Genomic DNA, 56499 nt, shown 5'->3' on the forward strand with positions numbered 1-56499 from the left:
CGTTTTCGCCCAGCACTTCGCACTTCATCGCCTTGCTGTACTTGTTGCCCAGCTGGAAGATGTGCCCGACTTCGATGCCGCGCTTGATTTCCAGGGTGCCCTTGCCATCCGGGCTTGGGTCACCGGCGACCACGTTACGCAGGTCGGCCACGGTCGGTACTGGCAGGTCGCGTTCCCAGTTCACGCCGAAGTAGTGCTTGTCGTCGATGTTCGCGCCGATAGCGAAGTCGCTCATCAGCTCGACCGAGCGGTCGATGATGATCGGCAACGGCAGGTTCAGCGGGCCGAGGGAACCGGCACCGGCGCCAATGGCGTCGCGCAGTTCGGCATCGGAGGCCATGACCAGCGGGCTGGCTACGCCCGGTTGCTGGGCAGCCTTGATTTCGTTGAGTTCGTGGTCGCCACGGATCACCAGGGCGATCAGCTTGCCGGCTTCCTCGGCGTGAACGATCAGGGTCTTGATGGTCTTTTCAATCGGCAGATTGAATTTTTCCACCAGGGCCGCGATGGTCTTGGTCTGCGGGGTGTCCACCAGGCGCAGCGCTTCAGCCGGGGCTGGGCGGGAGGTTTCCCGTGGCACGGCTTCGGCTTTCTCGATGTTCGCCGCGTAGTCGGAACCGTTGCTGAACACGATATCGTCTTCACCGGACTCGGCCAGTACGTGGAACTCGTGGGAGCCGGCGCCGCCGATGGAACCGTTGTCCGCCTCAACCGGGCGGAACTTCAGGCCCAGGCGCGTGAACACGTTGCAGTAGGCAGCATGCATGCGGTCGTAGGTGACCTGCAGGGACGCCTGGTCGGCGTGGAACGAATACGCATCCTTCATGATGAACTCGCGGCCGCGCATCAAGCCGAAGCGTGGGCGGATTTCATCACGGAACTTGGTCTGGATCTGATACAGGTTGAGGGGCAGCTGTTTATAGCTGCTCAACTCGTTGCGCATCAGGTCGGTGATCACTTCTTCGTGGGTCGGGCCAGCGCAGAAGTCGCGGCCATGACGGTCCTTGAAGCGCAGCAATTCAGGACCGTATTCTTCCCAGCGCCCGGATTCCTGCCAGAGCTCGGCCGGTTGGGTGCTCGGCATCAAGACTTCCAGGGAACCGGCAGCGTTCATTTCTTCGCGAACGATGGCTTCGACCTTGCGCATCACCTTCAGGCCCATGGGCAGCCAGGTGTACAGGCCGGAAGCCAGCTTGCGGATCATACCGGCGCGCAGCATCAGCTGATGGCTGATCACAACCGCGTCGGAAGGCGTTTCTTTCAGTGTGGCGAGCAAATATTGACTGGTACGCATGGTAGGCCGTTGTCGGTTGCTTGGACTTGAAGTGACTTGGGATTGTACGGGCGCAAATTGCTCGCGTACAGGATCGCGGCTGACATGTGCCCGTAGGAACCGGTGTGTCAGTCTTCTTCGGGCGGGCTCAGGCGTATCCGCCGATTTTCCTGGAACCAATGCAACGCGATCAGCAGCAGCGTGGGCACACCCAGTACACAGGTGATCAGGAAGAAATTGTGATACCCGAACTTCTCCACCATCACCCCTGAGTACCCGCCGATCAGACGGGGCAGCAGCAGCATGATCGAGCTGAGCAGCGCATATTGGGTGGCGGAGAACTTCAGGTTGGTCAGGCTCGACAGGTAGGCCACGAACGCCGACGTGGCCAGGCCCGAGCTGAAGTTGTCCAGGGAGATGGTGAAGATCAGCATCTGCAGGTCCGGGCCCATGTCGGCGAGCATCACGAACAGCAGGTTGGTGGCGGCCGACGCCACGCCGCCGATGAACAGGATCGGCAGGATACCGAACCGCACGATCAGCAGGCCGCCCATGCCGGCGCCGATCAGGGTCATGATCAGGCCGAAGATCTTGCTGACCCCGGCGATCTGGTCCTTGGTAAAGCCCTGGTCGATATAGAACACGTTCGCCATCACGCCCATCACCGTATCGGACATGCGATAGGTGGCGATCAGCCCCAGCAGCAGCAGCGCCTGCCAGCGATAGCGCAGGATAAAGTCGTTGACCGGCGTCAGCACCGGCGCCAGGCCACGGCGGCCCATGGTCGAGAGGCACAGGGCGGAGAGGGTGATATAGAGGATGGCGCGCAGGAAGGCGCGGTCTTCCATCAGCAGGTCCCACAGGCTTCTGCCCTGGAACAGCACGCTGGCAAAATCGGTGTTGTACAACTGGGTGAACATGGCCGGCACGGACACCAGCAATATGATCAACACGAACACCGACACGAGTTGGTGCACGAAGCTGTAGCGCCCCGCCTGCAACTGGGTGCGCAGCGGCACGTTCGGTTCGCGCATGAACAGGGTGGTCAGCAGCGCCGGGATCATCAGCACGCCGAACAGCACATAGGTGCCGGTCCACGCCGTGTGTTTATAGCTGAAGCCGGTGGAGCCGAAGCCTTCGGCAAAAAACAGTGCGCCCGCCGTGGCCAGCAGGGCCGCGATGCGATAGCCGGACATATAGCTGGCGGCCAGGGCGGCCTGGCGGCTGTCGTCGGCGATCTCCAGGCGATAGGCGTCGACCGCGATGTCCTGGGTGGCGGACGCGAACGCCACGATGACGGCAATGGCGATCAGCCAGGACAAATGTTTTTGCGGGTCGCAGAAACCCATGCCGATCAATCCGAGGATCACCAGCGATTGGGCAAGGACCAGCCAGGAACGACGACGTCCGAGTTTGCCGAGCAGCGGCAGGCGCCATTGGTCGAGCAGCGGCGACCATACCCATTTGAAGGCATAGGCCAGGCCGATCAGGCTCGCATAGCCGATGGTCTCGCGGGCCACACCGGCCTCGCGCAACCACACCGAAAGCGTCGAGAACACCAACATGTAAGGCAAGCCGGCGGCAAAGCCGAGCAACAACAGCACTAACGTCGAGGGGCTGGCATAGGCGGCGAGCGCGGCGCGCCAGGTTTTACGGGGCATGGGCTGGAGTCTGCCTCAGATTCACGGAAACAAAGCGCGCACTCTAACCGCTGTGCTCTACCGGGCGCCAGCCATGGCGCTGAATATCCACACGATTGTTGCGGACCGTGACGCCTTCTTCACGCAAACGCGCGCGTTGTTCGTCTCCCGAGGCGCTGCCGGCCGGCAGACTTATCCGACCGCCGGCACCCAGCACCCGATGCCAGGGCAGCCGGGTGTCCTCGGGAAGCTGGCTGAGGGTGCGTCCCACCCAGCGGGCTGCGCGTCCGAGGCCAGCAAGGTGGGCCAGCTCGCCGTAACTCACCACGCAGCCAGCAGGCACTTGCGCCAGCGTCAGGTACAGCGCGGTGCGGCGCATCTCGGCGGGGCTTTGCGGAGTATCGGCAGGGTGATTCATGGCGTACCTATCCTTTCGGATTGACGGTCTATCTGAAAGAAAGACGTGCGAGCGTGCTGATGAGAATTGAACTCACTATTAATCCGTGAGTCAGTCTTAGCTATCTAACACGATAATCGCCCTTTTTCGCCAATCTTGAGCTCCCTATCTGCTTATGTTGTCCAGAACCCTGCTGTGCCTCGCTGTTCTCAGCGCTTCCACGCCCTTGCTGGCCGATACCGTCTGGTTGAAGAACGGTGATCGCCTGACCGGCAAGATCAAAGTCTTCGACGGTGGCAAGTTGCTGATCCAGACTGACTACGCAGGGGCGATCCCGGTGGACTGGAAGCAGGTGAAAACCCTGGAAAGCGATCAGGAGTTGCTGGTCAAGCAGGATGCCTATACTGGCGAGAAGGCCAAGTCGCTGAAAGCGGCGGAGGATGGCAAGGTGGTGCTGGCCAATGGCGAGGCGCCCAAGACCGTCGAGCTGGCGAGCATCCAGCAGATCATCAAGCCCAAGCCGCTGGTCGAAGACCTGGTGTGGAAGGGCAATGTCGATCTGGCGCTGGACTACAAGCGTGCCGAAAAAGACACCAACGACTACGACATCGACTTCAAGACCACTGCGCGGCATGGCCAATGGCGCCATACCGGGCAGGGCGAATACAACCGCGAATTCCAGGACGACGTGACCACCACCGACAACTGGGCCCTGGAATATGACCTGGACCGCTTTATCACTGAGCATTGGTTCTGGCAGGGGCGCCTGACCTACAAGCGCGACAAGGTTGAAGACCTGGCCCGTCAACGCACCGTCGGTACCGGCCCGGGCTACCAGTTCTGGGATGACGAGTTGGGGGCGTTCTCCCTCGGTTCGCTGGTCAACCGCACCGACTATGAATATGCCGACGGTGGCAAGGATCATTTCTACTCGCTGGCCATGAAGTGGGACTACAACCGCTACCTGGTGGGCAAGACCGTCGAATTCTTCACCAGCGGCGAGCTGGGGCGGCCCATCGACGGGCCGGTCGATTACTCCCTGGATGCGCAAATGGGCTTGCGCTACAAAGTCACCGAGTGGGCGTCCCTCAATCTCAAGGCCGAGCGCGACATTGTCAGCGGCGACTCGGAAAGCAGCCTGAGCAAGACCCGCTACACCGCAGGGTTCGGTGTCGCCTGGTAAGCGGGCTGTAAAACCCGCTTGGCAACCTTCGCCGATATTGATTACCTTGCATCGAGATCCATTCCCATAGCCTATGGGCCGTCGAATACCCGAGGAGTCATACGTTGAGCGCACAGGTTGCCAAGAACGCCCGAGAGCTGTTGCTCAAGGAATACCGTGGGGCCCTCTCCACATTGTCCAAGGCTATGCCCGGTTTTCCGTTCGGTTCGGTCGCGCCTTACTGCCTGGATGAGCAGGGCCGCCCGCTGATCCTGATCAGCCGTATCGCCCAGCACACCCATAACCTGCAAAAAGATCCCAAGTGCTCGCTGCTGGTGGGCGAGCGCGAAGCGGATGATGTGCAGGCGGTGGGACGCCTGACTTACCTGGCCGAAGCCGAGAAACTGGAGGAGGGCGCAGCCATCGAGGCGGCGGCCGAGCGTTACTATCGCTACTTCCCCGAGTCGGCCAATTACCACAAGGCCCACGACTTCGACTTCTGGGTGCTCAAGCCGGTACGCCACCGTTATATAGGCGGTTTCGGCGCGATTCATTGGATCGACCAGTTGACCCTGGCCAACCCGTTCGCGGGCGCGACCGAGCGCAGCATGGTCGAACACATGAACAGCGACCACGCCAAGGCTATCGCCCATTACGTCGCCTTGACCGGCTTGCCCACCCACGAACCCGCGCAACTGGCTGGCATCGACAGCGAAGGCATGCACCTGCGCATCGGTCAGTCACTGCACTGGCTACCCTTTGCAACGCCTTGCAACACGCCGACACAAGTACGCGAGGCCCTGGTTTCATTGGCTCACGCCGCAGCCTGGCCGAAAAAAGCCAGCGTCGATGCTTGAATTCACGAAACGGCGACGTCATCTAAGGTGCACTGGCAAGGCATTCTTGCGTTGAGGAACCATTTGATGCGCCCTTTTTTATTGCTCTTTCTGCTGTTCCCGGTGCTGGAGCTGTTCGTATTCGTTCAAGTCAGCAGCGCGATCGGGTTTTTCCCGGCCCTGTTGCTGATCATTCTCGGCTCGATGCTCGGCGTCCTGGTGCTGCGTATCGCCGGCCTGGCCACGGCGCTGCGTGCCCGTGAAAGCCTGAATCGCGGTGAATTGCCGGCCCAGACCATGCTTGAAGGCCTGATGATGGCTTTGGCGGGCGGGCTGTTGATCCTGCCGGGCTTCATCAGTGACGTGGTCGGCCTGATCATGTTGCTGCCGTTCACCCGCAAGCTGCTGGCCGGCAAGATACGCCAGCGTGCCGAAGAAGCAGCGATTCGCCAGCGTGCATTCGCCGATGACCTGCAACCCCGTGGCGGCCCGGCACCGCGCCGGCCGCTGGGGCGTGAAGGCAATGTGATCGAAGGCGAGTTCGAACACCGCGACAGTCACTAACCGCTTCACTGGCACGGCACCCTTGGGTGCCGTGTTGCATTCACCCGGCCCCAGGCTCAAAAAATTTCATCTGCGGCCCCTTGTAATAAGCATATACGCCCTTATGTAACGGTCACCGCAAGGTTTCTGGTGGTGACATCAGACAGACTTCCGCGACTTGCCCAGCGAGCCGCGACCGGCACCGCCGGAATTTAACCCGCCGGAATTGATACCGGCCGATGAAAATCACAATTAGGAGAGATCGACAATGAGCAAGCTTCGTCCTCTGCACGACCGCGTCGTCATCCGTCGCAGCGAAGAAGAAAAGAAAACCGCTGGCGGGATCGTTCTGCCAGGTTCGGCTGCTGAAAAAGCCAACCACGGTGTGATCATCGCTGCAGGCCCAGGCAAGACTCTGGATAACGGTGATGTGCGCGCGCTGGCCGTGAAAGTGGGTGACAAGGTTGTTTTCGGCCCTTACTCCGGCAGCAACACTGTGAAAGTTGACGGCGATGACCTGCTGGTAATGGCTGAGAACGAAATTCTCGCTGTACTGGAAGACTGATCTTCCCCGCTCATTTTCCCGTTACTACAAAGTATTTAAGGAATATCGATCATGGCTGCTAAAGAAGTTAAATTCGGCGACTCCGCCCGTAAGAAAATGCTCACCGGTGTCAACGTCCTGGCTGACGCAGTAAAAGCGACCCTGGGCCCGAAAGGCCGTAACGTGATCATCGAAAAGAGCTTCGGCGCTCCGACCATCACCAAGGACGGCGTTTCCGTAGCCAAAGAAATCGAACTGGAAGACCGTTTCGAGAACATGGGCGCGCAGCTGGTCAAAGACGTTGCCTCCCGTGCCAACGATGACGCCGGCGACGGCACCACCACCGCTACCGTCCTGGCTCAGTCGATCGTCAACGAAGGCCTGAAGGCCGTCGCTGCCGGCATGAACCCGATGGACCTCAAGCGCGGTATCGACAAGGCGACCATCGCCATCGTCAAAGAGCTGAAAAACCTGTCCAAGCCATGCGCTGACACCAAGGCAATCGCTCAGGTAGGCACCATCTCCGCCAACTCCGACGGCTCCATCGGCGACATCATTGCCGAAGCCATGGAAAAAGTCGGTAAAGAAGGCGTGATCACCGTTGAAGAAGGCACTGGCCTGGAAAACGAACTGTCGGTTGTAGAAGGCATGCAGTTCGACCGTGGCTACCTGTCCCCGTACTTCGTCAACAAGCCAGAAACCATGGTTGCCGAGCTGGAAAGCCCGCTGATCCTGCTGGTCGACAAGAAAATCTCCAACATCCGCGAAATGCTGCCAGTGCTGGAAGCCGTTGCCAAAGCCGGCCGCCCACTGCTGATCGTTTCCGAAGACGTTGAAGGCGAAGCCCTGGCGACCCTGGTCGTGAACAACATGCGTGGCATCGTCAAAGTCGCAGCCGTCAAGGCTCCAGGCTTCGGCGACCGTCGCAAGGCCATGCTGCAGGACATCGCCGTTCTGACCGGCGGTACCGTTATCTCCGAAGAGATCGGCCTGAGCCTGGAAAGCGCCACCCTGGAAAACCTGGGCAGCGCCAAGCGTGTGACCATCTCCAAGGAAAACACCATCATCGTTGACGGTGCTGGCGTAGACCAGGACATCCAGTCGCGTATCACTCAGATCCGCGCCCAGGTTGCCGAAACTTCCTCCGACTACGACCGTGAAAAACTGCAAGAGCGCCTGGCCAAGCTGTCCGGCGGCGTTGCAGTGATCAAGGTTGGCGCTGGTTCCGAAGTTGAAATGAAAGAGAAGAAAGCCCGCGTTGAAGACGCCCTGCACGCAACCCGCGCAGCCGTTGAAGAAGGCGTGGTACCTGGCGGTGGTGTTGCACTGATCCGCGCACTGGAAGCCATCCTGGACCTGAAAGGCGACAACGCCGATCAGGACGTGGGGATCGCTGTACTGCGTCGCGCTGTTGAAGCGCCGCTGCGTCAGATCGCTGCCAACAGCGGCGACGAGCCAAGCGTCGTGGTCAACGCTGTCAAGAACGGCAAAGGTAACTTCGGTTACAACGCGGCAACCAGCGAATACGGCGACATGATCGAAATGGGCATCCTGGACCCTACCAAGGTGACCCGTTCGGCGCTGCAAGCAGCTTCCTCCATCGGCGGTCTGATCCTGACCACCGAAGCGGCTGTTGCGGAAGCACCGAAGAAAGAAGGCTCGGCTGGCGGCGGTATGCCAGACATGGGCGGCATGGGTGGCATGGGCGGCATGATGTAAGCCAGCCTTACCCGGCGACTGAAAAACCCCGCCTGCAGCGATGCAGGCGGGGTTTTTTATGTTCGGTGGAAAGTGGCCGGTGACTTGTCCGGGTATTTACCGTGCTTCAGCGATGGCGGGGCGGTAGAGCAGGAGGCAATACAGCCCCAGGCAGATCAGCCAACAGAAAATCGCGGTCCACACGTTATGGGAAAAGAAGTGCGCCCCTTGCAGCATGCGGCTGATCGAAAAGACGCTGCCCAAGGCGACGGCAAAGATGAACGCCTTGCGCGCCATCCGCGGCCTGCGATCACGCAGGGCAAAGAACCAGGCGAACAAGGCAAACCCGGTGGCCGCATGCCCGCCTGGCCAGCAGCGTCCGGGTTTATCGGTGGATGGGCGCGGGCTGAGCAGTTCGCTGTAGGTTTCGGTCCCGCCGAATTCCTTCAGGCTCCACGGGCACTGCACGGCGGTGATGGTTTTCAACGGTGAGACGAATGCGGTGGCCAGTCCCAGGGACAGGACCAGGCAGCCCAACTCCCGGCGGTAGGGCTTGAGCCGTTGCAGGATAAAGGTGCCGACAAATCCCGCGATGGCCAGCACTGAAAACAAGATGACCAATTGTTTGGCGCGGTCGTGGAGGATGTCTTCGAGGAAGAAACTGTAGCGTCCGACGAAGCCCCCATCTGCGGCGTTGTAGAAGCGCTTGGCGAGGTCCATGTCCAGCGAGGTCAGCTCCAGCAACAGCATCAGGAGCGCCGCACCGGCGGGGATACCCAGGCACAGCCAGAAATTGAGCGGTTTGGACGCCGGCGCGGTGGTACTCATGGTGAACCCCGAAAGAAGTCCCGCACTCGCGTGTACGGGACGTTTTGGTTAGCGTTCGCTTAGGACCGGGGCCTCGTCTTTGGGCGCCCTCCAGCCCAGCAGTTGTTGTTTGAAGCCATAGCTGGCGGCTTGGTAGTAGGTGATGGCCCGTTGGATCAAGGGGTCATCACTGCCTACCTGCAACTCCTGGCTCTCGCCCAGGGCCTGATCGTGGCGACGCAGGCCCTGGCGTGGGCTGAGAATCGCCAGGTCCTTGCCGTCGAATAAGCCCAGGTGCTGATAGTTGCCGACCACGACGCGCGGTGGCAGCGGGTTGTCCTGCAGCAGGTTGCGGCCAAAGAAGGTCGACTCGTAGCTCTGGTTGAGCAGGCCCAACAGGGTCGGCGCCAGGTCGATCTGGCTGGCCAGTTGTGCGTTTTCCCGTGCATCGATCAGCTTGGGCGCATAAATGAACAGCGGTATCTGGTAGTTGGTGATGGGCAGGTCTTCCTTGCCTGCGCTGCCCGCCGTGTGGTCGGCGACGAACACAAAGATCGTGTTGTCGAACCAGGGTTTCTGCCTTGCTGCTTCCAGGAATTGACCGATGGCGTGATCGGTGTACTTCACCGCGCCGTCGCGACCGTTGCCGGATTTGATGTCGATACGCCCGTCCGGGTAGGTGTAGGGGCGATGATTGGAGGTGGTCATCAGTTGCAGCAGAAACGGCTGCTGCTTGGCGTAGTCAGCGTCGGCCAGCTTCAGGGTTTGTTTGTAGAGGTCTTCATCTGCCATGCCCCAGGCGTTTTTAAATGAGATTTCCGTCTCGGGCACGCTGCTCTGGTCGACGACGCGATAACCGTTGCCGCTGAAAAACGCGTTCATATTGTCGAAATAACCGCGCCCGCCATAGACGAACACGCTGTCGTAACCGATGGCGCTGAGTTGTTGGCCCAGGCTGGCAAAGCCACTTTCCCGACCGATGCGCTTGACGATGGAGCGCCCGGGCGTCGGTGGAATCGCCAGGGTGATCGCCTCCAGGCCGCGGTCGGTGCGGGTGCCGGTGGCATAGAAATTATTGAAATACAGGCTCTGTTTACGCAGCGCATCCAGGTTAGGCGTGAGGTCGCGCCCATCGCCATTGCTGCCCATGTATTTGGCGCTGAAGCTTTCGATGGTCACCAGCACGATATTGGGTTTGCGCGGGGTGCCTGGGTTGGTGATGGCACGGCGGATATCCAGCGGGTCCTGGCCGATAAAGCGGGCGTTGGGCTCGCTGAGTTCGGCGCGCAACTGCTTGGCGACCACATCGGTGGGCAGGCTTTTATAGAACTGTGTGTAGTCCAGTTCGTTATTGCGGAACGCTGCGAAGAACTGATACGGGCCGTTGCTGGCCAGTTCGTTCTTGTAGGCGTTACCCCCCTGGGCACGCGGGCTGTCCTGGCTGATCAGTTGCAGGCTCAGGCCTACGACGAGCAACAGCGCCAACGCATCGAGCAGGCGACCACGCAACGGCGGCAGCGGGGCGCTCATCGCGGCATTGAACGGTTTGCGCAAGGCCAGGCTCAGCACGATGGCGAGCATCGCCAACAGGCTCAGCAGTTTGCCGATCGGGTAGGACTCCAGCAGGTTGTTCAGGACTTCATCGGAGTACACCAGGTAATCGACGGCGATAAAGTTGAAGCGCACGCCGAATTCATCCCAGAACAGCCACTCGGCAACTGAGGTGAACAGCATGGCGAACAGGCTGACGGTGAGCACCGCTTGCAGGAACCAACGATGGCCGCGGCGGCGCCAAAGCGCGGGAGGGCACAGCAGCAGATACAGCCCCAACGGCAGCGCCGCGTAGGCCAGGAAACCCAGGTCGTAGAGCAAGCCCACACCAAACACCGGCAGCAGATTGCCACCGACTTCGTCGAGGTGAGTGATGAGGAGGACACTGCGAGTAAGTAGGAAAATAACCAGCCAGGCACCGGTAACCAACAACAAATAGCGCATAGGCGCTGTTTTCAGAAACCCCATGTCTAGCTTCCTTAAATCAATGGGCGGCGATGTTCGCGCTGACACTGTAGTCAGTTTGTGAAGCTATAGTGAAAATCTCGTTCAATCGGCTACAAGGTTGAAAACCTTTATCGACATTTTGTTCAACCCTATCCCTAAGCCACACTTGGCCTTAAGCTGCGCGGGCCATCACGGCCGTTAGCGCAAACGGAGACACTGCCCATGCGAATTTTATTGGTTGAAGACAACCGCGATATTCTGGCCAACCTGGCTGATTACCTCGGGCTCAAAGGCTATACCGTGGACTGCGCGCAGGACGGTTTGTCGGGTCTTCACCTGGCCGCCACCGAGCATTACGACTTGATCGTGCTCGACATCATGCTGCCCGGCATCGATGGCTATACGCTGTGCAAACGCCTGCGCGAAGACGCGCGCCGTGACACACCAGTGATCATGCTCACCGCCCGTGACCAGTTGGATGACCGGCTGCAGGGCTTCAAGTCCGGCGCTGACGATTACCTGCTCAAACCCTTTGCCCTGTCCGAATTGGCCGCGCGCATCGAAGCCGTGCTGCGCCGTGCCCAGGGCGGCGGTCGCCGTGCCCTGCAAGTGGGCGACCTGCATTACGACCTCGATACCCTGGAAGTCACCCGCGAAGGGCGCCTGCTCAAGCTCAACCCCGTAGGCCTGAAACTGCTGGCAGTGCTGATGCAGAAGAGCCCCCATGTATTGCGCCGGGAGATTCTCGAAGAGGCCCTGTGGGGCGACGACTGCCCGGACAGCGACAGCCTGCGCAGCCACGTTCACCAGTTGCGTCAAGTGATCGACAAACCGTTTGCCAAGCCGTTGCTGCAAACAGTCCACGGCGTCGGTTATCGCCTGGCCGAGGGCCGTGATGGAGTTTAAGCAAAGCCTTGCTCAGCGGATCATCATTGCCTTTGCGCTGATGAGTGCGTTGGTGGCGGGCGCTTTTGCCGTGGGCATCATCGCGACCGTGCACCTGGTGGAAGAGAAGTTGATCTCGGCCGGCCTGGGCGGTGACCTGCAGCGTCTGTTGCTGATGGACACCATGGAGGATTGGCGGCATCGGCCCGAGCCGGACCAGTTGTTTTACTTCAGCGGTGGCCCCGGCGATTTCGAGTTACCCAAGGACCTGCGGCATCTGGAACCGGGCTTTCATGAGGTGTTCCGCGAGGCGCTGTCGTACCACGCCATGGTTGAAGTGGTCGATGGTCGGCGCTATGTGCTGTTGCAGGATCAAAGCGATTTCGAAGAGCGTGAGCGCGTGCTGTTCGCCGTGGTGCTGGTGGGCTTCGTGCTCAGCCTGGCGCTGGCGGTATTCCTCGGTTGGGTGCTGGCCCGCAAGGTAATGGCGCCGGTGGTGCGTCTGGCCCGTCAGGTGCGGCACCGCGACCAGTTGTTGGGCCTGGCACCGCCCCTGGCGCCGGACTACGCGGCCGACGAAGTCGGTGAGCTGGCCGTGGCCTTCGACGCCACGCTGGGACGCTTGCGTCAGGCCTTGTCCCGTGAGCAGCTGTTTACCAGTGATGTCAGCCATGAATTGCGCACGCCCTTGATGGTGCTGGCCAGCTCCTGCGAACTCTTGCTGGAAAACCCGGCCATCGATCAGCGCGGACGTAGCCAGGTCGAGCGGATCGCCCGTGCTTGTGAAGAGATGCGTGAGCTGGTCCAGACCTTCCTGATGCTCGCCCGTGCCCAGCACGACAACGGCAGTATGTCGCCCAAGATCACGCTGGAACAGGCGGCCGAGGATCTGCTCGGCATCTGGAGTGAGCCCATCGAGCAGAAAGGCCTGGTGTTGATCTACCAACCGGGCAACCCGCTGGCTACCCGCTACAACGCCACCTTCCTGCATGCGGTGATGGGCAACCTGCTGCGCAACGCCCTGCATTACACCGAGCAAGGGTTCATTCGCCTGACCCTCGAACCCAGTGGGTTCCTGGTGGAAGACTCGGGCGTGGGCATTCCCGAAGATAAGCGTGAGGCCATGTTCGAGCCGTTTGTACGCGGCAGCGAGAAGCGCGGGGAAGGGCTCGGTCTGGGGCTGTCGCTGGTGCAGCGCATCTGCGAGAACCAGGGCTGGAGCGTCAGCCTCAGTCCAGTGGAACCCCATGGTTGTCGCTTCCATGTGGAGTTGAGTCAGGTCAAACCCTGATGCCGACGCCTGGCGTTATCCTGCCTGCTCCCAGTCATTTGGCGAAGATGGCCCAATGCCACTTTTTGTGTCTGTAATCTCTTGAAATGTATGGGGTTGGACAGGACAAGTTTTTCACAACGGGTTGACCTGTCGGTCACAAGTAGCTGCTTAAGGTTGTAGGCATCAGTCACTGGAGTTCCGTTGATGCCTACCCCGATCAAGCTCGAATTTTCCGAAAAGTACGACGATGAGCACGCTCGCGAGTATTTGCTCAAGCATCAGGACAATTTGGCTCGCCGGTTGTCCCACAAACGCGACGAGCAATTGGCCCGTAGCGCGCTGGCGATGGCCGGTGAGCCTGGCTTGGTGCTGGACCTGCCGTGCGGTGCCGGGCGTTTCTGGCCGCTGCTGGCGGAAAAACCCAACCGCGTGATCATCGGCGCCGACAATTCGGCCTCGATGTTGAAGGTGGCCACGCTTGCCCAGCCAGCGGATGTGGTGAAACGGGTACGGCCTTTGCAGACATCTGCATTCGATATCGATTTACCGAATAACTCGGTGGACTGCATTTTTTGTATGCGCCTGTTGCACCACATTGGTGATCCGGAGCACAGGCTGGCGATATTGCAGGAATTTCAGCGGGTTACCCGCGACAGTGTGATTATTTCGCTTTGGGTTGATGGCAATTTCAAAGCGTGGAAACGCAAGCGTCTGGAAAACCGTCGTCGCAAGAAGGGTGAGCAAGACGGTTACCAAAACAGGTTTGTGTTACCGGCTGCTACTGTTGAAGCAGAGTTTGAGCAAGCCGGTTTTCGTGTTCAGGAATCCCTGGACTTCATACCGCTCTACGCCATGTGGCGAGTGTATGTATTGCGCAAGAGGTAACAGGATGGCAGTTGAGTGCGTAGCAGCCAGTCACATCGCTCCCGAGGAGCGTTTCGATTATTTTTGGCGCCAGCAGGGTGAGTGGGTCGAAGAACCCAATCGTCGGCGCGGCGGTGAAAGTGGTGTGCAACGCGTCATGAGCGTCAATGGTCGCCTGCTCTACAGCAAGCGCCAGACAGGGCACATCTACCGCAGTTTGCTGCACCCGTTTGGACGCCCCACGGTGTTGCGCGAGCGCGATGCACTCAAGGGCCTGCGCCAATTGGATGTACGTGTCCCGGAAATGGTCTTTTGCGGGGCGCGGCGCGATCCGCAGCACCGCTGGAAGGCACTGCTGGTCACCGCTGCCCTCGACGGCTTCGACGAAATCGAAAACTGGTACGCCGCCGGCGGCCGTGAGCAATACGGCGAGTTGGTACACGAGCGTTTGCTCAAGGAATTGGCCGGCACCCTGGCGCGTATGCACAAAGGGCGTTGGCAGCACGGTTGCCTGTACATGAAGCATGTTTTCGTGCGGGTCACGGGCGAGGGCGATTCGGCCAGCGTGGACGTGGCGTTGTTGGATTTTGAGAAATGCCGGCAGCGCCTGACCGCTTATCGAGCGGCTTCCCACGACATGCGACAACTGCGCCGCCATTCGTCGTGGAGCAGCGCCGACTGGGAAAAACTCAGCTACTTTTACGAGACGGCGTTTGGCAGCGCTATCAAGGGTTTAACCAAATGAAGCTAGAAATAGCACGAGGTGTGTTTCTGGTCGGGGCGTTGGGTGTCGCAGCCCTGGCCCTGGCAGTGTGGGAGCAACCTCGCATGCAAGTGCTGAGTGCGGTGCAGGGCGATGGGCAATGCCTGTTGCCACGCGTCGTCAAGGCGAGTGTGACGGCCAGGCCGGATCACGATTTGCTGTTGTTCATGTTTGGAATGTCTCAAGGTATGAGGCCGCAGAGTTGAAACGATCAAAACCCCCAGGAAAGGGCCTTGCGATGCAAGGCCCTTTTTTTGTGTGGTTCAAATCAAGTGCAGGTGGTTATCCCAAAGCCCGGCCGGTAATTCCAACGGTTTGGCGACCAGCTGTTTCTGGCGGCAGTCGTAGAAGCGGCACCGTCCCTGGCCCGAGGTGACGACAAACCCGTCCGCCACCGCACCGACACCGGCGCAGTCCGGTAATGGCCCATCCAGGCGCAGCTCAGCGCTGTCCATGTCCCAGATAAAGAAGCGGTTGCCCCGCGGTGCGGTCAATGCCACCAGGCGCAATTCGCTGTGTACCGCGACGCTGGCGGTGTAATGCCCCATCGCCTGTAGCTGTTCATCCGCTACCGGGAACGCCACGAAGGGCTGCCCTGGGCGTTTGATCGCCAGCAACTCGGAACGCTCCTGGGACGGCCCCATGAACTGCTGGCCGGTGAGGATGGTGCCGTCGTGGGCGATGCCCATATGGCGCACGCTGTTCATCGGCTGGCCCAGGGTTTCCTTGCTGATCAGGCTGCCGTCGCGGCGCATCAGCACCAGGCTCGGCTCCATGGCGTCGAGGTTCATCTCCACGCGGCTTTCGGCTTCGGTGCGAATGCCGCCGTTGGCCACCGCCAGGGTTTCGCCGTCGGGCATCCATGACACTTGGTGCGGGCCGATGCCGTGGGTGGGCATCTCGCCGCTGTGGACCAGGCGCTCGCCTTCGAATCGGTACACGCCGAGCAAGCCACGTCCGGGGTCGGAGGTGTCGTTCTCGGTGGCGTACAGCCAGTCGCCGCTCTTGTGAATCACCCCATGGCCGTAGAAGTGGCGATTGGCATTGGCGGTGAGGGTTTGCAGCAGCGCGCCATCACGCAGGTCGATCAGGTAACTTTCGGTGCCTGGACGACGGGCGACAAACAGCGCGATCGGCAGCGTGGGGTGGTTGATGATGTCGTGGCAGCGCTGGCCGACCTGGGTGGCGAACACCCGCTGGCCGTCCAGGCGATAACCGACGGCATAGTGCTTGCCGTCTGCATCGTCCCGCGCCGACAGCAGCAGCGGGCCTTTGTCTTTCTGCTTGAACAACGTCCAGCCGCCCAGCGTGAGTGCGCCGAGCAGCGCGCTGCCAATGGCCAAAGCCTGTCGCCTGAGCATCATCAGTCACCGTCGTTGGCGTTAAAGCCCAGTTGGATGCCCAGCGCCTTGGCCAACTCGCCTTCGTGCAGGCGGTGGACGACGTTGAGGCTGTCGTAGAGATCGTTGAGTTGCTGGTGCCCGGCATCATCGTTCAACAGTTCGTTGAGGGTGCGCTGGTTGCTGGCGAACAGCTTGAGGGACGCGGCGTAGGCGGCGTCGATCTTGTCGGCCAACGGTTTCTGCTCGGCAGGCAACAGGCCACGCAGGCCCTTGTTGTCGACACCGACCCAGACGGTCTGGGCGGCGGCAAGGCTGGCCTCCAGGCTTTGCAGGGACGACTGGCTGCGCCACGCATCGGCCTGGAACGGCTGCGCAATGCCCTTGGCCTGGCGACCCATCGGCGTACCGAGTTTTTTCTTCAGGGTATCCAGCGCGGTGACCTGGGCGCGCAGCAGATCGGCGATGGCCTCGTGGGAATCGGCGTAGCGCTGGTTCGGAAACTTGGTCATCTGCGCGAGCATGCCGTCGGTGCTGTTCCAGCTGGCCAGGATCTCTTCGGCCAGGGTTTTCTGGCGTTCGCCGATGGCCACCAGCAGCGGGCAGTAGCGGGCTTTCTGCGTGTCGTTGGCGAGGTCGGTCTTGGCATCGTAGAGGATGTATTCGTAGGCCGACAGGCCTTGGACCACCACGCTTGACTTGGCCAGGGCCGCGCCGTCGATCTGCGGCTGGGCTTCGACCAGTTGCTCGACCTGGCGGCCCACCAGGTTTTTCTTGTCCGGCCAGAACTGTACCTGCCACGAACGGTTGCCTTCGGCCAACGGGCCGATCAACAGCGGTTGCAACTCGGCCCAGGCCTTTTGCGCGTGGAGGAAGTCGGCACGGGCGGTGTCCAGGCTTTCCTTGCCCTGGCAATACGCCAGGGCGCTGACGGCCAATTGACGATCGGCTTCCACCCAGCGGCTGTAGGTCGGCAGGATCACTTGCTTGGCGATGGCTGCCGAGGTCACCGCTTGCGGGTCTTGCGGTGAGCAGGCGCCGAGCGCGAGGGCGGCCAGGCTGGTGAACAACAACTTGGGACGGAACATGTCGAGCTCCCTTCTGTAAGTGGGGCGAAGCTTATAGAGAATTCAGGAACGCCAGCAGCGCGGCACGCTGTTGGGCATTGAAGGACAACACATGCTGCTGCGCCGCCTGTGCTTCGCCGCCGTGCCAGAGCACGGCTTCGAGCAGGTCGCGGGCGCGGCCGTCATGCAGGAATTGGGTATGGCCACTGACGGTTTGCGTCAGGCCGATGCCCCACAACGGCGGCGTGCGCCAGTCGCGGCCACTGGCCTTGAATTCGGTGCGGTGGTCGGCCAGGCCGTCGCCCATGTCATGCAACAGCAGGTCGCTGTAGGGGCGGATCACCTGGTTGGCCAGTTCAGGCTCGGCGGCGTTGACCTTTGTCGTGAACGATGGCGTGTGACAACCCTGGCAACCGGCCTGGTAGAACAGGTTTCTCCCGGCCAGCACTTGCGGTGTGTCCACATCGCGGCGCGCGGGAACCGCCAGGTTGCGGGTATAGAACAGCACCAGGCGCAGGATGTTGTCGCTGACTTCCGGTTCGCCGTCGGGACCATTGCCGTTGGGCGCCTGTCGGCAGGCGACCTGGGCGTCGGTGCAGTCATCGAACGGTCTCAGGGAGGTGGTCAGGCCCATATCGCCCGAGAATGCGTGGACATTCTGTTGATTGAGGTTGGGTTGCCCGGCTTTCCAGCCGAAACGCCCAAGCACGGTTTTCTGGCGGGCGTCATCCCAGACCCAATTCGCGCGGCCGACGATGGCGTCCTTGTCGGCGGTCTTCGGGTCGGTGTTGCGCAGGATGTCCGCATCGGCAATCGCTTCGAGCAGGCCCAGGCCGATCATCGGCGGGGCGATGCGCGCGGAGAAACGTGTGTCTGGATGCATCGGGCCGTAGCCGAGCTGGGTGATCTGCAGGTGGGGCTTGCGCAATTCGACGACGGTGCCGTCCTTGAACGTGACGTTGACCGGCGTGTAGTCGACTCGCACCTTGCCCTCCGGCGTCACGCCGGGTACGGCCATGTCCTGCAATTGCCCGCCGTAGATCGGTTCGGGCACTACGCCGAGTTGCTCGATGAGCCTGGCATACGGCGGTGCATCCGGGATCGACAGGCGCACCAGCATCGACACCGCGTTCTGCGCGTCGGGCAGCGGCGGATGACCACGGCCGTCCTTGATATGGCAGTTCTGGCAGGCGTTGGTGTTGAACAACGGGCCCAGGCCGTCGCGGGCGGTGGTGGTGGACGGTGCGATCACCCAGGGGCTGCGGAAGAAACTGTTGCCGACACTGAAATCCAGGCGGCGGGTTGGCGCCAGGTTGGCCGAAGGCAGTGAAAACGCGTTCTGGTCGTGCTTGTTCACGGTCGTTGCGCCGCCTGCCCGGGCTTCACCGGGCTCTGCCTGGGTAAACCGCGGTGCGTCATCGCAGGCGGTCAGGCTCAGGGCCAACCAGGCTGCGCACAGGCGAGGAAGCGAAGGGAACATCGGGTTTCCTGAGCGAAGGCGAAAATTAAGGTGGCAAAGTCTAACAGGGCGGAAGAGTTTGAATAAGAGCAATTATCGTTTGATGGCTTCCCGATGCATTCCCGCTAGAATAACGACACATTTTTTCTGGAGGTCGCCAATGCAGGCTCTCGACGCTTTGCTTAACCGTGTTTCCGTGCCGCGTCTGCTGGCGCCGGCACCGACCCAGGAGCAGCGCGATGTGCTGTTCGCCGCGGCCATGCGTGCTCCCGACCACGGTCAACTGCGCCCTTGGCGGTTCCTCACCGTCGAAGGTGCCGCCCGTGAGCAAATGGGCACGCTGCTGGTCGAGGCCTTGCGTCTGCAGGACCCCGAAGCCCCGCAAGCCGCAATCGACAAGGCCCAGAACGGGCCGCTGCGCGCACCGCTGGTGGTGGTGGTGATCGCCCGTCCGCAGGAACATCCCAAGGTACCCAAATCCGAACAGGTGCTGGCCGCCGCGTGTGCAGCCCACGGCATTCTGTTGGCGGCTTATGCCCAGGGGATCGGTGCGGTGTGGCGCACGGGTGATTTGTCGTACTCGGCCCACGTCGCCAAAGGCCTGGGGCTGACGGCGGGTGAGGAAGTGATTGGTTTCCTTTACCTGGGCACGCCGCAGAACCCACCGCGCACTGCGCCGAAAGAAGATCTGACGGCGTTTGTGCGGGCTTGGCCTGGTCTTTAAACGGTGTGGGGCTTGCTCCCGATGGCGGTGATTCAGCTAGTTCATTTGTAGCTGATACACCGCCATCGGGAGCAAGCCCCCTCCCACATGGGTCCCGTGGTGTTGTTTACACCCTGAACTGATCCATCAACTTCATCTGTTGAGTGGCCAATGCATTGAGTTGGCTGCTCACGGCCGCCGACTCCGTGGCCTGTTCAGTGAGGGTTTCGGTCACCGTGCGAATTGCCGAGACATTGCGGTTGACCTCTTCGGCCACGGCGCTTTGTTGCTCGGCAGCGCTGGCGATCTGCAGGTTCATGTCGCTGATCACCGTCACCGCGTCGCTGATCTTGTTCAGGGCTTGGGCCGCCTGATGGATCTGGCCGGCATTGGTCTGGGCCTGGCTTTGGCTGGTATGCATGGTCTCCACCACGCCGCGGGTGCCGCTCTGGATGCGTTCGATCACCAGGCGGATTTCTTCTACGGAGTCCTGGGTGCGCTTGGCCAGGTTGCGTACTTCGTCGGCCACCACCGCAAAGCCACGACCGCTTTCCCCGGCGCGTGCGGCTTCGATTGCCGCGTTGAGGGCCAGCAGGTTGGTCTGCTCGGCAATGCTGCGGATCACTTCCAGCACTGAACCAATCTGCTCGCTGTTGACCGCCAGGGCTTCGACTTCGCCCACCGCTTTGCTGACGGCATTGGCGAGGGTGGTGATATCGCGGGTGCTCTGCTCGATGATCGACATGCCTTCGCGCGCCGACTGATCGGCCCCGCGTGCCGCGCTGGCGGCGTTGGAGGCGCTGTTGGCGACATCGTGGGCGGTGGCGCTCATTTCGTTGGACGCCGTGGCCACCTGGTCGATCTCGCGGAACTGCACCTGCATGCCTTCGCTGGTCTGGCGTGCGATGGCCGAAGACTGATCGGCCGTGCCGCGCGCTTCGGTGATGCTTTGCTTGATCTGCGCAATGGTCGGTTGCAGCTTGTCGAGGAAGCGATTGAACCAGTTCACCAGTTCGCCCAGCTCATCTTTCTTGGCATAGGCCAGGCGCTGGGTGAGGTCGCCGTCGCCGCTGGCGATGTCCTTGAGCATGGCAGCCACACCGTTGATCGGCCGGGTCACGCCAGTGGCGGTCAGCCAGATCAGCAGCAAACCGAGCAATGCGGCGACGGCTGCCACCAGCAAGGCCTTGAGTGTGCCGCTGGCATGGGCTTTGTCGAGCAAGGCTTGCAGCTTGACGTTATCGGCCAGCAGAACGGCCTTGGGCAATTTGATCACCACGCCCCAGGACTTGGCATCGGCAATCGGCTTGACCGGATAGACCGCGCGAATGGTGTCGTCCTGTTCGCGAATCGTGCGGCTGTCACTGGCCAGCAGTTGCACGATGTCTTTGCCTTCGGCGCCCAGGGTGTCGATCAGGTTCTTGCCGACTTTGGCCGGTTCGCCACTGTAGGCGGCGATCAGACCGGTGCTGGAGAGAATCTCCAACTGCGCATTACCGCTGAACAGGTCTTTCTGTGCGCTGTCGGTGGTGGCTTGCAAGGCGTCGAGGGCGATGTCGACACCCAGCACGCCGATGACATTGCCGTCCACCAGCAGCGGCAGGGCGATGGTGGTCATCAGCACGGGTTTGCCGGCGACGGTGTCTTCATACGGGTCCAGCAGGCAGGTGCGGCGGGTATCCCGTGGGCAGGTGTACCAAATGTTGTAGGGCGTGCCGTTGAGGTTGGGGGTGGTCTTGTTCAGGTCGTCTTCGACCAGGACCGTGTTCAAACCTTCGCCGCCGGCGCGGCTCCAGTAGCTGGAGAACCGGCCTTTGTCATTGGAGGCGCGTGTCTTGTCATCGACAAACTCGCTGTCCTTGCCGTCCAGCCCGTTGGGCTCGAACGACAGCCAGATCCCCAGCACTTTGCTGTTGCGTTCGAACGCGGTTTTCAGGCTCTGGTTGAGCTCTTCACGCAGCGCGCCGGGTTCGAGGGAACGCTTGGCGGCCAGGTTACGCAGGTCTTTGACCTGGTCGGCCAGGGCGGTCAGCGCCACCAGGCTGTCGCCGAAGGTTCTCTGCAATTGCACGGCCTGTTCGGCGGCCTTGGCCTGCAGCAGTTGTTCCACGCTGGCGGTCAGCATGCGTGAGCTTGAATCGCTGACCAACTCATCATTCTGCGTGGTGTTGTAAATATTGATGCCGACCACCAGCGCAATCACTCCCAGCAGGCATAGGCCGGACAGCAGTACGATTTTCAAGCGAATGGAGAGGGTATCGAACATAGGTTCACTCACGGATGGACTTATTGGTATGCGAGCAGTGCCAAGTCCGTTCGGCGCCTTATCCGGAACATCGGCGCAGCGGGGTGTTTCATGAGAGGAAGGCGATGAACGGTAGGAAAGCGCCTACATCCAGCGTTATACGCGGCGTGCGAGCCGTTCCGGGCGGGACCAGATCCACAGGTTGCCCAGGCTCATCCCGGCGATGGCCAGGTAGATCGGCCAGCCGTGGTCGAGCAACGCCAGCATCAAAATGGCGCACAGCAGCATGCTCACCGTGGCGCTGATTTTGGCGCGGCGCGCGATGATCTTGCCGTTGCGCCAGTTGAACAGGATCGGCCCGAACAGGCGGTGGTTTTCCAGCCAGGCGCTGAGGCGCGGTGAGCTTTTGGTGGCGGCCCAGGCGGCCAGCAGGATGAATTCGGTGGTGGGCAGGCCCGGCACGACAATCGCCACCAACCCGATGCCCAGGCTGACGTACGCCAGCAGGCCGAAGAGGAGCCGGGCGGTTTTCGAGGGGGATTGGGTTTTACCGGTCATTTGCACGGAGTTTTCAGGGAAGTGATAACTGTAGGAGCGAGCTTGCTCGCGAAGGACTCAAGGACACCGCATTCATTCAGGATGTACGCGTTATCGTTGAGATTCTTCGCGAGCAAGCTCGCTCCTACATAGGGTTAGGCCATTTCAGGGGCGCTAGCGTACGCCTGTTCCAGCAGCACGGTGAAGCGCACAAACGCGTCGATCGCACCTTTTTCCACGTCAGCTTCTTCTTCGGCGCTGAACGCCAGGGCGTCGAGGGTGCGGGTAAAGCTTTTCCAGCCTTCGGCACGACCGCCGGCCGGTTCGCCGAGGTGGCGGGCGCCGAAAGTCTCGCTCAGGCCCAGGCCCACGGCGCGCTTGATCAGGAACGCAGCCCCCAGCTTGGAGCCTTCCGAGACGAACAGCCAGCCCAGGGCTTGGGCTTTGCTCGGCTGCTTCAGCGCGCCGGCGACCGGTGCCGGGACATCGGTGTTCAGGTCAGCGAGGTCGAGCCTGGCGGCGTCGGCGCGGCAGCGGTCGGCCAGATCAGGCACGATCGCTATCAACTCGGGATCGTTGTACAGCGCAATCAGCTCCGACTGGAACAGGTACTGCGCCACGACGAAGCGCGCGAAGTTGGCCTGGGTTTCAAACGGCGCGTGCGCCTTGACCAGCGCGTCGAGCTTGGCGTGCGGTTCGTTGGTGATCTGGTTCAGGCGTTGGGAGCGCAGGCTTGGGCGTTCTGCGGTAGGAGAAGCGGTCATGGAAAAGTCCTTTGGGAAGGGGAGCGCCTTGTTGCCCTGAAGAGAGCGGGTATCAACTAGACGAACAAGAAGACGCGGCACCGTAAAAAATCCTCACCTCGGCGCTGAAATTTCGACGAGGCGAGGCCGTGGTGATCAGATGTCCCAGATCACGTTGATCGCGAAGTTGCGACCCGGCTGGGTCAGGCGGTCGAGGTTGGCCGGACCGGTGACGCTGGCTTCGCCGACGCTGTCGTAGCTGCGCACATCGTCCCAGTTCCAGTATTTCTTATCGGTCAGGTTGTAGAGACCGCCGTTGATCGTGATGTCGTCAGTGACCTTGTAGAAACCGGTCAGGTCGAGGATGCCGAAGCCTGGGGTCTTGAACGCGCCGTTGCGGGTGTCGCCGTCCGGCGCGTGGAAGGTGGTGCTGTCGACGCGATTCTGTTTCTTCACCAGGGTCCAGCTCAGCAGGCCACCGTAGTGGTCCTGGTCGTAGCCCAGGCCGAACACGCCTTTGAGGGGATTGACGCTGTTCAACGGTTCGCCGCTGTCGTCGTTGCGACCATAGGCATAGGCAACCGAGCCTTGGGTGTACAGGCCGTGGGGCGCGCCGAAGGCATCCAGGTTCAGGCGACCCTTGGCTTCCGCACCCTTGATGGTGGCGCGTTTGATATTGACGGCCTGGAATTGCTCGACGGTGCCGCCCACGACGGCGTTGTCTTCGTCGATGAAGTCGCGGTACTTGTTGTAGAACACGGCGATGTCGAAGGAACCGCCATCGAATTTGCCGCGAAGCCCGGTTTCGATGCCTTTGCTGGTTTCTGGCTTGAGGTCGGGGTTGGGCTCGACGGTGTAGCCCAGGTTGAGGTTTTCAAAGCGTCCGTAAAGGGCTTTGGCCGAAGGCGTGCGGAACCCCTCGGCGTATTGGCCGAACAGGGTGTATTGATCGGTCAGGGCATAGGTCAGGCCGAACTTGGGCGTGACACGGTGCCAGGTTTTTTCCTCGTCACTGACCGAATATTGGCCGGTCGGATTGACGCTGCCGAGGAACTCTTCGGTCAGCTTGGGTTTGAGCCGGGTGTAGTCGTAGCGTGCGCTGGGCAGGAAGGTCCAGTTGCCCCAGGCGATCTGATCCTGGGCAAACACCGAATAGGTGTTGATGGTCGGATCGGGGAAATCACTGACTTTTTTCACGCTGTCGCTGGCCGTCGGGCTGGGGGCGCCGATGGCGGTGCATCCGGCGCCCACGGCGAGGCATGTGGCCGAGCCTTCACGGGAGCCTGTGACTTTCTGCTGCTTGAGGGTCGTGCCGTAGGTGACCTGGTGATCGGTCGCGCCGATGCTGAAGGCCTTGTCCAACTGCGCGTCGAAGACCCACTGTTTTTCTTCATACAGCGTGTCGCGGGTGCGTAGGACGCGACGCCCGGCCTGATAGATCTCGGCCGTGGTCTGGTCGGTCTTGGCGATCTGGTAATTGAGGCTGGTCTTGATGCGATCGGTGATGGGCGATTCTAGGGCGAAGGTGTTTTCCACGCCGAAACGCTCGCGGGTGATGGTGTCGTTGCCGCGACGATCACGGTAGAGGTTGAAGCCCTGGCCGCCGACGAAGGGGCCGCCCACGGCGTTTTTCAGGTTGACGTCGCGATCGTCCTTGTACTTTTCGTACGTCAAACCCAGACGGTTCTCATCGCCATAGTTCCAACCCAACTTGGCCAGCACGTTGGTGGTGCGCGCATCCTCGGGGTTGGCGCCGGTGCGGGCCAGGCCGGTGGCGTTGTTGCCGTCGTAGGATTCGGTTTCATGGCCGTTGCGCTGGCTCAGGTGCAGCAAACCGTCGAAGTCCTGTACGCGGCCGGCGAAGGTGCCGGAGGTCAGCCAGCTCTCGTCGGCCGAGCTGTAGCCGGTCTTCAGGCGGGCGCCGACGTCCTGGCCGGGCTTGATGATGTCATCCGGGTCGAGGGTGAAATAACTCACGGCGCCGCCGATGGCGCTGCTGCCGTACAGGGCCGAGGCCGGGCCGCGCAGGATTTCCACGCGCTTGACGATTTCCGGGTCGACGTAGTTGCGACGGGTCTTGGCGTAGGGGCCGTTGAAGAAGTTGTCCGGTACTTCCACGCCGTCCACCTGGGTGAGGATGCGGTCACCGTCGATGCCGCGAATATTGAACCCGGCGTTGCCCGCACGGGTGCCGGCGCCGCCCACTGAAACGCCTGGCTCGTAGCGCACCAGTTCGCGGATGGTGTTCACGTTCTGGCGGTCCAGCGCCTCGCGCTCCAGCACGCTGACGGTGCTGGGCACGCTGCCCACTTGCTGGGCGTTACGGGTGGCGCTGATGGTCACCTGTTGCAGATTGAGGGTGCCGGCCGCCGTGCGCTTTTCCAGGACGATCGTGTCAGTGCCCAGTTTGCGGTAGCTCAGGTTGGTCCCCACCAACAGCTGGTCCAGGGCTTTTTCCGGCGACAGCGGACCACGTACGCCAGGAGACGACACACCCTGGCCCAGTTCCGCCGGCAGGCCGATTTGCCAGCCGGTCACGGCAGTGAAGGCGTTCAGCGCCGAGACCAATGGCTGTTGTGCGATGTTGAAAGTGTAATTGCCGTGACTGCGCGGGATCGGTTCGGCGGCGCTGGCGCTCATGACGGGCGCGCCACCCAGCAGGATGGCCGCCGTCAGCAAGGACAGGATGGGCGAGGAGGACCGGCGGTTGAAACGAGAGGACATCGAGAGCGCTCCGGAAGGTACGAATCTTATAGTTGCGGACTGAACCAAATAGGAATCAGTTGCATTGGCTAAGACGAGACGTACCGCCATGGGCTATCGAGTAAAAATAATTCTCATTTAGTTCAGGATGACCAGCGCGGGGTATTCCGACAGCTTGGCCGAGGTGATATGGGCCAGGGAGCGCACCACGTCCAGCGGTTGGTCGAGGCGGTAGTTACCGGTGATGGCGATGTGGGCGAGCTTGTCGTTGGTGTTGACGATCCAACCCGGGTAATAACGGCCCAGCTCGGCCAGCACCTCGCTCATCGGGCGGTTTTCGAAAATCAGCCGGCCCTGTACCCAGGCCAGGTCCTTGTTGGCATCCAGCTTCGCCGGTTGGCCGAAGCCCTTGGGCCCGATGCGGATGCTCTCACCGGCGCGCAGGCGCACGCGCGCATCGTCGACGGTGTTGCTCAGGTCCACATCGCCGCGCTGCACTTGCACCTGGGCTTCGCCATTGAGGTAACGCACGGCGAAGGCGGTATCGCGCACGCTGGCCCGCACGGGGCCGGCGTCGATTTCCAGGGGCAGGCCGTGGGTGGGCGCGATGTCGAAAAACGCTTCGCCCTGGTACAAGCGCGCGATGCGCTGCTGACCCTTGAGGCTGCTGGAAAACGCCGAGTTGGTGTTGAGCAGTACCTTGGAGCCATCGTCCAATTGCAGGCGCTGGCGTTCACCCACCACGGTGAGGTGGTCCGCTTGCAGGCGCACCGGCAGGTTGCTGAAGCTGAACAGGCCGATCAGCAGGACGGCGGCGGTGGCCAGTGGTTTCCAATGCGGTTTGATCCGGCGCCAGGCCGTGGGTTTGCGCGGCGCGGCCAGGGCGACGGCGGCGCTGTGCACCGGGGCGGCCCCCCAGGCGGACTGGGCCTTGGCAAAGGCGTGGCGGTGGGCAGGGGCCTGGGCCAGCCAGGTTTCGAACTCGACTTGCTGCCCAGGCTGCGGGCACTGCAAGGCGATCAGCCAGTCGAGGGCCTGGTCCATCGCCGGGTCTTGCAACACCTCATGAGCCAACTCATGGGGGCGCAGTTCATTCGGGTCCGTCACACTGATCCTCGGGGCTTCGCCAGGTTCTGTTCATTTTTCCTACGGCTTGGGTCGACACTTCTGTCGGGAAGCTTAAGGCCGATCCAGTCGTTCGGCCACACCCACGCAAATGGCCATGATCAATTTCAGCTCCTTTTGCACGGTGCTCAAGGACACATCCAACTGATCGGCAATTTCCTGGTAGCTGCAACCGTGCACGCGGCTGAGGATAAAGATCTGCTGCTGGCGCGCGCTCAACTGGCCGAGGCTGACACTCAGGTGCTCCAGCAGTTGCTCGGCCTGGGTGGCGTCTTCGGGGGTGCTGATGGGGGCGGCGACGCTTTGCAGGATATCCAGCGACACATCTTCCTGCAGCGTACGCGCCTGTATCCGCCGCGAACGCAGGTGATCCAGGGCAAGGTTGCGCGCGGTCTGAAAAACGAAGGGTTCAAGGTGATCGATCGGCCGCTCGCTCAGGGCCCGGGTGACACGCAGGTAGGTTTCCTGCAACAGGTCTTCGGCGGTGCTGTGGTTATTCACCATCCGCTGCAAGGTGCGCAGCAGAATCACCCGTTGGGTGAGAAAGACGTGGTTGAAGCGAGATTGGCTCACAGTGATACCAGACCGATTTGCAGTGAATGATAATGCTTATCATCAACTCAAATGGCAAGGGGGTATTTCTGTGGGCCTACCCCTGGAACACAGGTGGGAGGGCGCAAGCTCTCTCCCACACAAGCCCGCCGGCAAGGGATTATTCGGCGTTGCAGAGCGCCAGGCAGTTATCCAGCATGCGGTTGGAAAAGCCCCACTCGTTGTCGTACCAGGCCAGCACTTTGAGCATCTTGCCGCTGACTTTGGTGTGGTTGGCATCGAAGATCGACGACAACGGGTTATGGTTGAAGTCGCTGGAAACCAGCGGCAGGGTGTTGTAGCCGAGGATTTTCGAGTGCTGGCTGGCTTCCTTGAGCAGCGCATTGACCTCGTCCGCGGTGACTTCTTTTTTCAATTGAACGGTGAGGTCCACCAGGGATACGTTGATCACCGGTACCCGCACGGCCATGCCGGTCAGCTTGCCCGCCAGTTCCGGCAGCACCAGGCCGACCGCTTCGGCGGCGCCGGTCTTGCTCGGGATCATGTTCTGGGTGGCCGAACGCGCGCGGTACGGGTCGGTGTGGTAGACGTCGGTCAGGTTCTGGTCGTTGGTGTAGGCGTGGATGGTGGTCATCAGGCCGTTTTCGATCCCCAGTTCGCGGTGCAGCACCTGGGCGACCGGCGCCAGGCAGTTGGTGGTGCAAGACGCGTTGGAGATGATCTGGTGGGATTGACGCAGAATGTCATGGTTCACGCCATAGACTACGGTGGCGTCCGCACCCTTGGCCGGGGCGGAGATGATCACCTTGCGCGCGCCGGCGCTGATATGGGCGGCTGCTTTGGTGCGGTCGGTGAACAGACCGGTGCATTCGAACACCACGTCGATATTGTGCGCGGCCCAGGGCAGGTCGGCCGGGTTGCGAATGGCACTGACGGCGATCCGGTCACCGTTGACGGTCAGGCTTTCCTGATCGTGGGCGACCTCTGCATCGAAAGTACCGTGGACGGTGTCGTATTTGAGCAGGTGGGCATTGATCGAGCTGTCGCCCAAATCATTGATGGCGACGATCTGCAAATCCTGGCGATAGCCTTGGGTATACAGTGCTCGCAGGACATTGCGGCCGATACGGCCAAAACCATTGATTGCGATTCGAAGAGTCATTGGAAAGTGCCTGTCGTCGATTTGTTGTAAGAATTACAAGATTATTCGCATAAAAATAGAAAACAAGCCTTTTTAATGGCAATATTTTGTTCAATCTACAACGAGTGACCTGAATCAACTGGTCCGATGATCCAAACGACTCCCCTGCCATCCCATGCGCTGTGGGCGTTTGATCAGCATAGACACTCAGGTCGCCACATCCGTTAGCCTGGAGTTCTACACATGCATCCCCGCGTTCTTGAGGTCACCGAACGGCTTATCGCCCGCAGCCGTGCTACCCGTGAGGCTTACCTTGCGCTCATTCGCGGCGCAGCCAGCGACGGTCCGATGCGCGGTAAGCTGCAATGCGCCAACTTCGCCCATGGCGTGGCCGGTTGCGGCACTGAAGATAAAAATAGTCTGCGTATGATGAATGCCGCCAATGTGGCAATTGTTTCGTCATATAACGACATGCTCTCGGCGCATCAGCCCTACGAACATTTCCCGGACCAGATCAAGAAAGCCCTGCGCGAAGTCGGCTCGGTCGGCCAGTTCGCCGGCGGCACGCCCGCCATGTGCGACGGCGTGACCCAGGGCGAGCCCGGCATGGAGCTGAGCCTGCTCAGCCGTGAAGTGATTGCCATGTCCACGGCGGTAGCGCTGTCCCACAACATGTTCGATGCGGCGCTGATGTTGGGCATCTGCGACAAGATCGTCCCCGGCCTGATGATGGGGGCCCTGCGCTACGGCCATCTGCCGATGATCTTCGTTCCCGGCGGGCCAATGCCGTCGGGCATTTCCAACAAGCAGAAAGCCGATGTGCGCCAGCGCTACGCCGAAGGCAAGGCCAGCCGCGAAGAGCTGCTGGAGTCGGAGATGAAGTCCTACCACAGCCCCGGCACCTGCACCTTCTACGGCACGGCCAACACCAACCAGTTGCTCATGGAAGTGATGGGCCTGCACTTGCCGGGCGCCTCGTTCGTCAACCCTTACACACCGCTGCGTGACGCCCTGACCCGCGAAGCCGCGCACCAGGTCACGCGGCTGACCAAAGCCAACGGCAACTTCACGCCGATCGGCGAGATCGTCGACGAAAAATCCATCGTCAATGCCATCGTTGCGCTCAACGCCACGGGCGGTTCCACCAACCACACCCTGCACATGCCGGCCATCGCCATGTCGGCGGGCATCATCCTCACTTGGGACGACATGGCCGACCTCTCCGAGGTGGTGCCGACCCTGTCCCACGTGTATCCGAACGGCAAGGCCGACATCAACCACTTCCAGGCGGCGGGCGGCATGTCGTTCCTGATCCGCGAACTGCTCGAAGCCGGCCTGCTCCACGAAGACGTCAACACCGTGGCCGGCAAGGGCCTGAGCCGTTATATCCAGGAACCGTTCCTGGTCGACGGCGAGCTGATCTGGCGCGACGGCCCGATCGAGAGCCTCGACGAAACCATCCTGCGTCCCGTGGCCCGTGCGTTTTCGCCGGAAGGCGGCTTGCGCGTGATGGAAGGCAACCTCGGTCGCGGGGTGATGAAAGTCTCCGCCGTGGCCGCCGAGCACCAAGTCGTCGAAGCGCCGGCGGTGGTGTTCCAGGACCAGCAGGATCTGGCCGATGCGTTCAAGGCCGGCCAGTTGGAAAAAGACTTCGTCGCGGTGATGCGCTTCCAGGGCCCGCGCTCCAACGGCATGCCGGAACTGCACAAGATGACGCCGTTTCTCGGTGTGTTGCAGGACCGTGGCTTCAAAGTGGCGTTGGTGACGGACGGGCGTATGTCCGGCGCGTCGGGTAAGATTCCCGCCGCGATCCATGTCAACCCCGAAGCCCAGAGCGGCGGGCCGCTGGCACGGGTGCGCGATGGCGATATCATTCGCGTGGATGGCGTCAACGGCACCTTGGAGCTCAAGGTGGACGCCGAAGAATTTGCCGCGCGCACGCCGGCCACGGGCCTGCTGGGCAATAACGTGGGGGCCGGGCGCGAGCTGTTTGCATTCATGCGCTTGGCTGCAAGCTCCGCGGAGCAGGGCGCCAGCGCCTTTACCTCTGCCTTGGAGACGCTTAAGTGAAGCTTGCGCTGGTCGGTGACATCGGCGGTACCAACGCCCGGTTTGCATTGTGGCGGGATCAGGCACTGCATTCGATCCGTGTGCACGCCACGGCGGATCATCAAAGCCCTGAGGATGCGATCAGGGTCTATCTCAAGGAAGAAGGCCTGAAAATAGGCGACATCGGCGCGGTGTGCCTGTCGGTGGCCGGGCCGGTGAGCGGCGATGAATTTAAATTCACCAACAACCACTGGCGCCTGAGTAAGACTGCGTTTTGCAACACCCTGCAGGTGGATGAACTGCTGCTGGTCAATGACTTCTCGGCCATGGCCCTGGGCATGACCCGCCTCAAACCCGACGAATTCCGCGTGGTCTGCCCTGGCACGCCGGAGCCGTTGCGCCCGGCGGTGGTGATCGGCCCTGGCACTGGCCTGGGGGTTGGCACCTTGCTGGACCTGGGCGCTGGCCGGTACGCAGCATTGCCGGGGGAGGGCGGGCATGTCGACCTGCCCCTGAGCAGCCCACGGGAAGCCCAGCTGTGGCAGCACATTTACACTGAGATCGGCCATGTCAGCGCCGAAAGCGCCTTGAGTGGTGCGGGTTTGCCACGGGTATATCGAGCGATCTGTGCGGTGGATGGCCACACGCCAGTGCTGGATACGCCGGAAGCGATCACGGCGGCAGGCCTGGCCGGCGATCCTGTGGCGATGGAAGTGTTGAACCAGTTCAGTATCTGGCTGGGCCGGGTTGCCGGTAACAACGTGCTGACCACTGGCGCCCGGGGCGGTGTGTATATCGTCGGCGGCGTGATTCCACGGTTTGCCGACTTTTTTATCCACAGCGATTTTGCCAAGAGCTTCAGGGACAAAGGTTGCATGAGCGACTACTTCAAGGACATTCCGGTGTGGCTGGTAACCGCGCCGTATTCCGGGTTGACCGGGGCTGGGGTGGCGCTCGAACAGGCTTTTGCCATGTAGGAGCGAGCTTGCTCGCGAAGAACATAACGAAAACGAAGCACATTAGGTGAGACGCGGCAGCCTCAGGATTTTCGCGAGCAAGCTCGCTCCTACAGATTAGCCATAACAACAAGGAGGACCCCGTGAGCGTAATCAGTAAATCGATTCTCTTGGTCGATGACGACCAGGAAATCCGCGAGTTGCTGCAAACCTACCTCAGTCGCGCCGGTTTCCAGGTACGTGGCGTGCCGGATGGCGCGGGGTTCCGCCAGGCGATGAACGAGGCGCCGTGCGACCTGGTCATCCTCGATGTGATGTTGCCGGACGAAGACGGTTTCAGCCTCTGCCGCTGGATTCGCCAGCACCCGCGCCAGGCGCAGGTGCCGATCATCATGCTGACTGCCAGTTCCGACGAAGCCGACCGTGTGATCGGCCTGGAGCTGGGCGCCGACGACTATATCGGCAAGCCGTTCAGCCCTCGCGAGTTGCAGGCGCGCATCAAGGCCCTGCTGCGTCGCTGCCAGTTCGGCCAGGAGCGCAGCGGTAATGGCGAGGTGCTGGTGTTCGATGAATGGCGCCTGGATACGATCAGCCATCGGCTGTTTCACGAGGACGGTGAAGAGGTGATCCTTTCCGGCGCCGACTTCGCCCTGCTCAAACTGTTTCTCGACCACCCGCAGCAGATCCTCGACCGCGACACCATCGGCAACGCCACCCGTGGCCGCGACCTGATGCCGCTGGACCGGATCGTCGACATGGCCGTCAGCCGCCTGCGCCAACGCCTGCGCGATACCGAAAAACCGCCGAGGCTGATCCGCACCGTGCGCGGCAGCGGTTATCAACTGGCAGCCAGCGTGGTTGCCGGCAATGCCCACTGAACACCTGAGCGAACGTCGTCGCCGCTTCCCGGTACCGCGTTCGCTGCTGGGGCGCATGCTGCTGCTGACCTTGCTCGCGGTGTTGTTCGCCCAAGCGTTGTCCAGCGTGATCTGGGTCTCGCAGTTGCGCGCCACCCAGCTCGAAGGCCTGGTCACCAGCGCCCGTAGCCTGGCGCATTCGATGACCGCCAGCGTGAGCTATTTCCGCTCGCTGCCGGTGGCCTATCGCCCGCTGGTCCTGGACCAATTGCGCAGCATGGGCGGCACACGCTTTGTGGTGACCCTCAATGACCGCCCGCTGGACATGGCGGTCCTGCCGCAGACCCCGCGCAAGCAAGCGGTACTCAAGGCGGTCGATGAAGTGTTGCGCCAGACCCTGGGCGCCGATGTGCATATCTCGGTGGAGTTCGTCAGCGCCGAAGACCTGCGCATCTTCAATGCCGGCTTGAAACTCGACGAATTGCCGCGCTCCTGGGCCCATTACGCGCTGACCCTGGAGCCGGTGAACCCGCCGGTGCTGGTCACGCAGATTCAACTCGCGCCTGGGGAGTGGCTGTACATCGCCTCGCTGTTGCCCGAGCCGTACACCAGTCTGGAAGAACAGGGCCTGCCGTCCCAGCAAGTGTGGTTTATCGTGCTCACCAGCGGCTTTCTGCTGCTGTTCATCGGCCTGCTGGTGCACTGGCAAAGCCGGCCGCTCAAGCGCCTGGCGCGGGCGGCGCGGGATATGTCCCTGGGCGCCGATGTGGAACCGGTGGCCGAGGGCGGTGGCAGTGAAGTGGTGGAAGTGGGCCGCGCGTTCAATGCCATGCGCGAACGCATCAGCCGTTATCTCACCGAACGCAGCCAGTTGTTCAGCGCAATCTCCCACGACTTGCGCACCCCGATCACCCGCCTGCGCCTGCGCGTGGAATTGCTCGAAGACGAGAACCTGCAAACCAAATTCGGTCGTGACCTGGACGAGTTGGAGCTACTGGTCAAAGGCGCGCTGCAATGCGTGAAAGACACCGACATCCACGAAAACATCGAGCCGGTGGACCTCAATCACGTGCTCGACTGCCTGGTGGAGCCTTACCTGGCGCCCAACGGCAACGGCCGAGTGACCCAGCACGGGCGTGCGTTGGCGCCGTATCCGGGCAAGCCGTTGGCGCTCAAGCGCTGCATCGGCAACCTGATCGACAACGCCTTGAAGTACGGGCAGAACGCCCATTTGCATATCGAGGATGACGGTGCGCAATTCATCCTGCATGTGGATGACGAAGGCCCCGGCGTGCCGGAACAGCGCTTGGAAAAAGTCTTCGAACCGCACTTTCGCCTGGCTGGCCAGCAACAGGGCTACGGCCTGGGCCTGGGCATCGCGCGCAATATTGCCCATAGCCATGGGGGGGAAGTGAGTTTGCAGAATTTGCGCGAGGGGGGCTTGCGGGTCACCCTGCAACTGCCCCGCACCCTGGACTGAAGAACACCACCAATCCGATGTGGGAGGGGCGGTGCGACGATTCGACTTGCTCCCGATCGCGGTGTATCAGTCAATTTATGTGTAACTGACCCACGGCAATCGGGAACAAGTCGAATCGTCGCACCGCCCCTCCCACATTTTTAGACGCTCTGGCGCAACCGGGCCAAGTCCCTCAAGGGCGGTGCGCCAAACAGCCGGCTGTATTCGCGGCTGAACTGCGACGGGCTTTCATACCCCACCCGATACCCCGCCGCCGAGGCTTCCAGCCCTTCGGCGAGCATCAGGCGACGGGCTTCTTGCAAGCGCAGTTGCTTCTGGTACTGCAGCGGGCTCATGGCGGTGATTGCCTTGAAGCGGTGGTGCAGGGTCGAGACGCTGAGGTTGACTTCCTTGGCCAGGTCATCGATGCGCAGGGGTTGTTCGTAGTTGCCGTTGAGCCACTTGATCGCCTGGCTGACGCGATGGCTTTGGCTGTTGGCCACGGCAATTTCATACAAGCGATAGCCCTGCGGCCCACGCAACAAGCGGTAGAGGATTTCGCGGTTGATCAACGGCGCGAGCATGGCGATGTCTTTCGGCGAGTCCAGCAGGCGGGTGAGTCGCAGCACGGCGTCGAGCAACTGGTTGTCGAGACGGTCGACATACATCCCGCGCGGCGTCGGACGCGACGGTACGCCCATCGGGCCCGCTTCTGCGATCAGCGCGGTGAGCTGCGCCGGGTCGATATTGATACGGATCGACAGGTTCGGGTCTTGCGCGGTGGCCTCGATGATCCGGCCGGCCACGGGCATTGCGACCGAAAACACCAGGTAGTTGAGCGGGTCGTAGGCAAAGATTTCGTCGGCCAGGCGCACTTCCTTGCGGCCGCTGGCCAGGATGCACAGCGCCGGCTCCACCAGTACCGGGCTGAAGTCGCGCGGTGCGTTGTGGCGGTTGAGGAACAGCGAGGTGATGGCCGTACCGTAGGAGCCATCTTCCCAGGTATGCCGGTGCACGATACTGGCCAGTTCGGCGCGCTGTTTTTCCATCTCGGCATCGAGGGGGAGGGACGTGAGGTCGGGCGACGACATGGAGTGTCCTCTGCAGGCTTCTTTGATGGGCGTAGCTTAGCGGCGGCGTCTCAAACCAGGGTAGGTCGATTCTGCACAATCCTTGCCTGATCCTGCGACATCGCGTGAATCAGGCAAGCGTCGGGCCTGTCATCTCCCTGAAACAAGGCGTTGGCCGATGGAATAAACCGGCGGGCCAGACGTCCTGCCTACGCTTCTCGCAGGATTGTGCAAGAAGCCGGCAGGAATTGACTAACCGCGCCCACCCCCGCGCCGTTATCTTTGATCCTGTGGCAGCACGTCTCCACCGTGCTTGCCGAGCATCACTTCTCAACGGGAGAGTCGAACATGTCCACCCCCATTCCCGCGAGCCATATGGCCTTTATCCGCGCCCGCACCGGGTGCAGCACCGAACTCGGTGCACGCTTGAGCTGTTTGATCGAACCGGGCCGCCAGGCTCAGGGTTGCCTGCAATTCTCGTTGCAGCATTCCCAGGTCGATCCCGATGTCTGGTTGATCTCCGGTTTCTGGAGCAGCGAGCAGGCCATGAGCGCCTACTTCGACTCGCCGGCGCTGATGATCTTTTCCGAGCTTGTGAACGATGGTGTCGTGCGCAGCATGGATTTCCAGACTTTCACCGACGCATCCGCCGCCAATGCCAGCGGCGAGTACCTGCAACTGGCCGGTTGAGGGTTAGAATGGCCGACTTTTCCATTGGCCAGGACCTGCAACATGGCACGTAAACAATTTGCCCACCACGAAGCCGTTTCCGCCGTAGTACCGGGCGAAGGGGGCTACAGCGCCGCCGTCGCCGTCAAGGCACTCGATGGCATGGGCGCACCGCAGTTTCACAAGATCCTGGATGGGCAGAAGTTCAAGACCGCTTCCGACGCCGACGATGCGGCAACCCTGCAACTTGAGTTGTTGGCCGACGTTGACGCAGAAGGTCAGCTGACTTGGGCCGCGGCCACGAACTGACGCACGCCGTGGCTCAAAGGTGGGAGGGGGTAAGCCCCCTCCCACCTTTTTTATTGCAGGCGGTCAGGCGCGGGGGGCGCCTGGGCGATACATCTTGAACAAGGCTTCAGGCCCCACCTGGAAGTAATCCGCCGGGCCACCGCCACGCAGGATCGGCTCGGCGGCCGCGGTGTTGTAGATGCCGTCCTTGAGCAGCCACTTGGCAATGTGCACCGCGACCACTTCGCCCAGCACCAGCCAGCTGGGCACCAACTGTTTGTCGGCGCGTTGCAGCTGGATGATCTGCGTCACTTTGCACTCGAACGACACTGGACTCTCGCCCACCCGTGGTACGCCGACGATCTTCGAGGCCACGGGCGTCAGGCCGGACAACTCGAACTCACTCACCTCTGGCCCTACGGCTGCGCAACTCTGGTTCATCTGCTCGGCCAGCGGACGGGTGGCCAGGTTCCACACGAACTCGCCGGTCTGTTCGATATTGTTCAGGCTGTCTTTGCGTCCGACACTGGAGAAACCAATGATCGGCGGAATGTAGTTGAACGCGTTGAAGAAACTGTAGGGCGCCAGGTTCAGGCGGCCTGCTTTGTCGTGTGACGAAATCCAGCCGATCGGCCGCGGGCCGACGATGGCATTGAATGGGTCGTGGGGCAGGCCGTGGCCGTTGGCGGGTTCATAGTAATAGCTGTCGTCGGACATGGCCGGGAGTTCCTGCGTGGGGATTCTGGAGGCGGTCATAGTGCAATCCATAGTGGCGAATTTCCATCAGCCCGATGGAATTTTCATTCATCGTCCACCTATTTTTCACAGTGTCCTGTTCAGTCTGCGCCCGACGTCGACACCCTCAAAAGTCGACCATCGAAACACTGAGCTTCGGAGTCTGCTACCCCATGAATAAACTTCCTCAGATCACCCTGGCGTTCTGGGTCATGAAAATCTGCGCGACCACGTTGGGCGAAACCGCCGGGGACTTGCTGTCGATGACCCTGAACGTGGGTTATGCCATCAGCTCGATGATTTTGATCAGCGTGTTCCTGGTCACCCTGGTGACGCAACTCTGGTCGAAAGCCTACAACCCGGTGCTGTATTGGATTGTGATCCTGTCCACCAGTACCGCCGGTACCACCATGTCGGACTTCATGGACCGCTCCCTGGGCCTGGGATATGCCACCGGATCGATGATCCTGATCGTGATCCTGATGATCATCTTCGCGATGTGGCACCTCAGTGGCGAGTCGCTGAACGTGAATAAGGTGCAGACCTTTCGCGGCGAGTTGTTCTACTGGATGGCGATTCTGTTCTCCAACACCCTGGGCACCGCGTTGGGTGACTTCCTGGCGGACGATTCGGGGCTCGGCTTTGCCGGTGGCGCCTTGTTGATCGGCTCGACCATTGCGGTGGTGGTGGCGCTCAAGTACTTCACCCGGATTTCGTCGGTGCTGCTGTTCTGGGTGGCGTTTGTCCTGACCCGTCCGTTCGGCGCGACCCTGGGCGACTTCCTGACCAAGCCCCACGCGAAGGGCGGGTTGGATTTCGGCACCATCGGTTCTTCTGCGGTGTTGGCGGCGGTGCTGGTGGTGATGATTGTCGGGGCGTCGTATGCGCAGCGGCGCTATGTGCGGCGCGAAGTGGCAGAGTTGTCCTGATTTCAAATGTGGGAGGAGGCAAACCCCCTCCCACATTTTTTTACTGCATCAAGCGGTTAGTCCGTGGTGATCCGTGAATGCTTGCGGGTGTCCTTCATGGTCACGTAGACCAGTAGCGACACGGCGATACAGGCGGTTACGTACCAGTAGTAGCCGGTCTCCATCCCGATGCTCTTGAACCACAGCGCGATGTATTCAGCGGTGCCGCCGAAGATCGACACGGTCAGGGCATACGGCAGCCCTACGCCCAGGGCACGGATTTCGGTCGGGAACAGTTCGGCTTTGACCACGGCGTTGATCGAGGTGTAGCCACTGACGATGATCAGCGCCGCCATGATCAGGAAGAACGCGCCCCACCAGGTCTGGATGGTGTGCAGGGTGGTGAGGATCGGCACGGTGAACAGCGTGCCGAGGATACCGAAGGCGATCAGGATCGGCCGGCGACCGATCTTGTCCGACAGCCCACCGATCAGGGGTTGCAGGCACATGAACAGAAACAGTGTCGCCGCCGAGATGGTGGTGGAGTCGGGGATGCTCATGCCGACGGTGTTCACCAGGTATTTCTGCATGTAGGTGGTGTAGGTGTAGAACGCCAGGGTGCCGCCCATGGTCAGGCCGACCACGGTCATCAGTTCCCTGGGGTGGCGCAACAAGGTGCGCATCGCGCTTTCCTTGGCTTTTTCCTTCTTGGTGAACGACTCGGTTTCTTCCATGCCGCGACGCAGGAACAGCGCAACCACTGCGCACAGTGCGCCGATGGCGAACGGGATACGCCAGCCCCAGTCGTGGAGTTGCTCGGTGGTGAGCACCTGTTGCAGCACGATCAGCACCCCCAGGGCAATGAGCTGGCCGGAGATCAGGGTCACGTACTGGAAGCTGGAGTAGAAACCACGACGTTCCTTGGTTGCCATCTCGCTCAGGTAGGTGGCGGAGGTGCCGTATTCGCCGCCGACTGACAGTCCCTGCAGCAGACGGGCAAACACCAGCAGGATGGGTGCACCGATACCGATGACTTCATATCCCGGGCTCAGGGCAATCAGGAGAGAGCCGAAGCACATCAGGTAGACCGAGGCCATCAGGGCTTTTTTGCGCCCGACTTTGTCGGCATACAGGCCCATCAGCCAGCCGCCGATCGGGCGCATCAGGAAGCCCACGGCGAAGATCGCGGCGGTGTTGAGCAATTGGGCGGTGGTGTCGCCTTTCGGGAAGAAGGTTTTGGCGAAGTACAGCGAGAAGGCCGCGTAGACGTACCAGTCATACCACTCGACCATGTTGCCGACCGATCCGCTGAAGATCGATTTGATCCGGCTGGAGGTGGTGCGTGCTTTTGCCGGCGCGGCCGCCGACCCCAGAGGCAAGGTGTTGGAATTATCCATCGAAGGATCCTTCAGCTAGTTGTTTTTATGGAGCGTGCGGGAGCACAGCCTGGTCCGGGCTATAGCAGGAGCTGTGCCAACCGCTCGAGGGCCCGGTCTAGAAGGGGTGGGGTGTTTTTTTGAGCGGAAAGCCGCCGATGAAAATGGAGCTGATGAGCGGAAATCCGCTCATTCTGTAGGAGCGAACTCTCTCGCGAAAAACGCCAGGACACCACGCTCATCCAGGATGTACGGCGTCATCGTTGACGATCTTCGCGAGCAAGCTTGCTCCTACAGGAAGGTTTCTCGGGTCAGGCCGTGGCGTTGCATCTTTTCATTGAGGGTTCGCCGTGGCAGTTGGAGTTCGGCCAGCACCGCCTTGATATCGCCTTTATGTCGGGTCAGCGCGGCCTTGAGGCAGTGGGCCTCGAAGGCTTCCTGCTGCGAGGCCAGGGATTGGCCGGCTTCGATGCCTTCCGGTTCAGGCTCGCCAAGGCCCAGCACCTGGCGTTCGGCGACGTTGGCCAGTTCGCGCACATTGCCCGGCCAGTCATGGCTGAGCAGGCGCCCCAGTTGCGCGCCGCTCAGCGGTGCGACGCTGCGGCCCAGGCGCTCGGCGGCGTTGTGGGCGAAGTGGTCGAACAGCAGCGGGATATCTTCACGGCGTTCGCGCAGGGGCGGCAGGCGCAGTTGCGCGACGGTCAGGCGGTACGCCAGGTCTTCGCGAAAACGCCCGGCGCGAGCCTCTTCCAGCAGGTCCGGCTTGGTGGCGGCAATGATGCGCAGGTCCACCCGAATGCTCTGGTTGGAGCCCAGGCGTTCCAGCTTCTGCTCTTGCAGCACGCGCAGCAGTTTCACCTGTTGGGCCAGGGGCATGCTTTCGATTTCATCGAGGAACAGTGTGCCGCCGTGGGCATATTCCAGCTTGCCGATCCGCTTGCCCTGGGCGCCGGTGAAGGCGCCGCTTTCGTGGCCGAACAGCTCGGCTTCGAACAGTTGCTCGGGGATCGCCGCGCAATTGAGGGCCACGAACGGCTTTTTCGCGCGCGGGCCGAAATCATGCAGGCAACGGGCGACCAGCTCCTTGCCGCTGCCGGTCTCGCCACGGATCAGCACGTTGACCGGCAAGCCCGCCAGGTCCAGCACTTGCCGCCGCAGGTTCTGCAAACCACGGGAGACGCCCAGCAGGCTGGATTCCAGCTGCGCGCGATGGTCGGCCTGTTGATGCAGGCGGCGGTTTTCCAGGATCAGCCCGCGCTTGTCCAGGGCGCGGCGCAGACTGTTGAGCAGTGCGTCGGGGCTGAAAGGTTTTTCCAGGAAGTCGTAGGCACCGTCGCGCATGGCTTCGACGGCCATCGGCACATCGCCATGGCCGGTCAGCAGGATCACCGGCAGGTCGGCGTCGCGGCGCTGCACTTCGGCCAAAAGCTCCAGGCCGCTGAGCCCGGGCATGCGGACGTCGCTCAGGATCACCCCGGGGAAATCCTTGGGCAACTGTTCCAGGCAGGCCTCGGCGCGGCTGAACAGTTGCACCTCGAACCCCGACAGGCTCAACCATTGTTCGACGGCCGTACGAATGCTGGCTTCGTCATCCACCACAATCACGGCATTCAGCATAAGTCTGGCGTCTCCAGCACGATGGGCAGGGTCAGGGTGAATACCGCGCCGTCGCCCTGGTTACCGGCGGTCAGGCGTCCGCCCAATTCGTGCACGATAGCGTAGGACACCGCCAGTCCCAAGCCGAGGCCATCGCCCACCGGCTTGGTGGTGAAGAAGGGGTCGAACACGTTGTTGAGGTGTTCGTCGGCAATTCCGCCGCCGCTGTCGCTGACGGTCAGTCGCCACAGTTGCTCGTCGGCGTGCAGGCGGATTTCCAGGCGTTTGCGCGGTTTGTCGGCCATGGCGTCGAGGGCGTTGCGCAGCAGGTTGATCAGCACCTGTTCGAGGCGGATTGCATCGCCGCGAACCCAGGCCGGGCGGGTCAGGTCGAGGACCACGCCGATGGCTTCATCGCGCAGGCGCGCGTCGAGCAGGTGCAGGGACTGGTCGACCACGGTCGCCAGGTCCAGGCGTTCGCGCAGGCCGCTGGGGCTTTTGCGCGCGAAGGTCTTGAGGTGGCCGGTGAGCGCGGCCATGCGGGTGAGCATGTCGTCCAGGGGGGTGAGCGCTTTGTAGGCGTCCTCCACCCGGCCGTGGTCCAGCAGCAGGCGCAGGGTCGCCAATTGCATGCGCTGGGCAGTCAGCGGTTGGTTGATCTCATGGGCGAGGGCCGCCGACATCTGTCCCAGCGCCGCCAACTTGGCGGATTGCACCAAGCCGTCCTGGGCGGTACGCAGCGCCTGGGTGCGTTCTTCCACCAGTTGTTCGAGCTCTTCGCGGCTGCGCTGGCGCATGCGGGCCAGGCGCCAGCGCTGGGTGAGGAACAGCACGAGGAACACCAGCGCCAGCCACGACCCGGCAGCGGCGAGGCCTGCATTGCGCTGGTCTTCAAAGGCGAACTGGGGTTTGCGCAGCAGGTGCAGGGTCCAGCCTTCGGCCTTCAGCGGCAGGGATTCCCAGATGTAATTGGCGTTGCCGTCCGGGCCGTTGACGCGCATCAGGTGGCTGTTTTCGTCGAAACGCTGCAAGGGTTGAGCGTCCAGCGGCTGCAACTGTTTCTTGTCGTACTGGCGGGTGGCCTTGAGTTCGGCGAGGTCGTTGTCCGATAACGGTCGCAGGTTGCGATAGCGCCAACCCGGCTGGTTGGCGATAAACACGATGCCGCGCGCGTCACTGACCAGCAGCAGGTCATCGCCCTGGGCCCACTCGCGCTCAAGCTCGGGAAACTCCAGCTTGACCACCATGGCGCCGAGGAACTGCTCGTGTTCATCCACCACTGCGCTGGAAAGAAAATACCCCGGCACTCCGGTGGTCACCCCCACCGCATAAAACCGCCCGGTGCCCTGGCTCAAGGTCTGGTGGAAATACGGCCGGAAGGCGTAGTTATGCCCGACGTAACTGCTCGGCAGGTTCCAGTTGCTGGCCGCCACGGCCAGGCCGGTGCGGTCCATCAGTTCCAGGGTGGACGACTGCGCGGCATCGTTGATGCGTTCCAGCTTGCGGTTGAGCACATCCTGGGTGGTCGCATCCAGCGGGCCCTTCAAGGCGCTGATCATTTCCGAGTCCAGTGCCAGCACGGCCGGCAGCGCGCGGTAGCGTTCGATCAGGGTGTGCAGGGAGTTGGCGTACAGCGCCAGCTGCTGGTTGGCGCGTGCGGCATCGTCCACCAGGGCCTGGCGTTCGGCATGGCGGGTGGCCAAGGCAGCGGCCAGCACGGCACCGACGATGATCAGCAGTGAGTAGACGGTCAGGCGCAGGGGGCGAGGGATCACGATCATACGGTGAGGAGCAGGCGCGGTAAGGGGAACGCACCATACCACGAGCCGCTGGAGTCTTGTGGTGAGTCGGCCTGCCGTGACGAGCGGGCAATAAAAAGGCGACCTGGCTGATGGCCGAGGTCGCCTTATCGCTCGCGGCGAGGTGCTTACTGCACTTCTACCGCCAGGCTTTCACTGATCTTTTTCTGCCAGATGGCAGGACCGGTGATGTGGACGGATTCGCCCTTGCTGTCCACCGCGACGGTGACCGGCATGTCTTTGACCTCGAACTCGTAGATCGCTTCCATGCCCAGTTCGGCGAAGGCGACGACGCGCGACTTCTTGATGGCTTGGGCCACCAGGTAAGCAGCACCGCCCACGGCCATCAGGTACACGGCCTTGTAGTCCTTGATCGCTTCGATGGCGGTCGGGCCGCGCTCGGATTTGCCGATCATGCCCAACAGGCCGGTTTGCTCGAGGATCTGGCGGGTGAACTTGTCCATCCGCGTTGCGGTGGTCGGGCCAGCCGGGCCAACCACTTCATCGCGCACCGGATCAACCGGGCCGACGTAGTAGATGAAGCGACCCTTGAGGTCCACCGGCAGGGGTTCGCCCTTGTTCAGCATCTCGACCATGCGCTTGTGCGCCGCGTCGCGACCGGTGAGCATCTTGCCGTTGAGCAACACGGTTTCGCCCGGCTTCCAGCTCTGTACGTCTTCCGGGGTCAGGGTGTCGAGGTTGACGCGACGGGCCGATGGGCCAGCTTCCCAGACGATTTCCGGGTAGGCGTCCAACGATGGCGCTTCCAGCGATGCCGGGCCCGAACCGTCGAGCACGAAGTGCGCGTGACGGGTGGCGGCGCAGTTGGGGATCATGCACACCGGCAGGGAGGCGGCGTGGGTCGGGTAGTCCATGATCTTCACGTCGAGCACGGTGGTCAGGCCACCCAGGCCCTGGGCGCCGATGCCCAGTTGGTTGACCTTCTCGAACAGCTCCAGGCGCAGTTCTTCGATGCGGTTGGAAGGGCCACGCTTTTTCAGCTCGTGGATGTCGATGGATTCCATTAACACTTCCTTGGCCATTACCGCGGCTTTCTCGGCGGTGCCGCCGATGCCGATGCCGAGCATGCCCGGTGGGCACCAGCCGGCGCCCATGGTCGGAACGGTCTTGAGTACCCAGTCGACGATCGAGTCGGATGGGTTGAGCATGGCCATTTTCGACTTGTTCTCGGAACCGCCGCCCTTGGCCGCCACGTCCACTTCCACGGTGTTACCCGGAACGATGGAGTAGTGGATCACGGCAGGGGTGTTGTCCTTGGTGTTTTTGCGCGCGCCCGCCGGGTCGGCGAGGATCGAGGCACGCAGGACGTTTTCCGGCAGGTTGTAGGCGCGACGCACGCCTTCGTTGATCATGTCGTCCAGGCCCATGGTGGCGCCATCCCAACGTACGTCCATGCCTACGCGCACGAACACGGTGACGATACCGGTGTCCTGGCAGATCGGGCGGTGGCCGGTGGCGCACATGCGCGAGTTGATCAGGATCTGGGCGATGGAGTCACGGGCCGCTGGCGATTCTTCGCGCAGGTAGGCTTCGTGCATGGCCTGGATGAAGTCAACCGGGTGGTAGTAGGAAATGAATTGCAGGGCGTCTGCAACGCTCTGAATCAGGTCGTCTTGCTTGATCACGGTCATGAGTCGCGCTCCTCTATAAGGGAACATTCAATAAAGGTGGCTTCAGTGGTGCATCGGTCGGCTGAAGCCAACTTTCCAAGGCACGCCGTATGGTGCTGGCGCGACGCTAAAAAGGCGCGGCAGTATAACCCGGCGCGGTGGCCGATACACCCGACTATGGTCAAACTCGGCCGGGCGTGATTCCCTGTGCAGGCTTTTTTGATCCGAGACCTTGTATGCCTGAACTGTACGTCGGCGAACGCCACTGGTCGGTTTCCACCGGCAGCAACCTGTTGGATGCCCTGAATCAGGCCGGCGTCGCCGTGCCCTACAGTTGCCGCGCCGGCAGTTGCCATGCGTGCCTGGTGCGTTGCCGGGGTGAGGTCGAGGATAAGCATCCCGATGCCCTGAGCCCGGCGCAACGCCAGGAGGGTTGGCGGCTGGCGTGCCAGTGCCAGGTGAGTGGGGATGTGCGGGTCGAAACGTTTGATCCGCTGCGTGACGGGTTGTCGGCCCAGGTGGTGGGCGTCGATTGGTTGAGCTCGAACGTACTGCGCCTGCGCCTGCAACCGGAGCGCCCCCTGCGCTATCGCGCCGGGCAGCATCTGGTGGTGTGGGCGGGGCGGGTCGCACGCCCTTATTCCCTGGCCAGTCTGCCTCAGGAGGATCCTTTCCTGGAGTTTCACCTGGATTGCCGCCAGCCCGGCGAATTCAGCGATATCGCCCGACAGTTGCGGGTAGGTGATCGCCTGCGGTTGGGCGAACTGCGCGGCGGCGCGCTGCAATACGACCCCGACTGGCAAACCCGACCGCTGTGGCTGCTGGCGTCGGGCACGGGCCTGGGGCCTTTGTGGGGTGTGCTGCGCGAGGCGTTGCGCCAGGATCACCAGGGCGCCATCCGCCTGATTCACCTGGCCCATGATGCCGATGGTCATTACTTGGCTGGGCCCCTGGCCGCGCTGGCCGCGCATCATTCCAACCTGACGGTGGAACTGTGGACGGCGCCGCAGTTGAATCAGGCATTGGCGCAACTGCGGCTTGTTTCCCGGCAAACCCTGGCCTTGCTCTGCGGGCACCCGGTCAGCGTCGAGGCATTTTCCAAGCGCCTGTTCCTGGCCGGGCTGCCGCGCAATCAACTGCTGGCCGATGTGTTTCTGCCCCGTGGTTGAGCGCTGAATTCAACCGTCGCCAGATCCGCCATGACCGGCGCCGTCCTCCCAGATGGAATGCAAAAAGCCCCGCCATTCACATGGCGGGGCTTTTGTTTTTCAGCGTGTCACTCAGACCTGCGGGTCGCCCACATGCAGAATCTTCATGCCATTGGTGCCACCGGTGGTGTGGTAGCTGTCGCCCTTGGTCAGGATGACCCAGTCGCCTTTCTCTACGACGCCACGCTTGACCAACTCGTCGATAGCCTTCTGGCTCACTTCGTTCGGTGCCAGCGATGCCGGGTCGAACGGGATGGTGTACACGCCACGGAACAAGGCGGCGCGAGCCTGGGCTTCGCGATGAGGGGTGAACGCATAGATCGGCACCGAGGAACGGATGCGCGACATGATCAACGGCGTGTAGCCACTTTCGGTCAAGGCGATGATCGCCTTCACGCCCGGGAAGTGGTTGGCGGTGTACATGGCGGCGAGGGCGATGCTCTGGTCGCAGCTTTCGAACACTTGGCCGATGCGGTGGCTGGAGGTCTTGCTGGTCGGGTGCTTTTCGGCACCGACGCAGATACGCGCCATCGCTTGCACGGCTTCCAGCGGGTATGGGCCGGCAGCGCTTTCAGCCGACAGCATCACGGCGTCGGTGTAGTCGAGCACGGCGTTGGCCACGTCGGACACTTCGGCACGGGTCGGCATCGGATTCTGGATCATCGACTCCATCATCTGGGTCGCCACGATCACTGCTTTGTTGTGGCGGCGCGCGTGCAGGATGATCTTCTTCTGGATACCGATCAGCTCGGCGTCGCCGATTTCCACGCCCAGGTCGCCACGGGCAACCATCACGGCGTCGGACGCATTGATCAGGCCATCGAGGGTCTCGTCATCGGCCACGGCTTCGGCGCGTTCGATCTTCGCCACCAGCCAGGCGGTACCGCCGGCTTCGTCGCGCAGTTTACGGGCGTATTCCATGTCGGCGGCGTCGCGGGGGAAGGACACCGCGAGGTAGTCCACTTCCATTTCGGCGGCGAGCTTGATGTCGGCCTTGTCTTTTTCAGTCAGCGCCGGCGCCGTCAGGCCACCGCCGCGGCGGTTGATGCCTTTGTGGTCGGACAGCGGACCGCCGATGGTCACGGTGCAGATCAGTTCGGTACCGGTGGCGGTGTCGACGCGCATGACCACACGGCCATCGTCCAGCAGCAGTTCGTCACCGACGCCGCAATCCTTGACCAGGTCCGGGTAGTCGATACCCACGACTTGCTGGTTGCCTTCGGTCAGTGGATGGCTGGTGGAGAAGGTGAATGTGTCGCCGATCTTCAGTTCGATTCGTTTGTTGGCGAATTTGGCGATACGGATTTTCGGGCCTTGCAGGTCGCCCAGCAGTGCCACGAAGCGGCCGTGCTTGGCGGCCAGGTCACGCACCAGCTTGGCGCGAGCCTTGTGCTCGTCGGGGGTGCCGTGGGAGAAGTTCAGACGGGCAACGTCCAAACCAGCCAGAATCAGCTGTTCGAGGACTTCCGGCGAGTTGCTGGCCGGGCCAAGGGTGGCGACGATTTTGGTACGACGGACGGACATGCACAGACTCCTGAGTTCAAGCGCTGAGGAAGGCTACTATGCTCTTTGGTTGTAGTCATTGTTCGTTTGCACTACTTATCGGCGATTCGCTTGTTTTCGGTTTGCTTGAATGGATGAACATCCTTGAAGATTTTCGGCCTGGGGTCGATACACTGCTCAAGACAGGAGAACCCTCATGCGAATTTTGCTCATTGCTGCCCTGGCCGTCAGTGTTTGCGGCTGTACCCGCTGGTCGATGGACCACCATCTGAACAATGCTTACCGCGCCTATGATGTCGGTGATTGCCAGCGCGTCACTCTGGAATTGTCCCAGGTCGACCGCGAGAGCCGCACCCGCCGTTATGTGCAGCCGGAGGTTTCGATGTTGCGCGGGCAATGCCTGGAACGGCAGAAACTGTTCGTCGATGCGGTGCAGACCTACCAATTCATCATCAACCAATACCCATCGAGTGAGTACGCCTACCGTGCCCGCGCAAGGCTGGATACGTTGCAGCAACTGGGGCATTACCCTGGTGCAAGTGCAGCCCAGCCACGGCCTGCCTCGTTGTAAAGATATTCGTCGTTTGCTAACTGGCCTGTTGCCAGTCTTGGGCTATCCTTTGAATGTTCATTTGTACAAGTTTATATACGAATGAATGCGAGGCCCGGACTCGGCGGCTGTCCAGTGACACAGCGTTGTCTGTTGTCACACCGAGATCCAGGGAGAGCGAGCGGTTATGCTCGTTCCGAATCACTGGCACGGCCAGAGTCATGGCCACTGGATGGCGATCTCACCATGTTTACCGACAGACGGATAGAGCGGCACCAGCTACCTTATTTTCTACAAGTGTTTAACGGCCTTACCGACAAACCCATCGGTTTTTTAGGTAATGTTTCCGAGGATGGGCTGATGTTAATCAGCCAGTTACCCATGATGGTCAATGCGGATTTCAAGTTGCGCTTGAAAATTCCAGGGGTTGACGACACCTTCGATGTAATCGATCTCACGGCTACCTGTCTGTGGAGTCATGAAGATATCAACCCGCAGCATTACGATTCCGGGTTCAGCGTGCTTGAAGCGCCCGAGGAATATGGGCAATTGATCAGCATCTTGTTGCATTACTTCAGTTTTGATCCCCTGCAGGCTTCGGCCTAGACACCGCGCGTTGTCGACCCGGTTCGGGTGGTTGCCCATGCCGTGGTCGTGCGCTCTTTTTTTCACAACACTCCGGCTTTCTTCCACCCCTGGTAGCGTGTCACCAGGGCCGTTCCCAGCGCCGATGGGGTGGTGTCCAGCACTGACAGCCCATGGGCCCTCAAGCGGTCATGCAACTCATCCCGGGTGTTGAGGTAATCGACGGTGCCGCTGTAGGCCAATGCCTCCGGCAACGTCTGTACCGGGGATTGGCGCAGATGATCGAGTACTTCCTCGCGCAAACTGGCTACCAGCACCTTGTGCTGGCGGCTGATGCGTTTGACGGCAGTCAGCAATGCTTCATCGTCCTCATCCCGCAGGTTGGTGACCACAATCACCAAGGCCCGACGTTTTTGCCGAACCAGCAGTTGGCTGGCTGCCGCCTGGTAATCGGCTGTTCGTCGAGTGGTGTCCAGGTCGTATACCGCATTGAGCAGCACGTTTAACTGGCCGCTGCCCTTCACCGGCGCCAGGTAGCGTGGCTGGTCACTGGCAAAAGTGGCCAGCCCCACGGCGTCTCCCTGGCGCAAGGCGACATAGCTGAGCAGCAGGCAGGCATTGAGGGCGTGGTCGAAATGGGATAGTTCGTCATCCTGGCTGCGCATGCGTCGGCCGCAGTCGAGCATGAACACGATCTGTTGATCGCGCTCGTCCTGGTATTCCCGGGCGATGGGCGTGCGTTGTCGCGCGGTGGCTTTCCAATCTATCTGCCGGAGGCTGTCACCTTCGCGAAACTCGCGCAGTTGATGAAACTCCAGCCCCAAGCCGCGTCGTTGGCGTTGGCGCACGCCCAGTTGGCTCAGCCAGTTATCCACACCCTGCAGCTGTGCGCCGTACAGTCGGGCGAAATCCGGGTAGACGCGGATACCATCGCAGGCCTCGATAAAATGCCGTGCCGACCAGAGACCCAGGGGGCTGGGCACATGGATCTCGCAACGGTCAAAGCTGAAGTGCCCGCGCCGCACGGGGCGAAGGCGGTAACCCAGCTCACTGCGTTCACCCGGATGCAGTGCGATGGACTGTGGCATGTTCTCCATGGTCAACCCGTCGGGGACATGATCGAACACCTCTACCGTCAGCGGCTGAGGGTAGTCATGTTCCAGGGCCAGGCGAACCTCACCCCATCGTCCCAGCGCCAGGCTGCCGGGCATCTGCCGGCGCACGCGCGGAGGCGGGCGACGACGCTGTCGCATGGCATCAAGCATGGCCAGCAGCAACAGCGCCAGGAGCAAGCCCCAAGCCACTGAATGCAAGGTGTCGGGTACGTTGAACTGCAGCGCTGCCGCAGTGCCGAGCAGAATGCTCAAGCCCAGCAGTATGCCAAGCCAGGTCAACAGCAGGCGGGTCGGTTTCATGGGCGGGTCATTGCCGAGGTGCCGGAATCTGATCCAGCACCTGCTTGAGTACCTGGTCGACGTCCAGCCCGTCGATGTCCAACTCTGGCGCGATGCGTACACGGTGACGCAGTACCGCGAGGGCGCATCCCTTGATGTCGTCCGGGGTGACGAACTCGCCGCCGCGTAACAACGCCCGAGCGCGGGCGCCGCGTACCAGCGCGATGGATGCCCGGGGGCCGGCGCCGATGACCAGCCCGGGCCAGGTGCGGGTGGCTCGCGCCAGGCGCACGGCGTAGTCGAGCACCTGTTCATCCAGGGCCAGCTCACTGGCGATCTGCTGCAAGCGCAGCACGTCTTCGGCCAGCAGCACCGTGCGCAGCGGCTGCACATCCAGCATATCGGCACGGGAAGAGCGCGTGACTTCACGCACCATATCCAGTTCCTGCTGCGCCTGTGGATAGTCCATGCGGACCTTGAGCATGAAGCGGTCCAGTTCGGCTTCCGGCAAGGGGTAGGTACCTTCCTGCTCGATGGGGTTCTGGGTTGCCAGCACCATGAACGGCTGGTCGATGGGCAATGCCTCGCCCTCCAGGGTGACTTGCCGCTCCTGCATGGCTTCGAGCAGCGCCGCCTGGGTCTTGGCCGGGGCGCGATTGATTTCGTCGGCGAGTAGAAGGTGGGTGAACACCGGCCCCTTGCGCAGCTTGAATTGCTCGGTATGCAGGTCGTAAACGGCATGGCCGGTGACATCGCTGGGCATCAGGTCGGGCGTGAACTGGATGCGCGCGAAATCGCCGTCGAAACAACGCGCCAGGGCACGTACCAGCAGGGTTTTGCCCAGCCCCGGGACACCTTCGAGCAACACATGGCCGCCGGCGATCAGCGCGGTAAGGACATCATCGATCACCTGGTCCTGGCCAATCACGGCCTTGCGTAGCTCTGCGCGCAGGGACTGGGCCTGCTGGCTGGCGCGCTGAAGGGGCTCGCTGGACAGGGCAGGGGCGCTTGGAAATTCGCTCATAGGGCATTCCTGAGGGTTTGCAGGCACGCCACCTGCCGGCTGAAATCGGCGCTGGAAAGCCGCTTTGCCGGGAGTGGGCCGAGGGCCTGGCTGATGACGTGAGAGGGTTGGCGCGTCAGGTGTTCAAGCACCCGCCACTGTTCTGTGTTGTCGAGGTGCTCAAAGCCCGGATGCCGCTGCCGGGCGGTGCGCAGGATATCGCGCTGCAAGGCCTGCAACAGCGTGCCCTGGCCGCTGTGGCGCAGCAGAAAGTCAGCGCTGGCCTTGAGGTGTTCCAGCAATTGTCGGCGAGCCTTGGGGGCGGGAGGCTGGATAGGCCCTTGGCGCATGCCGGCGCGCCAGAGTCCCAGGGCGAGCAGGCTGATGAGCGCCACCAAAGCCTGGGGGAAATACCGGAGCAGCAGGGTGAACAGGTCGTCGACATCACTGTTGAACAGTAAGGTTACGGCGGTACCCTGGCTCAGGTACCACAGTAGCCAGGCATTGTCGTATTTGCCGATAGCCGGGTTTTTCCACAGGTCGCTATCGGTGATTACCGTCACCTTGCCGTTCCCCAGGTTGAGCTGCATGAGGTGGCTCGACCTGGCGCTATTAGCGGAAAATTGCGCGAGGTGCTTGGGGTCGATGAGGTTGAAGTCGGTGTCGAAGCTGAAATAGGCCGCGGCGGTTTCATTGTCGACATAGAGTTTGGTCAGGTCCGGCGCTTTCTTTTGACGCGCCGGGGTGGGTTCTTCAGGTTTGTCACTCAAGCTCTGGTGGATTTGCAGGCGATCAAGCAACAAATCGCCGCTTTTGCCGGTTTCTTCGTCCCATAGCGCCTCGGCCACCAGCAACAGATGGCCGCCGGATCTGACCCAGGCCAGCAGATGCTCGACCTGGCGTGGCGACATGTTGCTGCGTGCGCCCAGTAACAAAAGGCTGTTGCCCGTGGCCGGTAGGCTCCCCAGCCGCTCGAGACTATTGGCCTGTTCCACGGTCAGGCCTTGTTGACGCAGAAAGTGTTCGGCGGCGAGGTAAGGGTTGGCCAGGGCTTCTGGGGAGGGGCCATGGTCGACCACTTCGTCATAGGGAATGGCTTTGCTCCAGGCGTAAAGCCCGCCCGCGCCGAGCAGGGACGCCAACAGCAGCCACAGCAACGGCCGGTTCATCGAGGGCCTCCTGTGTTGAACAGGGCGCGCCAATCACTGCACAGTTTGGACTGGGCCGAGATCGGGGGAAGGTGATGACCGTAGGCGAGGTTTTGCCAATGCCGGGTCACTTCGTCGCTGAAGGCCAACAGTTGCGGTTGCTGCAACTGGCGAACACGTTCCAGGACCTCGCCTTCGGTGTCGGCGCTTTTGAGCGGCAGGTTGAAGTCATGCAGCAACCGGCTGAGCAGGCCTCGATACAGCAAGCCCAGGGCCTCCCTCGGCTGGGTGGCCCACAGTTGCTCGGCGGCTCTGGCAACATCCTCGGGCAGCGTCTCGGTGCTCAGCTCCAGACCGAATAATTGCGTGGGCACGCGTCGGGAGACCTCGGGGTTACGACGCTCGCGACGACCGACAAAGGTGCGCAGCCAGTCGCGATAGCGCCACACCAGCATCGCCAGGCTGCCAATCAGAAGGCCCCACAACAGGACTTCCAGGCCTTTGGCGATGTGTTTGAAGGTGTCGCTGTTGAGGTTGCCCAGAAGTACCTTGAGCCAAGTTGGAAGTTTGCCGTCACCCCGCTTTGTGTTCTCAGTGGCGGGTTTGTCTTCGCCAAAGCGATAGCGGGTGAGGGTCTCCTGATTCTTGAAGGGGGGCTTGTCCAGCAGCGTCTTGATCGATTGGTTCGCGCCCTGGGTGCTCAACGGTCTGGGGGGGGCGGAAGCGTCGGCCATGGCAGGGGGGCTGAATGGCAGCAACGTCAGTACAGTCATCAGTAATAGCAGGGGGGCCACGCTGCTCAGGCGTTGGCGAAGACGTCGAAAGACCAGCTCCAGGTCCCAGGCCTCCAGTACGGTACGGCGGTTCAGGTAGAGGCTGAAACCACAGGCGACATAGATTGGTTCCCAAAACACCAGGATCAGGACGTAGAAGGCATTACCCAGGTGTTCCAGCCACAGTCCCTCCGAGGATGTCGCCAGGGCCAGGCGTTGCCAGTCCCAGTCCATCTCGAGTTGTTGGGGAATAAACAGATAGAACAGCGCCATGCAGCCGAACCACAGGCCGATCTCCAGGTGCACCCCTACGGTGGTCAACCAGCGTGCGGCCCCGGCATTGCGTTGCAGGAGTACGCCTAAGCGCTTTTGGCGGGCCTGGCCACCCAGGCCTTCGAGTTGGCTCACCGGCATGACGAAGCTACGGCTCAGGCTCAGCCGCCGCCAGGTCAGGCTGGCGAGCAGTTGGCCATTCAGCAGGCGTGGCCACTGGCGCACGGCTTGCTTGAGGCTGGGCGTTTCGCCAAACAGGGCCTTGGACAGGATATACAGCGGCAGGCGGTCGAAGGCCGGCTTCAGCCACCAGAACAGGACCATGGCGGTGGACGGATATGCCCACAGCAGCGCGGTGAGCAGAGCGAACACCGGTAGCGTCACCAGCGCCCAGCTGCCCATCAATAGCAGGCGATGTTCCCGGGCCATCAATACGCCAAGGTCCATGGCTTCCCAGGAGGAGCGTGGGCGAATCACCACGCTGGCATCACTCAGGCGCATGGCGTGTCCTTCCTGCAAGGCTCAGGTATGCGGCCACCAGTAACCACAGGACAGTACCTGTCAGGTATTTGACCCAAGGGGGGATTCCCGTGGTCGAGGACCAATAAGCCTCGATAAACGCGGCGATCAGCAGGAATACCATGACGCCACACAGTATCTGCACGCTTTTATGGGCTGCCAGCCGCAAGGATTCGCTACGGGACAGACGCCCAGGTGCAATCAATGCCCAGCCCAGTTGCAGGCCCGCGGCACCGGCGAGGGCGATGGCGCTGAGTTCGAATGCACCATGGCCGATGACGAAGGACCAGAAGGTCTGCCCATAGCCAATTTCGGTCAGGTGCCCTGAGACCGCGCCGATGATCAGGCCATTGAAAATCAGAAAGAACACACTGCCCAGGCCGAACAGCAAGCCGGCGGCAAACGTCTGGAAGGCGATACCGGTGTTGTGCATCACATAGTAGCCAAACATCATCCAGTCCTCGCTGGACGCACGTTCGGCAGCACGGCCCAGACGGCTGGCATCGGGGTCGTACATGCTCTGCATCTCGGCCACCTGTTGGGGGCTGACGATGCTGTAGATCAGGTCTGGAAACAGGTAGACCAGCAGGGCAATACCTATCAGGCTGCCAAAAAACAGCAGGCTGGCAATCAGCACGAAACGCCATTGCTCGCGTACCAGCCGGGGAAAACCGGCCAGGACGAAGCTCAGCACGTTCGCGGCCAATTGGCTGCGATGACGGTACAACTGTTGGTGGCCGCGCAGCGCGAGTTGTTGCAATGGATCCACCAGGTAACTGCTGTAGCCACGCTCCTGAGCCAAGGCCAGGTGTTGGCACAGTCGCCGGTATTGATGAGGAAAGTCGGCCACATCACTGGCCTTGGCCTTGCCTTGTTCCAGCTGCTTGAGGTGCTCGGCAAAGGCTTGCCACTGGGGTTGGTGACGGCTTTCGAACTGGCTCTGTTTCATGTCGGCCCCAACAGCCCACGGGCCACGCCATTGAGCTGCTCCACTGCGCGGGCCGGGGAGACCTGCAAGGGCGTGGCGAGGATCGAGGCCAACTCGTGAACGCGTTCTGCCGACAGTTCACCCTGGCGCTCGGCGAAACCAAGGATGGCACGCTGTTCGCTCAACTCCAGCGCAAAGGGCAGGCGCAGTGCCGGTGCTTGAGGTACCTGGGGGCGTGCAAGAGGCTGTTCGCGATAGATCACCAGTGTGCCGGCGGCCAGGTCGCCCAGGCGTTTGAAGTGGGGATGCTGCAGGCAACTGATCGCGCCGAGAAAGTAGCCGAAGGGCAGCATGTCGACAAACCGCAGCAGGTTGCGGATCAGTGATGCCGACCAGCCGATCGGGGTGCCGTCGTCTTGTACCACACGCAGGCCCATCACCTGCTTGCCCGGTGAACAGCCTTGGTTGAGCACCTCGAAGAGCACCATGTACCACCAGCTGAGCAGGAACAACAGCAGGGAACCAAGGCCAATGCCGATGTTGCCAAGCCAGGCCAACGGCACCAGGAGGATACCCATGACCACCCCTCGTGCGCCCAGGTCGAAGGCGAACGCCAGCGCGCGTGGCATCAGGCCGGCGGGGCGCAGGGGCAGGTCGATGCCCTCCGGGGTCTCGATCTGGTAGCGGGTGTCCAATGGGGCTGGAGGCATCGCGATCCTTGGCAGTGCTGAGCGTCTGGGAGACACGGATGCTAGCAGTGTCGGCGATGGAAGCAACCTCTCAAGGTTTTGCTGGATGTTTGTACAGAGCACTGGGCGCTGGCCTTGGACGTTGTTCAGCGCCTAGACTTTGTCGCTCTTCAGTACAGGAATAGCCCGTGACCTCCATTTTCTGGTACGACTATGAAACCACCGGCATCAACCCGCGCAGCGATCGTCCATTGCAGGTAGCCGGTATTCGTACGGACTTCGACCTCAACGAGATCGGAACTGCGGTCAATCTTTTCTGCCGGCCCGCTGACGATATCCTGCCCCATCCCGCAGCCTGCGCGATTACTGGCATTACGCCCGGCATTCTTGCGGAAAAAGGCCTGGCCGAAGCCGATTTCATGACCCGGGTACATGCCGAGCTGGCCGCGCCGGGCACTTGCGGTGCCGGTTACAACACCTTGCGGTTCGACGACGAAATGACGCGCTACAGCCTGTATCGCAATTTTTTCGACCCTTACGCACGGGAATGGCAGGGCGGCAACAGTCGTTGGGATTTGATCGACGTGGTTCGCACCGCCTACGCCCTGCGCCCGGAGGGTATCGAGTGGCCACAGCAGGACGGGCGCGTCACGCTCAAGCTGGAGCGCCTGACCGAAGCCAACGGGATCGATCATGGCCAGGCGCACGACGCGCTGTCCGATGTGCGCGCCACTATCGCCCTGGCGCGACGGATTCGCGAGCGGCAACCCAAGCTGTACGCCTGGTTGTTCCAGCTGCGCACTAAGCAAAAGGTGATGGACCAGGTGCGCTTGTTGCAACCGATGGTGCACATTTCCGGGCGTTTTTCCGCCGAACGCCATTACCTGGGGGTCGTATTGCCCTTGGCCTGGCATCCGCGCAATCGCAACGCACTGATCGTCTGTGATCTCGGGCTCGATCCCCAGGGGTTGCTGGACCTTGATGCACAGGTCTTGCGCCAGCGCTTGTACACCCGCCGTGATGAGCTTGCCGAGGGTGAGCTGCCGGTGCCGCTGAAATTGGTGCACATCAACCGTTGTCCGGTGGTCGCCCCCTTGAATGTGCTGCGGGCCGAAGACTGTGAGCGTTTGCATCTGGATATGGGGATTTTTCAGGAGCGGGCGCTGCGGCTGAGTGACGCACAGGAACTTTGGCGCGATAAGTTGGCAGCCATTTACGCGGAGGAAGACTTTGTACCGAGTACCGACCCTGAACAGCAGCTATACGACGGTTTTATCGGGGATCGTGATCGTCGCTTATGCGAACAAGTCCGGACGGTTGAGCCTGCGCAATTAGCACGCCAGCAGTGGCCTTTTGATGATCATCGTTTGCCGGAATTATTATTTCGCTACCGTGCCCGTAACTTTCCAGACACCTTGAGCAGCGAGGAGCAACAACGCTGGAAACTTTTCTGTCAGCAACGTTTGTCAGATCCTGAGTGGGGTGCGCCGAATACCCTTCAGGTATTTAATCTGGCCCGACAGGAGTTGGCTGTTAGTGCTACGCCGTTTCAGTGTGAGGTGTTGGCGCAGTGGCAGGAATATGTGGATGCTTTAGCGGCTCGGTTGAATCTGTAATCGCTTTTATAGAATGTGCAGGCAATAAAAAACGCCAGCAGGCTGGCGTTTTTATGTGTTGCGTATCAGGCGCGGGCCTGGCGAAGCTTAGCCCAGCAGGGTAGCCCAACCTTCAACCACGTCGCCGCCCCACTTGGCTTTCCACTCTTTCAGCGTTTTGTGGTTGCCACCTTTGGTTTCAATCACTTCGCCGTTGTGCGGGTTTTTGTACTGTTTGACCTTGCGAGCACGCTTGGTGCCGGTAGTTTTCACGGCGCCACGTGGTGCTTTAACTTTCGACTCTGGGTCCAGCAGCGCGATGATGTCGCGCAGGGATTTGGAGTATTCACCCATCAGGGTGCGCAATTTGCCTTCGAATTCCAGCTCGGTTTGCAGTTTGTCGTCTTGGGACAGGTTCTTCAAGCGGGCTTGCAGCTCTTTGATAGCTTCTTCGGTGGCGCGGTATTCGTTGATCAGAGACATGTTGACTACCTTATGTAGAGCGCTGATTGACAGGGAGAGTGGCCCAATAATAGTCAGACACTTTCCCCAAGTAAACATTTAAGAACGTATTGAGGTGAATTACTTTGAAAGTTTTTAGCAAACCTATGCAATCGAGTTAATTAATAGGTCATAGGCC

Annotated in this window: 51 protein-coding genes (1 of these 51 only partly in view); 22 read left to right on the forward strand and 29 right to left on the reverse strand. The window is 61.4% G+C overall.

What is annotated here, in order from left to right; translation table 11 throughout:
- From BLR63_RS29260 to BLR63_RS29270, 3 genes are all read right to left on the reverse strand, one after another.
- Positions 1 to 1294: the 5' portion of a proline--tRNA ligase gene (locus BLR63_RS29260; protein WP_010565295.1), read on the reverse strand. 422 nt of this gene lie to the left of the window's left edge; the window shows 1294 of its 1716 coding nt (coding positions 1-1294); its start codon is at positions 1292 to 1294; its stop codon lies beyond the left edge, outside the window.
- A 107-nt stretch (positions 1295 to 1401) separates the two neighbouring features.
- Positions 1402 to 2934 (reverse strand): AmpG family muropeptide MFS transporter, encoded by a 1533-nt coding sequence (locus tag BLR63_RS29265; protein ID WP_010565296.1) that lies wholly within the window; start codon positions 2932 to 2934, stop codon positions 1402 to 1404.
- Between the two features lie 43 nt (positions 2935 to 2977).
- A complete protein-coding gene (locus BLR63_RS29270) occupies positions 2978 to 3331 on the reverse strand; it encodes an MGMT family protein (RefSeq protein ID WP_010565297.1) in 354 nt (117 codons plus the stop codon).
- 154 nt (positions 3332 to 3485) lie between these two features.
- Between BLR63_RS29270 and BLR63_RS29275 the strand changes: the two genes are divergently transcribed.
- The 5 genes from BLR63_RS29275 to groL all read left to right on the forward strand — a co-directional run bounded on the left by BLR63_RS29275 (position 3486) and on the right by groL (position 8114).
- Positions 3486 to 4493, forward strand: a complete 1008-nt coding sequence (locus BLR63_RS29275) for a DUF481 domain-containing protein (protein WP_010565298.1) — start codon at positions 3486 to 3488, stop codon at positions 4491 to 4493.
- Positions 4494 to 4597: 104 nt separating this feature from the next.
- Positions 4598 to 5329, forward strand: coding sequence for a HugZ family pyridoxamine 5'-phosphate oxidase (locus BLR63_RS29280; protein ID WP_010565299.1), 732 nt, complete (start codon positions 4598 to 4600; stop codon positions 5327 to 5329).
- A 66-nt stretch (positions 5330 to 5395) separates the two neighbouring features.
- A complete protein-coding gene (locus tag BLR63_RS29285) occupies positions 5396 to 5872 on the forward strand; it encodes an FxsA family protein (protein WP_010565300.1) in 477 nt (158 codons plus the stop codon).
- A gap of 247 nt (positions 5873 to 6119) precedes the next feature.
- The gene (locus BLR63_RS29290; RefSeq protein ID WP_010565301.1) at positions 6120 to 6416 is read left to right on the forward strand and encodes a co-chaperone GroES; all 297 of its coding nucleotides are present in this window, start codon (positions 6120 to 6122) and stop codon (positions 6414 to 6416) included.
- Positions 6417 to 6467: 51 nt separating this feature from the next.
- A complete protein-coding gene (gene groL, locus BLR63_RS29295) occupies positions 6468 to 8114 on the forward strand; it encodes a chaperonin GroEL (RefSeq protein ID WP_010565302.1) in 1647 nt (548 codons plus the stop codon).
- A gap of 96 nt (positions 8115 to 8210) precedes the next feature.
- On the opposite strand, the gene BLR63_RS29300 is transcribed toward groL, so the two are convergent.
- Together BLR63_RS29300 and BLR63_RS29305 are read right to left on the reverse strand one after the other, a co-directional pair.
- Positions 8211 to 8921, reverse strand: a complete 711-nt coding sequence (locus BLR63_RS29300) for a phosphatase PAP2 family protein (protein WP_010565303.1) — start codon at positions 8919 to 8921, stop codon at positions 8211 to 8213.
- Between the two features lie 48 nt (positions 8922 to 8969).
- Positions 8970 to 10919 carry an LTA synthase family protein gene (locus BLR63_RS29305; protein ID WP_010565304.1) on the reverse strand — a complete coding sequence of 650 codons (1950 nt, stop codon included), beginning with the start codon at positions 10917 to 10919 and terminating at the stop codon, positions 8970 to 8972.
- A 201-nt stretch (positions 10920 to 11120) separates the two neighbouring features.
- Here BLR63_RS29305 and colR point away from each other — a divergent pair, with 201 nt between their 5' ends.
- The 5 genes from colR to BLR63_RS29330 all read left to right on the forward strand — a co-directional run bounded on the left by colR (position 11121) and on the right by BLR63_RS29330 (position 14889).
- On the forward strand, positions 11121 to 11804 hold the full coding sequence (colR, locus tag BLR63_RS29310) for a two-component system response regulator ColR (RefSeq protein WP_010565305.1): 684 nt from the start codon (positions 11121 to 11123) through the stop codon (positions 11802 to 11804).
- The gene (locus tag BLR63_RS29315; RefSeq protein ID WP_010565306.1) at positions 11794 to 13074 is read left to right on the forward strand and encodes a sensor histidine kinase; all 1281 of its coding nucleotides are present in this window, start codon (positions 11794 to 11796) and stop codon (positions 13072 to 13074) included. The genes colR and BLR63_RS29315 overlap by 11 nt, the downstream gene beginning before the upstream one ends.
- 186 nt (positions 13075 to 13260) lie before the next feature.
- The gene (locus tag BLR63_RS29320; RefSeq protein WP_010565307.1) at positions 13261 to 13941 is read left to right on the forward strand and encodes a class I SAM-dependent methyltransferase; all 681 of its coding nucleotides are present in this window, start codon (positions 13261 to 13263) and stop codon (positions 13939 to 13941) included.
- A gap of 4 nt (positions 13942 to 13945) precedes the next feature.
- Entirely contained in the window at positions 13946 to 14665 is a 720-nt protein-coding gene (locus BLR63_RS29325; protein WP_010565308.1) for a lipopolysaccharide kinase InaA family protein, read from the forward strand.
- Entirely contained in the window at positions 14662 to 14889 is a 228-nt protein-coding gene (locus BLR63_RS29330) for a hypothetical protein (RefSeq protein ID WP_010565309.1), read from the forward strand. Before BLR63_RS29325 ends, BLR63_RS29330 begins: the two co-directional genes overlap by 4 nt.
- A gap of 57 nt (positions 14890 to 14946) precedes the next feature.
- On the opposite strand, the gene BLR63_RS29335 is transcribed toward BLR63_RS29330, so the two are convergent.
- Genes BLR63_RS29335 through BLR63_RS29345 form a run of 3 tightly spaced genes read right to left on the reverse strand, consistent with a single transcriptional unit; the run spans position 14947 to position 18570 of the window.
- A complete protein-coding gene (locus BLR63_RS29335) occupies positions 14947 to 16044 on the reverse strand; it encodes a DUF1513 domain-containing protein (protein ID WP_010565310.1) in 1098 nt (365 codons plus the stop codon).
- 2 nt (positions 16045 to 16046) lie between these two features.
- Positions 16047 to 17111, reverse strand: coding sequence for an imelysin family protein (locus BLR63_RS29340; protein WP_010565311.1), 1065 nt, complete (start codon positions 17109 to 17111; stop codon positions 16047 to 16049).
- A gap of 31 nt (positions 17112 to 17142) precedes the next feature.
- A complete protein-coding gene (locus BLR63_RS29345) occupies positions 17143 to 18570 on the reverse strand; it encodes a di-heme oxidoreductase family protein (RefSeq protein WP_010565312.1) in 1428 nt (475 codons plus the stop codon).
- A gap of 139 nt (positions 18571 to 18709) precedes the next feature.
- On the opposite strand from BLR63_RS29345, the gene BLR63_RS29350 reads away from it, so the two are divergent.
- Positions 18710 to 19273, forward strand: a complete 564-nt coding sequence (locus BLR63_RS29350; protein ID WP_010565313.1) for a nitroreductase family protein — start codon at positions 18710 to 18712, stop codon at positions 19271 to 19273.
- Between the two features lie 106 nt (positions 19274 to 19379).
- Here the strand turns inward: BLR63_RS29350 and BLR63_RS32575 are convergent, their stop codons facing one another.
- The 7 genes from BLR63_RS32575 to gap form a co-directional block, all read right to left on the reverse strand.
- Positions 19380 to 21518, reverse strand: coding sequence for a methyl-accepting chemotaxis protein (locus BLR63_RS32575; RefSeq protein WP_010565314.1), 2139 nt, complete (start codon positions 21516 to 21518; stop codon positions 19380 to 19382).
- Between the two features lie 135 nt (positions 21519 to 21653).
- Positions 21654 to 22055, reverse strand: a complete 402-nt coding sequence (locus BLR63_RS29360; protein WP_010565315.1) for a YbaN family protein — start codon at positions 22053 to 22055, stop codon at positions 21654 to 21656.
- A gap of 134 nt (positions 22056 to 22189) precedes the next feature.
- The gene (locus BLR63_RS29365; protein ID WP_010565316.1) at positions 22190 to 22798 is read right to left on the reverse strand and encodes a biliverdin-producing heme oxygenase; all 609 of its coding nucleotides are present in this window, start codon (positions 22796 to 22798) and stop codon (positions 22190 to 22192) included.
- Positions 22799 to 22933: 135 nt separating this feature from the next.
- Positions 22934 to 25501, reverse strand: coding sequence for a TonB-dependent receptor (locus BLR63_RS29370; RefSeq protein ID WP_010565317.1), 2568 nt, complete (start codon positions 25499 to 25501; stop codon positions 22934 to 22936).
- A 117-nt stretch (positions 25502 to 25618) separates the two neighbouring features.
- Positions 25619 to 26587, reverse strand: a complete 969-nt coding sequence (locus tag BLR63_RS29375; protein ID WP_010565318.1) for a FecR family protein — start codon at positions 26585 to 26587, stop codon at positions 25619 to 25621.
- 72 nt (positions 26588 to 26659) lie between these two features.
- A complete protein-coding gene (locus BLR63_RS29380) occupies positions 26660 to 27178 on the reverse strand; it encodes an RNA polymerase sigma factor (protein WP_010565319.1) in 519 nt (172 codons plus the stop codon).
- 139 nt (positions 27179 to 27317) lie between these two features.
- Positions 27318 to 28319 carry a type I glyceraldehyde-3-phosphate dehydrogenase gene (gene gap, locus BLR63_RS29385; RefSeq protein WP_010565320.1) on the reverse strand — a complete coding sequence of 334 codons (1002 nt, stop codon included), beginning with the start codon at positions 28317 to 28319 and terminating at the stop codon, positions 27318 to 27320.
- Between the two features lie 222 nt (positions 28320 to 28541).
- Between gap and edd the strand changes: the two genes are divergently transcribed.
- The 4 genes from edd to BLR63_RS29405 all read left to right on the forward strand — a co-directional run bounded on the left by edd (position 28542) and on the right by BLR63_RS29405 (position 33640).
- Positions 28542 to 30368, forward strand: coding sequence for a phosphogluconate dehydratase (edd, locus tag BLR63_RS29390; RefSeq protein ID WP_010565321.1), 1827 nt, complete (start codon positions 28542 to 28544; stop codon positions 30366 to 30368).
- Complete coding sequence (locus tag BLR63_RS29395; protein WP_010565322.1) at positions 30365 to 31324, forward strand: glucokinase; 960 nt, start codon at positions 30365 to 30367, stop codon at positions 31322 to 31324. Before edd ends, BLR63_RS29395 begins: the two co-directional genes overlap by 4 nt.
- 122 nt (positions 31325 to 31446) lie before the next feature.
- A complete protein-coding gene (locus tag BLR63_RS29400) occupies positions 31447 to 32181 on the forward strand; it encodes a response regulator (protein WP_010565323.1) in 735 nt (244 codons plus the stop codon).
- The gene (locus BLR63_RS29405) at positions 32171 to 33640 is read left to right on the forward strand and encodes an ATP-binding protein (RefSeq protein WP_010565324.1); all 1470 of its coding nucleotides are present in this window, start codon (positions 32171 to 32173) and stop codon (positions 33638 to 33640) included. Before BLR63_RS29400 ends, BLR63_RS29405 begins: the two co-directional genes overlap by 11 nt.
- A 140-nt stretch (positions 33641 to 33780) precedes the next feature.
- Here the strand turns inward: BLR63_RS29405 and BLR63_RS29410 are convergent, their stop codons facing one another.
- Complete coding sequence (locus BLR63_RS29410) at positions 33781 to 34710, reverse strand: AraC family transcriptional regulator (protein ID WP_083365981.1); 930 nt, start codon at positions 34708 to 34710, stop codon at positions 33781 to 33783.
- A 327-nt stretch (positions 34711 to 35037) separates the two neighbouring features.
- Here BLR63_RS29410 and BLR63_RS29415 point away from each other — a divergent pair, with 327 nt between their 5' ends.
- Positions 35038 to 35379, forward strand: coding sequence for an antibiotic biosynthesis monooxygenase family protein (locus BLR63_RS29415; RefSeq protein WP_010566107.1), 342 nt, complete (start codon positions 35038 to 35040; stop codon positions 35377 to 35379).
- A 42-nt stretch (positions 35380 to 35421) separates the two neighbouring features.
- Positions 35422 to 35667: a hypothetical protein gene (locus BLR63_RS29420; protein WP_010566108.1), complete on the forward strand. Its 246-nt coding sequence runs from the start codon at positions 35422 to 35424 to the stop codon at positions 35665 to 35667.
- A gap of 63 nt (positions 35668 to 35730) precedes the next feature.
- On the opposite strand, the gene BLR63_RS29425 is transcribed toward BLR63_RS29420, so the two are convergent.
- Positions 35731 to 36363 (reverse strand): flavin reductase family protein, encoded by a 633-nt coding sequence (locus tag BLR63_RS29425; RefSeq protein ID WP_010566109.1) that lies wholly within the window; start codon positions 36361 to 36363, stop codon positions 35731 to 35733.
- Between the two features lie 191 nt (positions 36364 to 36554).
- On the opposite strand from BLR63_RS29425, the gene BLR63_RS29430 reads away from it, so the two are divergent.
- Positions 36555 to 37310: a COG4705 family protein gene (locus tag BLR63_RS29430; protein WP_010566110.1), complete on the forward strand. Its 756-nt coding sequence runs from the start codon at positions 36555 to 36557 to the stop codon at positions 37308 to 37310.
- Positions 37311 to 37366: 56 nt separating this feature from the next.
- Here BLR63_RS29430 and BLR63_RS29435 read toward each other — a convergent pair whose 3' ends face one another.
- From BLR63_RS29435 to BLR63_RS29450, 4 genes are all read right to left on the reverse strand, one after another.
- Complete coding sequence (locus tag BLR63_RS29435; RefSeq protein WP_010566111.1) at positions 37367 to 38686, reverse strand: MFS transporter; 1320 nt, start codon at positions 38684 to 38686, stop codon at positions 37367 to 37369.
- Between the two features lie 270 nt (positions 38687 to 38956).
- Complete coding sequence (locus tag BLR63_RS29440) at positions 38957 to 40282, reverse strand: sigma-54-dependent transcriptional regulator (protein ID WP_010566112.1); 1326 nt, start codon at positions 40280 to 40282, stop codon at positions 38957 to 38959.
- Complete coding sequence (locus tag BLR63_RS29445) at positions 40276 to 42042, reverse strand: ATP-binding protein (RefSeq protein ID WP_010566113.1); 1767 nt, start codon at positions 42040 to 42042, stop codon at positions 40276 to 40278. The genes BLR63_RS29440 and BLR63_RS29445 overlap by 7 nt, the downstream gene beginning before the upstream one ends.
- 146 nt (positions 42043 to 42188) lie before the next feature.
- The gene (locus tag BLR63_RS29450; RefSeq protein WP_010566114.1) at positions 42189 to 43712 is read right to left on the reverse strand and encodes a fumarate hydratase; all 1524 of its coding nucleotides are present in this window, start codon (positions 43710 to 43712) and stop codon (positions 42189 to 42191) included.
- 215 nt (positions 43713 to 43927) lie between these two features.
- Here BLR63_RS29450 and BLR63_RS29455 point away from each other — a divergent pair, with 215 nt between their 5' ends.
- Entirely contained in the window at positions 43928 to 44860 is a 933-nt protein-coding gene (locus BLR63_RS29455; protein ID WP_010566115.1) for an iron-sulfur-binding ferredoxin reductase, read from the forward strand.
- A gap of 111 nt (positions 44861 to 44971) precedes the next feature.
- On the opposite strand, the gene pyk is transcribed toward BLR63_RS29455, so the two are convergent.
- Entirely contained in the window at positions 44972 to 46423 is a 1452-nt protein-coding gene (pyk, locus tag BLR63_RS29460; protein WP_010566116.1) for a pyruvate kinase, read from the reverse strand.
- A 175-nt stretch (positions 46424 to 46598) separates the two neighbouring features.
- On the opposite strand from pyk, the gene BLR63_RS29465 reads away from it, so the two are divergent.
- Positions 46599 to 46973 carry a tol-pal system YbgF family protein gene (locus BLR63_RS29465; protein ID WP_010566117.1) on the forward strand — a complete coding sequence of 125 codons (375 nt, stop codon included), beginning with the start codon at positions 46599 to 46601 and terminating at the stop codon, positions 46971 to 46973.
- A gap of 225 nt (positions 46974 to 47198) precedes the next feature.
- Entirely contained in the window at positions 47199 to 47558 is a 360-nt protein-coding gene (locus BLR63_RS29470; RefSeq protein WP_042947103.1) for a PilZ domain-containing protein, read from the forward strand.
- 62 nt (positions 47559 to 47620) lie between these two features.
- On the opposite strand, the gene BLR63_RS29475 is transcribed toward BLR63_RS29470, so the two are convergent.
- Genes BLR63_RS29475 through BLR63_RS29500 form a run of 6 tightly spaced genes read right to left on the reverse strand, consistent with a single transcriptional unit; the run spans position 47621 to position 54285 of the window.
- On the reverse strand, positions 47621 to 48952 hold the full coding sequence (locus BLR63_RS29475) for a DUF58 domain-containing protein (RefSeq protein WP_010566119.1): 1332 nt from the start codon (positions 48950 to 48952) through the stop codon (positions 47621 to 47623).
- Positions 48953 to 48959: 7 nt separating this feature from the next.
- Positions 48960 to 49955, reverse strand: coding sequence for an AAA family ATPase (locus BLR63_RS29480; protein WP_010566120.1), 996 nt, complete (start codon positions 49953 to 49955; stop codon positions 48960 to 48962).
- Complete coding sequence (locus BLR63_RS29485; protein ID WP_010566121.1) at positions 49952 to 51103, reverse strand: DUF4350 domain-containing protein; 1152 nt, start codon at positions 51101 to 51103, stop codon at positions 49952 to 49954. Before BLR63_RS29485 ends, BLR63_RS29480 begins: the two co-directional genes overlap by 4 nt.
- Positions 51100 to 52629, reverse strand: coding sequence for a DUF4129 domain-containing protein (locus BLR63_RS29490; RefSeq protein ID WP_010566122.1), 1530 nt, complete (start codon positions 52627 to 52629; stop codon positions 51100 to 51102). Before BLR63_RS29490 ends, BLR63_RS29485 begins: the two co-directional genes overlap by 4 nt.
- On the reverse strand, positions 52616 to 53596 hold the full coding sequence (locus BLR63_RS29495) for a stage II sporulation protein M (RefSeq protein WP_010566123.1): 981 nt from the start codon (positions 53594 to 53596) through the stop codon (positions 52616 to 52618). The genes BLR63_RS29490 and BLR63_RS29495 overlap by 14 nt, the downstream gene beginning before the upstream one ends.
- The gene (locus tag BLR63_RS29500) at positions 53593 to 54285 is read right to left on the reverse strand and encodes an RDD family protein (RefSeq protein WP_042947104.1); all 693 of its coding nucleotides are present in this window, start codon (positions 54283 to 54285) and stop codon (positions 53593 to 53595) included. Before BLR63_RS29500 ends, BLR63_RS29495 begins: the two co-directional genes overlap by 4 nt.
- 167 nt (positions 54286 to 54452) lie before the next feature.
- On the opposite strand from BLR63_RS29500, the gene sbcB reads away from it, so the two are divergent.
- Positions 54453 to 55880 (forward strand): exodeoxyribonuclease I, encoded by a 1428-nt coding sequence (gene sbcB, locus BLR63_RS29505; RefSeq protein ID WP_010566125.1) that lies wholly within the window; start codon positions 54453 to 54455, stop codon positions 55878 to 55880.
- A gap of 87 nt (positions 55881 to 55967) precedes the next feature.
- Here sbcB and mvaT read toward each other — a convergent pair whose 3' ends face one another.
- Positions 55968 to 56342 (reverse strand): histone-like nucleoid-structuring protein MvaT, encoded by a 375-nt coding sequence (mvaT, locus tag BLR63_RS29510; protein WP_005790963.1) that lies wholly within the window; start codon positions 56340 to 56342, stop codon positions 55968 to 55970.
- Between the last annotated feature and the right edge of the window lie 157 nt (positions 56343 to 56499).

This window comes from Pseudomonas extremaustralis (assembly GCF_900102035.1).
In the GTDB taxonomy this organism is placed as follows: domain Bacteria; phylum Pseudomonadota; class Gammaproteobacteria; order Pseudomonadales; family Pseudomonadaceae; genus Aquipseudomonas; species Aquipseudomonas extremaustralis.

Bases quoted from the DNA above. Each gene is read 5' to 3' on its own strand.
- BLR63_RS29265 (WP_010565296.1), bottom strand. From the start codon at position 2,934: ATGCCCCGTAAAACCTGGCGCGCCGCGCTCGCCGCCTATGCCAGCCCC.
- BLR63_RS29270 (WP_010565297.1), bottom strand. From the start codon at position 3,331: ATGAATCACCCTGCCGATACTCCGCAAAGCCCCGCCGAGATGCGCCGC.
- BLR63_RS29275 (WP_010565298.1), top strand. From the start codon at position 3,486: ATGTTGTCCAGAACCCTGCTGTGCCTCGCTGTTCTCAGCGCTTCCACG.
- BLR63_RS29285 (WP_010565300.1), top strand. From the start codon at position 5,396: ATGCGCCCTTTTTTATTGCTCTTTCTGCTGTTCCCGGTGCTGGAGCTG.
- BLR63_RS29290 (WP_010565301.1), top strand. From the start codon at position 6,120: ATGAGCAAGCTTCGTCCTCTGCACGACCGCGTCGTCATCCGTCGCAGC.
- groL (WP_010565302.1), top strand. From the start codon at position 6,468: ATGGCTGCTAAAGAAGTTAAATTCGGCGACTCCGCCCGTAAGAAAATG.
- BLR63_RS29300 (WP_010565303.1), bottom strand. From the start codon at position 8,921: ATGAGTACCACCGCGCCGGCGTCCAAACCGCTCAATTTCTGGCTGTGC.
- BLR63_RS29305 (WP_010565304.1), bottom strand. From the start codon at position 10,919: ATGGGGTTTCTGAAAACAGCGCCTATGCGCTATTTGTTGTTGGTTACC.
- colR (WP_010565305.1), top strand. From the start codon at position 11,121: ATGCGAATTTTATTGGTTGAAGACAACCGCGATATTCTGGCCAACCTG.
- BLR63_RS29315 (WP_010565306.1), top strand. From the start codon at position 11,794: ATGGAGTTTAAGCAAAGCCTTGCTCAGCGGATCATCATTGCCTTTGCG.
- BLR63_RS29320 (WP_010565307.1), top strand. From the start codon at position 13,261: ATGCCTACCCCGATCAAGCTCGAATTTTCCGAAAAGTACGACGATGAG.
- BLR63_RS29325 (WP_010565308.1), top strand. From the start codon at position 13,946: ATGGCAGTTGAGTGCGTAGCAGCCAGTCACATCGCTCCCGAGGAGCGT.
- BLR63_RS29330 (WP_010565309.1), top strand. From the start codon at position 14,662: ATGAAGCTAGAAATAGCACGAGGTGTGTTTCTGGTCGGGGCGTTGGGT.
- BLR63_RS29335 (WP_010565310.1), bottom strand. From the start codon at position 16,044: ATGCTCAGGCGACAGGCTTTGGCCATTGGCAGCGCGCTGCTCGGCGCA.
- BLR63_RS29340 (WP_010565311.1), bottom strand. From the start codon at position 17,111: ATGTTCCGTCCCAAGTTGTTGTTCACCAGCCTGGCCGCCCTCGCGCTC.
- BLR63_RS29345 (WP_010565312.1), bottom strand. From the start codon at position 18,570: ATGTTCCCTTCGCTTCCTCGCCTGTGCGCAGCCTGGTTGGCCCTGAGC.
- BLR63_RS29350 (WP_010565313.1), top strand. From the start codon at position 18,710: ATGCAGGCTCTCGACGCTTTGCTTAACCGTGTTTCCGTGCCGCGTCTG.
- BLR63_RS32575 (WP_010565314.1), bottom strand. From the start codon at position 21,518: ATGTTCGATACCCTCTCCATTCGCTTGAAAATCGTACTGCTGTCCGGC.
- BLR63_RS29360 (WP_010565315.1), bottom strand. From the start codon at position 22,055: ATGACCGGTAAAACCCAATCCCCCTCGAAAACCGCCCGGCTCCTCTTC.
- BLR63_RS29365 (WP_010565316.1), bottom strand. From the start codon at position 22,798: ATGACCGCTTCTCCTACCGCAGAACGCCCAAGCCTGCGCTCCCAACGC.
- BLR63_RS29370 (WP_010565317.1), bottom strand. From the start codon at position 25,501: ATGTCCTCTCGTTTCAACCGCCGGTCCTCCTCGCCCATCCTGTCCTTG.
- gap (WP_010565320.1), bottom strand. From the start codon at position 28,319: ATGACTCTTCGAATCGCAATCAATGGTTTTGGCCGTATCGGCCGCAAT.
- edd (WP_010565321.1), top strand. From the start codon at position 28,542: ATGCATCCCCGCGTTCTTGAGGTCACCGAACGGCTTATCGCCCGCAGC.
- BLR63_RS29405 (WP_010565324.1), top strand. From the start codon at position 32,171: ATGCCCACTGAACACCTGAGCGAACGTCGTCGCCGCTTCCCGGTACCG.
- BLR63_RS29410 (WP_083365981.1), bottom strand. From the start codon at position 34,710: ATGTCGTCGCCCGACCTCACGTCCCTCCCCCTCGATGCCGAGATGGAA.
- BLR63_RS29415 (WP_010566107.1), top strand. From the start codon at position 35,038: ATGTCCACCCCCATTCCCGCGAGCCATATGGCCTTTATCCGCGCCCGC.
- BLR63_RS29420 (WP_010566108.1), top strand. From the start codon at position 35,422: ATGGCACGTAAACAATTTGCCCACCACGAAGCCGTTTCCGCCGTAGTA.
- BLR63_RS29425 (WP_010566109.1), bottom strand. From the start codon at position 36,363: ATGTCCGACGACAGCTATTACTATGAACCCGCCAACGGCCACGGCCTG.
- BLR63_RS29430 (WP_010566110.1), top strand. From the start codon at position 36,555: ATGAATAAACTTCCTCAGATCACCCTGGCGTTCTGGGTCATGAAAATC.
- BLR63_RS29435 (WP_010566111.1), bottom strand. From the start codon at position 38,686: ATGGATAATTCCAACACCTTGCCTCTGGGGTCGGCGGCCGCGCCGGCA.
- BLR63_RS29440 (WP_010566112.1), bottom strand. From the start codon at position 40,282: ATGCTGAATGCCGTGATTGTGGTGGATGACGAAGCCAGCATTCGTACG.
- BLR63_RS29445 (WP_010566113.1), bottom strand. From the start codon at position 42,042: ATGATCGTGATCCCTCGCCCCCTGCGCCTGACCGTCTACTCACTGCTG.
- BLR63_RS29450 (WP_010566114.1), bottom strand. From the start codon at position 43,712: ATGACCGTGATCAAGCAAGACGACCTGATTCAGAGCGTTGCAGACGCC.
- BLR63_RS29455 (WP_010566115.1), top strand. From the start codon at position 43,928: ATGCCTGAACTGTACGTCGGCGAACGCCACTGGTCGGTTTCCACCGGC.
- pyk (WP_010566116.1), bottom strand. From the start codon at position 46,423: ATGTCCGTCCGTCGTACCAAAATCGTCGCCACCCTTGGCCCGGCCAGC.
- BLR63_RS29465 (WP_010566117.1), top strand. From the start codon at position 46,599: ATGCGAATTTTGCTCATTGCTGCCCTGGCCGTCAGTGTTTGCGGCTGT.
- BLR63_RS29470 (WP_042947103.1), top strand. From the start codon at position 47,199: ATGTTTACCGACAGACGGATAGAGCGGCACCAGCTACCTTATTTTCTA.
- BLR63_RS29475 (WP_010566119.1), bottom strand. From the start codon at position 48,952: ATGAAACCGACCCGCCTGCTGTTGACCTGGCTTGGCATACTGCTGGGC.
- BLR63_RS29480 (WP_010566120.1), bottom strand. From the start codon at position 49,955: ATGAGCGAATTTCCAAGCGCCCCTGCCCTGTCCAGCGAGCCCCTTCAG.
- BLR63_RS29485 (WP_010566121.1), bottom strand. From the start codon at position 51,103: ATGAACCGGCCGTTGCTGTGGCTGCTGTTGGCGTCCCTGCTCGGCGCG.
- BLR63_RS29490 (WP_010566122.1), bottom strand. From the start codon at position 52,629: ATGCGCCTGAGTGATGCCAGCGTGGTGATTCGCCCACGCTCCTCCTGG.
- BLR63_RS29495 (WP_010566123.1), bottom strand. From the start codon at position 53,596: ATGAAACAGAGCCAGTTCGAAAGCCGTCACCAACCCCAGTGGCAAGCC.
- BLR63_RS29500 (WP_042947104.1), bottom strand. From the start codon at position 54,285: ATGCCTCCAGCCCCATTGGACACCCGCTACCAGATCGAGACCCCGGAG.
- mvaT (WP_005790963.1), bottom strand. From the start codon at position 56,342: ATGTCTCTGATCAACGAATACCGCGCCACCGAAGAAGCTATCAAAGAG.